At 71.9% G+C, this 41,538-nt stretch carries 37 protein-coding genes; 17 read left to right on the top strand and 20 right to left on the bottom strand.

Annotated elements, in window-relative coordinates:
• The first annotated feature begins 197 nt into the window (after window positions 1–197).
• On the top strand, window positions 198–1,181 hold the full coding sequence (locus ACTHMF_RS01510; protein ID WP_440316011.1) for a malate dehydrogenase: 984 nt from the start codon (window positions 198–200) through the stop codon (window positions 1,179–1,181).
• 90 nt (window positions 1,182–1,271) lie between these two features.
• Here the strand turns inward: ACTHMF_RS01510 and ACTHMF_RS01505 are convergent, their stop codons facing one another.
• From ACTHMF_RS01505 to ACTHMF_RS01495, 3 genes are all read right to left on the bottom strand, one after another.
• Complete coding sequence (locus tag ACTHMF_RS01505) at window positions 1,272–3,356, bottom strand: acyl-CoA dehydrogenase family protein (protein WP_440316010.1); 2,085 nt, start codon at window positions 3,354–3,356, stop codon at window positions 1,272–1,274.
• 35 nt (window positions 3,357–3,391) lie between these two features.
• Window positions 3,392–4,123, bottom strand: coding sequence for an NUDIX hydrolase (locus ACTHMF_RS01500; protein WP_440316009.1), 732 nt, complete (start codon window positions 4,121–4,123; stop codon window positions 3,392–3,394).
• A gap of 81 nt (window positions 4,124–4,204) precedes the next feature.
• Window positions 4,205–4,654: a DapH/DapD/GlmU-related protein gene (locus ACTHMF_RS01495; RefSeq protein WP_314149735.1), complete on the bottom strand. Its 450-nt coding sequence runs from the start codon at window positions 4,652–4,654 to the stop codon at window positions 4,205–4,207.
• A gap of 188 nt (window positions 4,655–4,842) precedes the next feature.
• Between ACTHMF_RS01495 and ACTHMF_RS01490 the strand changes: the two genes are divergently transcribed.
• Window positions 4,843–6,000, top strand: coding sequence for an MFS transporter (locus ACTHMF_RS01490; RefSeq protein WP_440316008.1), 1,158 nt, complete (start codon window positions 4,843–4,845; stop codon window positions 5,998–6,000).
• Between the two features lie 77 nt (window positions 6,001–6,077).
• Here ACTHMF_RS01490 and ACTHMF_RS01485 read toward each other — a convergent pair whose 3' ends face one another.
• Both ACTHMF_RS01485 and ACTHMF_RS01480 read right to left on the bottom strand, forming a co-directional pair.
• On the bottom strand, window positions 6,078–7,508 hold the full coding sequence (locus ACTHMF_RS01485; RefSeq protein WP_440316007.1) for an APC family permease: 1,431 nt from the start codon (window positions 7,506–7,508) through the stop codon (window positions 6,078–6,080).
• 55 nt (window positions 7,509–7,563) lie between these two features.
• The gene (locus tag ACTHMF_RS01480) at window positions 7,564–8,661 is read right to left on the bottom strand and encodes a Zn-dependent alcohol dehydrogenase (protein WP_314149738.1); all 1,098 of its coding nucleotides are present in this window, start codon (window positions 8,659–8,661) and stop codon (window positions 7,564–7,566) included.
• A gap of 130 nt (window positions 8,662–8,791) precedes the next feature.
• On the opposite strand from ACTHMF_RS01480, the gene ACTHMF_RS01475 reads away from it, so the two are divergent.
• Window positions 8,792–10,234, top strand: a complete 1,443-nt coding sequence (locus ACTHMF_RS01475) for a PucR family transcriptional regulator (RefSeq protein WP_440316006.1) — start codon at window positions 8,792–8,794, stop codon at window positions 10,232–10,234.
• Window positions 10,235–10,293: 59 nt separating this feature from the next.
• Here ACTHMF_RS01475 and recQ read toward each other — a convergent pair whose 3' ends face one another.
• Window positions 10,294–12,303 carry a DNA helicase RecQ gene (gene recQ / locus ACTHMF_RS01470; protein ID WP_440316005.1) on the bottom strand — a complete coding sequence of 670 codons (2,010 nt, stop codon included), beginning with the start codon at window positions 12,301–12,303 and terminating at the stop codon, window positions 10,294–10,296.
• Window positions 12,304–12,405: 102 nt separating this feature from the next.
• On the opposite strand from recQ, the gene ACTHMF_RS01465 reads away from it, so the two are divergent.
• The 6 genes from ACTHMF_RS01465 to ACTHMF_RS01440 all read left to right on the top strand — a co-directional run bounded on the left by ACTHMF_RS01465 (window position 12,406) and on the right by ACTHMF_RS01440 (window position 18,690).
• Window positions 12,406–12,933, top strand: a complete 528-nt coding sequence (locus ACTHMF_RS01465) for a hypothetical protein (protein WP_440316004.1) — start codon at window positions 12,406–12,408, stop codon at window positions 12,931–12,933.
• A 119-nt stretch (window positions 12,934–13,052) separates the two neighbouring features.
• Window positions 13,053–13,913: an EamA family transporter gene (locus tag ACTHMF_RS01460; protein ID WP_440316003.1), complete on the top strand. Its 861-nt coding sequence runs from the start codon at window positions 13,053–13,055 to the stop codon at window positions 13,911–13,913.
• Between the two features lie 76 nt (window positions 13,914–13,989).
• Complete coding sequence (locus ACTHMF_RS01455) at window positions 13,990–15,546, top strand: amino acid permease (protein ID WP_440316002.1); 1,557 nt, start codon at window positions 13,990–13,992, stop codon at window positions 15,544–15,546.
• Window positions 15,547–15,620: 74 nt separating this feature from the next.
• Complete coding sequence (locus ACTHMF_RS01450; protein WP_440316001.1) at window positions 15,621–16,217, top strand: ECF transporter S component; 597 nt, start codon at window positions 15,621–15,623, stop codon at window positions 16,215–16,217.
• Between the two features lie 8 nt (window positions 16,218–16,225).
• Window positions 16,226–17,920 carry an ABC transporter ATP-binding protein gene (locus ACTHMF_RS01445; RefSeq protein WP_440316000.1) on the top strand — a complete coding sequence of 565 codons (1,695 nt, stop codon included), beginning with the start codon at window positions 16,226–16,228 and terminating at the stop codon, window positions 17,918–17,920.
• Window positions 17,917–18,690: an energy-coupling factor transporter transmembrane component T family protein gene (locus ACTHMF_RS01440; RefSeq protein ID WP_440315999.1), complete on the top strand. Its 774-nt coding sequence runs from the start codon at window positions 17,917–17,919 to the stop codon at window positions 18,688–18,690. Before ACTHMF_RS01445 ends, ACTHMF_RS01440 begins: the two co-directional genes overlap by 4 nt.
• A 99-nt stretch (window positions 18,691–18,789) precedes the next feature.
• Here ACTHMF_RS01440 and ACTHMF_RS01435 read toward each other — a convergent pair whose 3' ends face one another.
• The 3 genes from ACTHMF_RS01435 to ACTHMF_RS01425 form a co-directional block, all read right to left on the bottom strand.
• The gene (locus tag ACTHMF_RS01435; protein ID WP_440315998.1) at window positions 18,790–19,263 is read right to left on the bottom strand and encodes a MarR family winged helix-turn-helix transcriptional regulator; all 474 of its coding nucleotides are present in this window, start codon (window positions 19,261–19,263) and stop codon (window positions 18,790–18,792) included.
• A complete protein-coding gene (locus ACTHMF_RS01430; protein WP_440315997.1) occupies window positions 19,247–20,989 on the bottom strand; it encodes an MFS transporter in 1,743 nt (580 codons plus the stop codon). The genes ACTHMF_RS01435 and ACTHMF_RS01430 overlap by 17 nt, the downstream gene beginning before the upstream one ends.
• A 319-nt stretch (window positions 20,990–21,308) precedes the next feature.
• On the bottom strand, window positions 21,309–21,773 hold the full coding sequence (locus ACTHMF_RS01425) for a MarR family winged helix-turn-helix transcriptional regulator (RefSeq protein WP_440315996.1): 465 nt from the start codon (window positions 21,771–21,773) through the stop codon (window positions 21,309–21,311).
• 55 nt (window positions 21,774–21,828) lie between these two features.
• Here ACTHMF_RS01425 and ACTHMF_RS01420 point away from each other — a divergent pair, with 55 nt between their 5' ends.
• Window positions 21,829–22,752, top strand: coding sequence for an alpha/beta hydrolase (locus ACTHMF_RS01420; RefSeq protein WP_440315995.1), 924 nt, complete (start codon window positions 21,829–21,831; stop codon window positions 22,750–22,752).
• A gap of 39 nt (window positions 22,753–22,791) precedes the next feature.
• Here ACTHMF_RS01420 and ACTHMF_RS01415 read toward each other — a convergent pair whose 3' ends face one another.
• The 6 genes from ACTHMF_RS01415 to ACTHMF_RS01390 form a co-directional block, all read right to left on the bottom strand.
• Window positions 22,792–23,460 (bottom strand): phosphatase PAP2 family protein, encoded by a 669-nt coding sequence (locus tag ACTHMF_RS01415; RefSeq protein ID WP_440315994.1) that lies wholly within the window; start codon window positions 23,458–23,460, stop codon window positions 22,792–22,794.
• A gap of 78 nt (window positions 23,461–23,538) precedes the next feature.
• Window positions 23,539–23,850, bottom strand: a complete 312-nt coding sequence (locus ACTHMF_RS01410; RefSeq protein ID WP_314147077.1) for a hypothetical protein — start codon at window positions 23,848–23,850, stop codon at window positions 23,539–23,541.
• 126 nt (window positions 23,851–23,976) lie between these two features.
• Window positions 23,977–25,008, bottom strand: a complete 1,032-nt coding sequence (locus tag ACTHMF_RS01405; protein WP_314147078.1) for a DUF2804 domain-containing protein — start codon at window positions 25,006–25,008, stop codon at window positions 23,977–23,979.
• 57 nt (window positions 25,009–25,065) lie between these two features.
• On the bottom strand, window positions 25,066–25,965 hold the full coding sequence (locus ACTHMF_RS01400; RefSeq protein WP_440315993.1) for a carbohydrate ABC transporter permease: 900 nt from the start codon (window positions 25,963–25,965) through the stop codon (window positions 25,066–25,068).
• Window positions 25,962–26,885, bottom strand: a complete 924-nt coding sequence (locus tag ACTHMF_RS01395) for a carbohydrate ABC transporter permease (RefSeq protein WP_440315992.1) — start codon at window positions 26,883–26,885, stop codon at window positions 25,962–25,964. The genes ACTHMF_RS01400 and ACTHMF_RS01395 overlap by 4 nt, the downstream gene beginning before the upstream one ends.
• A gap of 4 nt (window positions 26,886–26,889) precedes the next feature.
• On the bottom strand, window positions 26,890–28,251 hold the full coding sequence (locus ACTHMF_RS01390) for an ABC transporter substrate-binding protein (protein ID WP_440315991.1): 1,362 nt from the start codon (window positions 28,249–28,251) through the stop codon (window positions 26,890–26,892).
• A gap of 185 nt (window positions 28,252–28,436) precedes the next feature.
• Between ACTHMF_RS01390 and ACTHMF_RS01385 the strand changes: the two genes are divergently transcribed.
• On the top strand, window positions 28,437–29,555 hold the full coding sequence (locus ACTHMF_RS01385; protein ID WP_314147082.1) for a LacI family DNA-binding transcriptional regulator: 1,119 nt from the start codon (window positions 28,437–28,439) through the stop codon (window positions 29,553–29,555).
• On the opposite strand, the gene ACTHMF_RS01380 is transcribed toward ACTHMF_RS01385, so the two are convergent.
• A complete protein-coding gene (locus tag ACTHMF_RS01380) occupies window positions 29,507–31,303 on the bottom strand; it encodes a glycoside hydrolase family 2 protein (RefSeq protein WP_440315990.1) in 1,797 nt (598 codons plus the stop codon). The genes ACTHMF_RS01385 and ACTHMF_RS01380 overlap by 49 nt on opposite strands.
• A 203-nt stretch (window positions 31,304–31,506) precedes the next feature.
• Here ACTHMF_RS01380 and ACTHMF_RS01375 point away from each other — a divergent pair, with 203 nt between their 5' ends.
• Window positions 31,507–32,787, top strand: coding sequence for an MFS transporter (locus ACTHMF_RS01375; RefSeq protein WP_440315989.1), 1,281 nt, complete (start codon window positions 31,507–31,509; stop codon window positions 32,785–32,787).
• Window positions 32,784–33,782 (top strand): DUF2804 domain-containing protein, encoded by a 999-nt coding sequence (locus ACTHMF_RS01370; RefSeq protein ID WP_440315988.1) that lies wholly within the window; start codon window positions 32,784–32,786, stop codon window positions 33,780–33,782. The genes ACTHMF_RS01375 and ACTHMF_RS01370 overlap by 4 nt, the downstream gene beginning before the upstream one ends.
• A gap of 22 nt (window positions 33,783–33,804) precedes the next feature.
• Here ACTHMF_RS01370 and ACTHMF_RS01365 read toward each other — a convergent pair whose 3' ends face one another.
• Entirely contained in the window at window positions 33,805–34,335 is a 531-nt protein-coding gene (locus ACTHMF_RS01365) for a hypothetical protein (RefSeq protein ID WP_440315987.1), read from the bottom strand.
• A gap of 44 nt (window positions 34,336–34,379) precedes the next feature.
• On the opposite strand from ACTHMF_RS01365, the gene ACTHMF_RS01360 reads away from it, so the two are divergent.
• Window positions 34,380–35,192, top strand: a complete 813-nt coding sequence (locus ACTHMF_RS01360) for a thioesterase family protein (protein ID WP_440315986.1) — start codon at window positions 34,380–34,382, stop codon at window positions 35,190–35,192.
• A 91-nt stretch (window positions 35,193–35,283) separates the two neighbouring features.
• Here the strand turns inward: ACTHMF_RS01360 and ACTHMF_RS01355 are convergent, their stop codons facing one another.
• The 3 genes from ACTHMF_RS01355 to ACTHMF_RS01345 form a co-directional block, all read right to left on the bottom strand.
• Window positions 35,284–35,757: a hypothetical protein gene (locus ACTHMF_RS01355; protein ID WP_440315985.1), complete on the bottom strand. Its 474-nt coding sequence runs from the start codon at window positions 35,755–35,757 to the stop codon at window positions 35,284–35,286.
• A 335-nt stretch (window positions 35,758–36,092) separates the two neighbouring features.
• A complete protein-coding gene (locus ACTHMF_RS01350; RefSeq protein ID WP_440316012.1) occupies window positions 36,093–37,070 on the bottom strand; it encodes a zinc-binding dehydrogenase in 978 nt (325 codons plus the stop codon).
• A gap of 5 nt (window positions 37,071–37,075) precedes the next feature.
• Window positions 37,076–37,453, bottom strand: coding sequence for a MarR family winged helix-turn-helix transcriptional regulator (locus ACTHMF_RS01345; RefSeq protein ID WP_440315984.1), 378 nt, complete (start codon window positions 37,451–37,453; stop codon window positions 37,076–37,078).
• Window positions 37,454–37,540: 87 nt separating this feature from the next.
• On the opposite strand from ACTHMF_RS01345, the gene ACTHMF_RS01340 reads away from it, so the two are divergent.
• The 3 genes from ACTHMF_RS01340 to ACTHMF_RS01330 all read left to right on the top strand — a co-directional run bounded on the left by ACTHMF_RS01340 (window position 37,541) and on the right by ACTHMF_RS01330 (window position 41,397).
• On the top strand, window positions 37,541–39,046 hold the full coding sequence (locus ACTHMF_RS01340) for an MFS transporter (RefSeq protein WP_440315983.1): 1,506 nt from the start codon (window positions 37,541–37,543) through the stop codon (window positions 39,044–39,046).
• A 121-nt stretch (window positions 39,047–39,167) separates the two neighbouring features.
• Window positions 39,168–40,442 carry an MFS transporter gene (locus tag ACTHMF_RS01335; protein ID WP_440315982.1) on the top strand — a complete coding sequence of 425 codons (1,275 nt, stop codon included), beginning with the start codon at window positions 39,168–39,170 and terminating at the stop codon, window positions 40,440–40,442.
• A gap of 91 nt (window positions 40,443–40,533) precedes the next feature.
• Entirely contained in the window at window positions 40,534–41,397 is an 864-nt protein-coding gene (locus tag ACTHMF_RS01330; RefSeq protein WP_440315981.1) for an alpha/beta fold hydrolase, read from the top strand.
• The last annotated feature ends 141 nt before the right edge of the window (window positions 41,398–41,538 follow it).

Here is a 41,538-nt window from a genome sequence, read left to right as displayed (position 1 = left end):
CCTTCGATTGGGGGGCGGCCCACCCCCACTCCCCAACACCCCCACCCCCCCCGCCCCCATAACGCAAAAATGGCCCCCCAACCGGCCGAGAACGCACATAATGGGGGTACTCGGCGGTGGGTCAGACCGCACGCTCCAGCGGGCGGCGGCGGGATGCGGGGGCGGTGCCGGGCCGGCACCCGGGCTAGGCTCGGCCCATGAGCATCGACCCCGTGAACGTGACCGTCACCGGCGCAGGCGGGCAGATCGCCTACGCCCTCCTCTTCCGCATCGCGAGCGGACAGCTGCTCGGCCCGGACGTCCCGGTGCGGCTGCGGCTGCTGGAGATCCCGGCCGGACGCGGCGCGGCGGAGGGCACGGCCCTGGAGCTGCAGGACGCCGCGTTCCCGCTGCTCGCCTCCGTGGACGTGACCGAGGACGCGCGCGCCGCGTTCGACGGCGCCAACGTTGCGCTGCTCGTCGGCGCCCGGCCGCGCGGCGCGGGGATGGAGCGGGCCGACCTGCTGGAGGCGAACGGCGCGATCTTCGGGCCGCAGGGAGCCGCCATCAACGCCGGTGCCGCGGACGACGTCCGGGTGCTCGTGGTCGGCAACCCGGCCAACACGAACGCGCTGATCGCCGCGGCGCACGCGCCGGACGTGCCGGCCTCGCGCTTCACCGCGATGACCAGGCTCGACCACAACCGCGCGGTCGCGCAGCTCGCGGCCCGGCTCGGCGTACCGGTGACCGCGGTCGACGGCGTAATCGTCTGGGGCAACCACTCGGCGAGCCAGTACCCCGACCTCAGCCACGCGACCGTGAACGGCCGGCCGGCCACCGAGCTGGTCGAGGAGGGCTGGCTCGCGGACGAGTTCATCCCCCGGGTCGCGAAGCGCGGCGCCGAGATCATCGACGTGCGCGGCTCGTCCTCGGCGGCGTCCGCGGCGAGCGCGGCCATCGACCACGTGCACGACTGGGTGACCGGCACCGGCGAGCGCTGGACGTCGGCGGCGATCGTCTCCGACGGCTCCTACGGCGTCCCGGAGGGTCTGGTGTCCTCGTTCCCGGTGCGCGCCGTGGACGGCGAGTGGCGCATCGTCCAGGACCTCGACATCGACGCGTTCTCGCGCGCCCGCATCGACGCGTCCGTCGCCGAACTCATCGCCGAGCGCGACGCCGTCCGCACCCTCGGCCTCCTCTGACCCCCGCCTCGCAGGCCCGCGAGCACAGGAAAAACGTCGCGATTCCGCTCGAATCGCGACGTTTTTCCTGTGCTCGGCGGCCCGGAGCGGTTACTTCTTCTTCTGGGACTTCTCTTGGGCGGGGAGGGTGCCGGCGGCGCGGTGCTCGGCGAAGTAGCTGCGGGCCTCGGCCTGGCGCTCGGCCTCGGCGCCGGAGGCGATGGCGGCGCGCACCAGCTCGGGGCCGTAGCCGAACGCGTCCACCAGGTCGACGGCGTGCGGGCGGATGCGGGTGAGCAGCCGGTCGATGTAGGCGGTCACCGCCTGCGCGCGCTGCGGCGAGAGCCGTCCGTTCATCAGGTACCAGGCGAGGTGCTTCTCGATCAGCCCGAAGCCGAACAGGTCGCGCAGCCAGGTGAGCACCTGCTTGGTGCCGGCGTCCGGAGCCTGCTCCAGCGCCTCGGTGAACGCCTCCCACTGCAGCAGCTCGCCGTGCGCGCGGGCCGCCTCGATCAGCTCGTTCTGCTGGGTGTTGAACAGGTCGGCCGCGGCCTTCTTGCCGAGCTTGGATGCGGGGCGCAGCCGGCCGCCGATCTGCGAGATCATCGTCTCCACGCGGTCGGTGAGCAGCTCGCGCTGCGTCGCCGGCTCCTGCAGCCAGTTGACGGAGCGCGCGGTCGACCCGAAGTCGCGCACCGTCTGCGCGACGCTCCGCAGGCCGGTGCCGTGGTACGCCCTGCCGGCCGCCTGGGTGACGACGTAGCGGGCGAGCGCGCCGGCGTCCGCCTTGGCGAACTTGCGGCTGAAGTCGGTGAGCAGGCGCTTGGCGACCAGCTGCAGCAGGACGTTGTTGTCGCCCTCGAAGGTGACCCAGATGTCCAGGTCCTGGCGCAGCGAGGTGATGCGGTTCTCGGTGAGGAAGCCCGCGCCGCCGCACGCCTCGCGCGCCTCCTGCAGGGTCTCGAGCGCGTGCCAGGTGCTGAGCGGCTTGAGCGCCGCGGCGATCGTCTCCAGGTCCTGCCGGTCGGCGTCGGTGTCCGCGACGCCGCTGAACACGTCGTCGAACTTGTGCAGGAACACCTCGTGCGCGAAGCCCGCCGCGTACGTGGTGGCGAGCAGCGGAAGCAGCCGGCGCTGGTGGCGCTGGTAGTCGAGGATGACCTCCTCGTCGGTGTCGCTGCCCGCCGTGAACTGGCGGCGCTGATCCGCGTAGGTGAGCGCGATCTTCAGGCCGATCTTCGCGGCGATCGTCGCCGACCCGTCCAGGGAGACGCGGCCCTGCACGAGGGTGCCGAGCATCGTGAAGAAACGGCGGCCGGGGCTCTGGATGGGCGAGCTGTAGGTTCCGTCCTCCGCAACGTCCCCGTAGCGGTTCAGCAGGTCGGTGCGCGGGATGCGGACGCCCGTGAAGTGCAGGCGGCCGTTGTCGACGCCGTTCAGGCCGCCCTTCTGGCCGTCGTCCTCTCCGCCGATGCCGGGCAGGAAGGCGCCGTCGGCATCCCGGATCGGCACGTAGAAGGCGTGCACGCCGTGGTTGACGTTTTTGGTGATCAGCTGCGCGAACACGACGGCCGCGGTGGCGTCGACGGCCGCGTTGCCCAGGTAGTCCTTCCACGCCCCGCGGAACGGGGTGTCGATCACGAACTCCTGGGTCTCGGGGTCGTAGGTCGCGGTCGTCGCGATGCTGGCGACGTCGGAGCCGTGCCCGGTCTCGGTCATCGCGAACGCGCCGGGGACGTCGAGCGACATGATCCCCGGCAGGTACTTCTGGTGGTGCGGCTCGGTGCCGAGGTGCAGGACGGCAGCGCCGAACAGTCCCCACTGCACGCCCGACTTGATCTGCAGCGACGGGTCGGCCGCCACCAGCTCCTCGAACGCGGCGATGTTGCCGCCGTGGTCCTCGCCGCCGCCGACCGACTTCGGGAAGGCGCGGTGCACCTGGCCGTTCTCGACGAGCAGGCCGAGCTGCTCGAACACGCGCTTGCGGTGGTCGGCGACGCTCAGCCCCTCGATCTTCTGCATCTCCGGGCGCGCGGCGAGCTCGCGGGAGGCCAACCGGACCTCCGCCCAGTCGCCCAGGAGCTGGCGGCCCAGCGCCTCCACGTCGACGCGCGGTGCTGCGCCGGTGGCGGGAGGGGTGGTCGCGGTCGGGGTGGATGCGGTCGGAGTCGTCGTGCGCTCAGCGGTGTCAACCATGAGTTTCCTCTTCGATCTCGGGGGTCACCGCAACGCTACGACCGTCCACCGCGCAGCGGAAACCGTCGGTGCGGAGCCGACAAATCGGCACGGCGGCCGCCCGCGGCCGTTTGTGGGAAGCTCCAAAACGTACCCCTTCGAACCGAGGGGTAGCGACAACGCCCCGCGAGGATCAGAGAGCGAGGAGGTCGCGCACCGCGTCCCGCAGCCCGACGAGCTCCGGGGCGATCTCCGCCCTCCCGCGCGAACCGCACCAGCGCGCGCACGGCGGCGCCGGAGTCGGTGGACTCGCCTGCGAGCAGGTGGTCGAGCATGGCGGCGGCGGACAGCTCCCGCACGACGCCGGACTCGTCGTCGCCCCATTCGGGGTCGCCCGCCCTCACGCAGTCGCCGGCGATCACCACGTGCTTGCGCCGGGTGGACGAGGCGCCCGTCCACTCGGAGCCGGCGTACCAGTGCACTCCCGCCGCGTAGCCGGTCTCCTCGCGCAGCTCGCGCAGGGCCGCCGCGACCGGCTCCTCGCCGGGGTCGACGATCCCGCCCGGGATCTCCGCGATCCGGCGCTCCGGACCGACGCGGAACTGCTCGAACACGAGCGCCGTCCCGCGCTCGGTGAACGCGACGACGCACACGCAGTCCGGCTGCTCCAGCACGTCCCATTCGGAGACGCTGCCGGAGCCGGTGCGGTAGGTGTCGACGCGCACGCGGATGAAGTGCGCGTACGCCTCGCGCTGGGACAGTCGGGTCCAGGTGCCGGGAGCGTCCACCCCTTCATCCTGACACGCGGAACCGCCGGGCACCTCGCGTGCCCGGCGGTTCCGGTGGTCCTGCCTGAGCGGCCTGCGGTCTCAGGCGGCGCGGCGGGTGGCCGGCCGGCGCGGCGGGGCGGCGAGCGCCGCGCGTGCGGCCGCGGCGCCCTTCAGCTCGACGACCGCGCCCGGCTGGACGTGCTCGTCCCTCCCGATCCGCGCGCCGTTGCCGATCATGGCGTTCGCGCCCAGCTTGGCGTTGCTGCCGATCTTCACGCCGCTCCCGACGACGCACCCGGCGCCGATGTGGACGTTCGCACCCACGAAGGTGCGGTCCCCGATCGTCGCGCCGGTGTCGATCCAGCTGCCGGCTCCGATGTACGCCTCCATGCCGACGCGCGCATCCGCCTCGACGTATGCCGTCGGCTCGAGGTATGCCGACTCGGCGACGCGGGCCGTGGGGGCGACGAGCCCCCTGCCGTTGGCGTGCCTCCTGTACTTGATGACTGCGCCGGTCTCGTCCTCGAGCTCTTCGATCATCCTCGCCATCTCATCCCTCCTTCGAGATCGTCGCGTGTCCTGAAAACACAACTGACATAACGCAGGGCGGTCACGAAGAATTCCTGATCGCCCCACGGAACCGGCACTGTACGCGTCGTCTCCGGGGGCGACCAGGGGGTGCACAGGGAGTTCTCAGCAGGAGAGAGCAGCAACCGAAGGGAGGGCACAATCGGAGCGTGACGTCGTCCCCGCCAAGCCGCTCCCTCGCCCCCCTCTACCTCGCGGGCTTCACGACAGCATTCGGCGCGCACGGCGTGGCGACGGCGCTGGGCGTCGAGGCGGGCAAACTCGGGATGGGCCTGCTAATGTTCGGGTTCGTGCTGGCCCTGTACGACCTCGCCGAGGTCGTACTCAAGCCGGTCTTGGGGGCGCTGAGCGACCGGATCGGGGTGAAACCGGTGATCGTCGGCGGGCTCGTGGCGTTCGTCGTCGCCTCATCGATCGCGATCGTCAGTCCGACCCCGCTCGTGATCGCCATCGCGCGGCTCGGTCAGGGCGCCGCAGCGTCCGCCTTCTCCCCCGCATCCTCCAGCGCCGTCGCCCGCCTGGCGGACTCGGAACGGCTCGGCCGATACTTCGGCCGCTATGGCGCCTGGAAGAGCATCGGTTACGCGGCCGGGCCCCTTCTCGGGGCGGCTCTCGTCGGCGTGGGCGGCATCGGCGCGCTCTCGGTCGTCCTCGCGGCGCTGGCGGCCGTAGCCGCGGTGTGGGTCGCGCTCGGCGTTCCGGCCCTGCCCGTGCTCCCGCGTCCGCGATACACGCTCGCCGACCTGGTCCGGCAGACCGCCGACCGCGGCTTCCTGCTCCCCACGCTCGCGCTCGCGACGACGACGGGCCTGCTCGGCGTCGCCGTCGGATACCTGCCGTTGCTCGCGACCCGCGCAGGTCTTCCGGCCCTGGTGAGCGGTGCGGCCGTCGCGGTGATCGCGGTCGTGTCCGCCCTGGCCCAGCCGCTCGCCGGACGCGCTCACGATCGACGCCGGCTGACAGCCCGCGTCGGCGTCGCCTCCGCACTCGCCGTCGGCACCGTCGCCCTCGTCCTCATGGTCTGGGCGCATCCGGTCGCGATCTTCGTCGCCGCCCTGCTCGTCGGGCTGACCGTCGGTGTGGCGACACCGCTCGCCTACTCCCATCTCGCGGCGACGACACCCGAAGAACGGATGGGCCGCACGATGGGCAACGCGGAACTCGGGCGCGAGGTGGGCGACGCGGGCGGACCGCTCCTGGTCGGAGCGATCGGCGCCGCGGCAGGGCTGCCGCTCGGGCTCGGCGCACTGGCTGCGCTCACGGCAGCGTCAGCGGTCGCGGCGGGCAGCTGGCTGCGCGAGGCGTAGCCGACCGCCCGTGGACAGATGGAAGCCCGCACCGGCAGAAGGGGGAGCTGCCGGTGCGGGCGGTCGGGAGGGGCGGGTCAGCCGACGCCCTCGAGCGCGTCCGTCTCGGTGTTGCCGATGTTCTGGATGACCTGCGGCCGGCGGCGGGCGAGGTACACGAACCAGCCGACGGCGGCCACGATCGTCAGCAGGAACAGGTACGGGATGACGTTCAGCGGGAAGGCGGGCACCGGCCAGACGTTCGCGAAGAAGACGTAGGCCATCGCGGCGACCGCGACGACGGCGCACACCCAGACCAGCGTGTTCGGGATGCCGGCGCGGCGGGTGTATGCGATGCAGGCGATCGCGACCAGCGCGTAGGCGACCATGTAGCCGTAGGTGCCGTACGTGTCCACCCAGACGGTGATGTCCATCGGGTCGGAGCCGACCAGCAGCAGGATCACGTCGAGCAGGATCGCGGCGGGGCCGGCGACCAGCAGGACGCGGTGCGGGGTCAGGTGGCGCTCGTGGGTGCGGCCGAACCGCTCGGGCAGGACGCCCTCCTTGCCCATCACGTACATGACGCGGCCGACCACGTTCAACGGGGCGACGACGACGGCGAAGAACGAGGCGCCGACGCCGAAGGTCAGGATCGGCGCGAACCAGGACGGCATCCCGATCAGCTTCGCGATGTCCTCCAGCGGGCTCGCGCTGGTGGCGAGGTCGTCGTGCAGCACGGCGATCTGCGTGTACGCGGCGAACACGTAGAGGACGCCGACGACGACGGCGCTCCAGATGATCGCGCGCGGGATGGCGGTGTACGGGTTCTTCGCCTCGCGGCCGAGCGCGTCGGCGGAGGAGAAGCCGACGAAGCCGAGGATGCCGAGCACCATGCCGGCGGCGATGCCCTGGAACGGCGCCCCCTCGGCGAAGACCTGCGCCGGGTCCCAGGCGGCGGGTCCCGCCCAGACCAGGGCGGCGATCAGCAGGATGGTGATGATCGTGACGGAGACGAGCTCCAGCACGAGGGAGACGCGGGCGGAGAGCCGGATGCCGCGGATGGTGAACAGGGTGGCGAGGCCGCCGAGCACGATGGCGAGGCCGACGTACCAGCCGACGCCGCCGGCCGGGACGCCCAGCAGCACCAGGAACTGGTTGAAGTAGGACACGGCGCCGCCGAGCGAGCCGGCGGCGATGCCCCAGCAGCCGATGACGAGCGAGACGCCGGCCAGGTACGCGCCGGTCGGGCCGAGGCCCTTGGCGACGTACGTGTAGAGCGAGCCGGCGGAGGCGTGCTTGCGGGCGAACACGACGACGCAGTAGCCGACGCACAGGATGACGATGGTCGCCAGCACGAACGAGTAGATGGTGCCGTTGCCGGCGCCGATGAAGATCGAGGCGGCGGTGAAGGCGATCACGGCGCTGGGGGCGATGTTGGCGATGGCCTGAGCGGCGAGCTCTGGCCCGCTCATCACGCCGCGCCGCAGGCCGGCGTCGGTCGGGCTGTCGGCCCTGGTGGTCGTAGTCATGGGTGGCTCTCCAGTGAGTCGGGTGGGGCTTCTGGCGGGGGGGGGTGGGTGGGTGCTACGGGATGAGCAGGGTGCGCAGCACCGAGCCCTTCTCGAGGTCGTCGAAGGCGTCGGCCGCCTCGGCGAGAGGGCGCCGGCCCGAGATCAGCGGGTCGAGCTTCAGCTGGCCGTCCATGTAGCGGTCGACCAGCGCCGGGATGTCGATGGAGGGACGGACGGAGCCGTAGTTGGAGCCGAGGATGCGCTGGTCCGCCTCCGCCAGCACGAGCGGCTCGAACGACGCCTTCGCGCCCGTCGGCGGCAGGCCGACGATCACCGCGGCGCCGCCGAGGCCGAGCATCCGGATGGCCTGCTCGGTGGTGGACGTGCGGCCGATGGCGTCGAACGCGTAGTCGACGCCATCCGGGATCAGCTCGAAGAGCTGGTCGACGGCGTCCGCCTGCGAGGCATCGATGCGGTCGGTGGCGCCGAACTGCAGCGCCATCTGGGTCTTGTCCGCGAGCACGTCGATCGCGACGATGCGCTCGGCACCGGCCAGGCGTGCGCCCTGCACCACGTTGAGGCCGACGCCGCCGCAGCCGATCACGGCCACGGTCGACCCCGGCTCGACGGCCGCGGTGTTGAGCACGGCGCCGACGCCCGTCGCGACGGCACAGCCGACGACGGCGATCACGTCCAGCGGCGCGTCGTCGCGCACCTTGACCGCGCCGGAGGCCGGCACGACGACCTCCTCGGCGAACGAGGAGACGCCGAGGTAGTGGTGCACCTGCTCGCCGTCGCGGGAGAGGCGCGAGGTGCCGTCGAAGAGCACACCTTTGGGAGCGACGACGGTCGCGACCTTCTGGCAGCGGGCCTCGTGGCCGGAGCGGCAGTAGCGGCACTCGCCGCACGGCGGCACCCAGCTGAGCACCACGTGGTCACCGACGGCCAGCGACGTGACGCCATCGCCGAGCTCGGTGACGACGCCGGAGCCCTCGTGTCCCATCACCAGCGGAGCCGGCGCATCCCACTCGCCGCGCTTGACGTGCAGGTCGGAGTGGCAGACGCCGGCGGCGGCGATCTTCACGCGCACTTCGCCGTGCCCCGGCGCGGCGAGCTGCACGTCGGTGTACTCGATCGGCGACGACGGTTCGCGGAAGACGACGGCCTTCATGGTGCTCCTCAGGTGTTGCGGTCCTGCGGGTTCGGGACCTCGCTCGATGCTAGGAAGCGCGAGCGGGGGCTGTCATTCGACGGGATTGTGGATGCGGTGCTCGCGGACCGACATTTCGTACACTGTCGGAGTGACCCGCGACATCGCCTCCATCGTCCGCACCCTCGGCGGCGAGCTGGTCGACGGCGCCAGGAACGCGGGGACGCCCGTGGACGAGGTGGTCGGGATCGACGACTTCTCGGTGGTCGGGCATCCCGGCTTCGCGACGCTCGTCGTCGTGCCGGGACGGCGGCTCGCCGAGGTGCTCGCGGACGGCTCCGCGCGGGCGGCGTCGCTGCGGCAGGCGGTGCTGGTGACGCACGCCGGCGGCGCGTCGGCGCGGCGCGCGGTCGAGGCGGCAGGGGCGACGGCCATCCTCGGCGCCGGGTCGTCCGACGACCTGCTGGTGCCGATGCTGACCGCGTTGCTCGCCGTCGACCAGGCGGCCGAGGACCGCGCGGTGACGTCGGCGATGAAGGTGCTCACACTCGCGGCCAGGCGCGGCGGCGCGTCGGGCGTGGTGGCCGAGCTGGCGCACCGCATCGACGGCTGGGCGGTGCTGCTGGACCGGCACGGGCAGGTGATCACGACCGCCGGGGCTGGCGGGCTGCACATCCAGGACGCGATCGCCGTCGCGCTGGGCCGGCCGGTCCGGGTGCGGCACCGCGGCCTGCAGGTGCACGCGGTGGGACCGGGCGAGGACCTCTCCGCGCAGCTCGTGGTGTCCTCCCGCACCGAGGCCTCCAGCCGCGCGCGCGAGCTCGGCTCGCAGGCGGCGGCGCTGCTCGACCTGCTGCTGCGCACCGACGACCCGACGCGCACCGAGCGGCTGGGACGCGCGGTGATGGTGGACGCGCTGCTGGCCGGCGGCGACGCGGCACCGGAGCTGCTGCGCAAGTGGGGCGTCCACGAGACCTCGCTGACCGGCTTCGTGCTCACCGCGCGCTCGGCGTCCGTCGAGGTCGAGCGGCTGGTGACGCACTGGCTGGACGAACTCGGCGCGGCGCACATCCTCACCGCCGACCGCGGAACGGTGACCGGATTCCTGCGCGACGACCACGTGGACGCGATCGCCGCGCGCGTCGACGCCTACGCCTCCGCGATCTTCCTCGGCATCGGCTCGCCCGCGCCGACCGACGCCCTGGGCAGGAGCGCCGCGGAGGCCGGTCAGGCGGTCGAGGCGGCACGCGCAGAGGGCAGGCGCGTTGTGCGCTACCGCACCATCCCGACCGTGCAGTACGTGATCGACCGGCTCGGCGACGGGGACGCGCGCCGGGTGGCGCACCTGCTCGACCCGCTGCGCGACGCCGCGGGCGAGCACGGCGAGCTGACCGAGACGCTGCGGGTGTACCTGGCGGAGAACGGGGCGTGGGGCGTGACCGCGGAGCGGCTGGGCGTGCACCGGCAGACACTCACCGCGCGCATCCACCGTGTCGAGGAGCTGACCGGGCTCTCGATGGCCGATGCCGACGACCGCACCGCCGCCTGGCTCGCGCTGCGCACGCTCGCATTGATGACGCCGAGGAGTGAGTAGATGTCGCTATTGCACGTACATAGGGGCGTCTTCTCACGACTCACCACCCGAAGACCGCGCTACGCGTTGGCGGCGACGACCTCGAGGAGGGCCTCGCCGTAGGCCTCGCGCTTCTTGGCGCCGATGCCGCTGATGCCGTCGAGGTCGGCGAGGCTCGCCGGGCGCGCGGAGGCGACGGCTCGCAGGGTCGCGTCGCCGAACACGATGTAGGCGGGGACGCCCTGCTCGCGGGCCTGTCCGGCGCGCCACGAGCGCAGCGCCTCGAACAGCGGCTGATCGGCCGGCGCGAGGTCGGCGGAGACGGTGCTTCGGGAGGGCCGGGACGCGCGCTCCGGGCGGTCGGGCTCGCGGCGGAGCACCACCGGGCGGTCGCCGGAGAGGACGGCGGCGCTGGCGGGAGTGAGGGTGAGCACGCCGTATTCGCCCTCCGGCTTCAGCAGCTCCTGGGCGATCAGCTGGCGGACGACGCCGCGCCACTGGCTCTCATTGAGATCGTCGCCGATGCCCCACGTGGCGAGGGCGTCGTGCCCGTACTGCTCGACCCGGGCCGTGCGCTTGCCGCGCAGGATGTCGACGAGATGCCCGGCGCCGAAGCGCTGGTTGCGCTCGCGCTTCAGCCGCACGACGGTCGACAGCAGCTTCTGCGCGGGGACCGTGCCGTCCCAGCTCTCGGGCGGGGTCAGGCAGGTGTCGCAGTTGCCGCACGGCTCCGCGCGCTGACCGAAGTAGTTGAGCAGGTTGACGCGGCGGCACTGCACCGTCTCGCACAGCGCGAGCATCGCGTCCAGGTGCTGCGTCATCCGCCGCCGGTGCGCGAGGTCGCCCGGGGAGTCGTCGATCATCCTGCGCTGCTGCACGACGTCCTGCAGGCCGTAGGCGAGCCACGCCGTCGACGGGAGGCCGTCGCGGCCGGCGCGGCCGGTCTCCTGGTAGTAGCCCTCGACCGACTTCGGCAGGTCGACGTGCGCGACGAAGCGAACATCCGGCTTGTCGATGCCCATGCCGAACGCGATCGTCGCCACCACGATCACCCCGTCTTCGCGCAGGAACCGGGACTGGGTCTGCGCGCGCACGCGGGCATCGAGCCCCGCGTGGTACGGCAGCGCCGTCAGCCCGCGCGAGGACAGGAACTCGGCGGTGCGCTCGACCGAGTTGCGGGACAGCGCGTAGACGATGCCGGCCTCGCCCGGGTGCTCGACGGTGATGAAGTCGAGCAGCTGCTTGCGGACCTCCGCCTTGGGGACGATGCGGTACTGGATGTTGGGCCGGTCGAAGTCGGAGACGAAGTGCTCCGCGCCCTCGAGGCGCAGACGCTCGGTGAGCTCCTTGTGCGTGGCCTCGGTGGCGGTCGCCGTCAGCGCGATGCGCGGCACGTCCGGCCAGCGGTCCGCGAGCTCGGAGAGCGCGAGGTAGTCGGGCCGGAAGTCGTGGCCCCACTGCGAGACGCAGTGCGCCTCGTCGATGGCGAACAGCGCGATGCGGCCGCGCTCCAGGAAGCGCTTGGTCGACTCGTTCGAGAGCCGCTCCGGCGCCACGTAGAGGATGTCCAGCTCGCCGGCGAGGTACGCGCGCTCGACCGCGGCGCGCTGGGCCGGGTCCTGCGTCGAGTTGAGGAAGGCGGCGCGCACGCCGACCGCGGTGAGCGCATCCACCTGGTCCTGCATGAGCGCGATCAGCGGCGAGACGACGACGCCCGTTCCCTCGCGCACGAGCGACGGGATCTGGTAGCAGAGCGACTTGCCGCCGCCGGTGGGCATGAGCACGACGGCGTCGCCGCCGGAGACGACACGGTCGATGATGGCGGCCTGCTGCCCGCGGAACGCGTCGTAGCCGAACACGGCGCGCAGCGCCTCGGCCGGGTCGGCGAACCGCGGCGGGGTGGCCCGGATGACGGGGGCGGCAGGAGGCTGCGTCGGCGCCGGCGCGGCGGCCGGGCCCGCGGGGGCACCGGGGACCGCGGTCGCCCAGCCCGCGTCCGCGTACGGGTCGTCCGCATAATCCGGCGGCGGCGGCTCCTCGTCGAGGGGCGGCGCGTCCCGGTCGTCGGGCACCCACGTGTTCCAGCTCATCCCTCGATCGTAACGACCGCGACCGACGCCCGGCTGGGATGCGCGCGACCTGTGGATAGCCCGCAGCTAACGAGGCCGCAACCGCTGACGATAGTCCCCGATATGAAAACCAACTCGCCAGCGTGGGAACCGATCGCCTCGGTGAAGGCGGCGGAGACATGGATCGACGGACTGTCGGGCCCCGGCGACGCGACTCCGGGCGAATTCGATGTCGTCGAGGAGTACCTCCGCGGGCGGATCAGCGCATACGACCGCCGTTTCGATTCGAGCCTGGTCATGGGCAGCATTGTCATCGCTGTCCTGATCGCCATCGCGTCCATCGCGGTCTCCGCGCAGATCGACATCTGGACGATCGGGACGCCGTTTTATGCGACCGCCCTGGCATTCGCGGCGGTCCTCTGGTTACTCGTCTCGGGCGGGCGCGGGTCTGTGCGCGCCGAACGTATTCTGTTCCGCCTCAAGCTTGTCCGCATCGGCAAGCTGCATCGGTCGCGCAGCATTTCGGCGTCGACCACCGCAGCGACCGCTTTCCGCATGGCCACGTCGGGCAGTTCCGAGGACCGACCTGTCCTGGGGACACCAACCGGTTCCGAGCCGCTAGTCGACGCGATCGAGCCACAGGGTCAATAGCCCGCACGGTAGCATCGCCCCATGCGCCCGCCGATCGCGACCGACCCTCCGAGCAGGGACGGCGCCGTCGCAGCGTGCGCTGAGCCCGAGCGGACGCACGACCGTCGGGCCCGGAGCTGATGCCGGCCGCATTGCTCGGCCTGATCAGCGCTCTCGTCTACGGGTCGGCCGACTTCGTCGGCGGCGTCGCGTCCCGGCGGATCGGGCCGGTGCGGACGACGGCGACGGGAGCGGTGAGCGGGCTGGCCCTGCTGCTGCTCGCGCTGCCGTTGGTCGGCGGCGTCTGGTCGCCGTCCGCGCTCGGCTGGGGCGCCCTCTCCGGCGCGGTCGGGACGCTCGCTGTCGGCCTGCTCTACGCGTGCCTGGCGATCGGGCCGATGAGCATCCTCTCGCCGCTCACCGCGCTGGTGTCCGCGGTCGTCCCGCTGATCTGGGGACTGGTGGGCGGCGACCGGTTCGCGATGATCGGCTACGTCGCGCTGGGCCTCGCGCTCGTCGCGGTCGTGCTCGTAGGGTTCGTCCCCGAGCGCGGCGCCGTGCGGCCGAGCGGGCGCGCGCTGCTGATGGCGGTCGCGGCGGGGACGCTCATCGGCGTCTTCCTCATCCTGCTCGACCAGGCCCCGGCGGACTCCGGGCTGGTGCCGCTCGTCGCCAACCGGGCGGTGAACGGCGCGATCATGTGGACGGTGGTCGGCATCCTGGTGCTGCGCGCCCGGCGGCGCGGTGCGGTCGGCCCGGCGTTCACCAGGGCCGGGGCGGCGCTCGCCATCGGCGCCGGCGCGCTGGACGCCTCGGCCAACGTGCTCATCCTGCTCGGGCTGCGCGTCGGCGAGCTGTCGACGATGTCGGTGCTGGTGGCGCTGTACCCGGCCGGGACGATCCTGCTCGCCGCGCTCGTGCTGCGCGAGCGGATCGCGCCGGTGCAGTGGGTGGGGCTGGTGCTCGCGATCACCGCAGCCGGGATGCTCGCCGTGGCGTGACGCTCGCCGCGGCGTGATGCGAGCCCCGGCCGCCCCACGCGTAACCTGTACGGGGGATGACGAAGGGGCGCACCGCATGACGACACCGCACGATCCGGCAGGGGAGCTGGAGAACAGCCGCGAACACCTCGGCGATGTCAGCCAGTCCGTGCAGGACTTCGCCAGCGAGCAGGAGGGCTACCACAAGAGCCTGTCCTCGCGGCAGCTGCAGATGATCGCCATCGGCGGCGCGATCGGAACCGGGCTCTTCCTCGGCGCTGGCGGCCGGCTGGAGCAGGGCGGCCCGCTGCTGGTGCTGGTGTACGCCGTCTGCGGCTTCTTCGCCTTCCTCGTGCTGCGGGCGCTCGGCGAGCTGGTGCTGCACCGGCCGTCCTCCGGGTCGTTCGTGTCGTACGCGCGCGAGTTCTACGGCGAGAAGATGGCGTACGTCGCCGGCTGGATGTACTTCCTCAACTGGGCGATGACGGCGATCGTGGACTCCACCGCCGTTGCGCTCTACGTGAAGTACTGGAGCATCTTCACCGCCGTCCCGCAGTGGCTGCTCGCGCTCATCGCGCTGGTCGTCGTCGTGAGCCTCAACCTGATCTCGGTGAAGGTGTTCGGCGAGATGGAGTTCTGGTTCGCGCTGATCAAGGTCGGCGCGCTCGTCGCCTTCCTGGTGGTCGGCATCGTTGTGCTCGCCGCCGGCTGGCCGACCGACGAGGGACCGACCGGCATCGCGATGCTCGCGGCCAACGGCGGCCTGCTCCCGCACGGCGTCGCGACGATCGGCATGGCCATCGTGCTGGTGCAGGGCGTGGTGTTCGCGTACGCGGGGATCGAGCTTGTCGGTATCGCCGCCGGCGAGACCGAGCACCCCGAGAAGGTGATGCCGCGCGCGATCAACAGCGTGGTGTTCCGCATCGCCGTCTTCTACTGCGGCTCGGTGCTGCTGCTCGCGCTGCTGCTCCCCGCGACCGCGTACAGCGGGGACGAGAGCCCGTTCGTGACCTTCTTCAGCCACCTGGGCGGTCCCGAGCTGAGCGCGATCATCGGGTCGGTGATGAACTTCGTCGTCCTCACCGCCGCGCTCTCCAGCCTGAACGCCGGGATGTACTCGACCGGCCGCATCCTGCACTCGATGGCGCAGACCGGGGCGTCGCCCGCGTTCACCGGCCGGATGAACGCCAGGGGCGTCCCCTACGGCGGCATCCTGCTGACCGCGTGCATCGGCGTGCTCGGCGTCTTCCTCAACCTGATCGTGCCGGCGGAGGCGTTCAACATCGTGCTCAACGTCGCATCGCTCGGCATCATCACGAGCTGGGCGATGATCGTGCTCTGCCAGATGCAGCTGCGGCGCTGGGCGCTGCAGGGCAAGCTGGAGCGGCCGGCGTTCCGGCTGTTCGGGGCGCCGTTCACCGCGTACCTGACGCTGCTGTTCCTGGCGGCGGTGCTGGTGCTGATGGCGTTCGACTACCCGACGGGGACGTGGACGGTCGCGTCGCTGGTGGTCATCATCCCGCTGCTGATCGTCGGCTGGTACGCGCAGCGCTCGCGGATCCTGGAGATCGCGCAGCGGCGGCAGGGCTACACCGGGGCGCATCCCGTGATCGCGGCGCGGCCGGCCCGCGAGCACCGCCGCGACCGGCGCTGACGCGCTGACCCGTTGACGCCCTGACCCGAGGGCGTTTGTAAGGCAAGCCTTACCTCTCCTAGGCTGGTGGCGAGATGACGAACACCAGCACCCGCCTCCTGCTCACCTGCGCCGCCATCGGCGTCGCGGGCGGCATCGTGTTCTCGGTGTCCGCCTACATCTCCGGAACGCTGGCCGCGGCTGCGCCGATGTTCTACGGCGCCGTGATCGGGGTGTACTTCCTGCCCGGCGTCGTCGCCCAGTCGCTGCTGCGACGGGGCGGGGTCGCGCTGATCACGTCGGTGATCGCCGGACTCGTCTCCGTGCCGTTCCAGCCGATCGGGTTCATGGCGGTGATGGCGGCCGGATCCATCGGGCTGCTGCAGGAGATCCCGTTCGCGATCACCCTGTACCGCTACTGGAAGGCGTGGCTGTTCTACCTCGCGGTGACGATCGCGGGCCTCGTCTTCGGCCTCGGCGTCTTCGTCGCGCAGGGCGCGGAGCAGGCGGCGCCGTGGGTGCAGGTGGTGCACATCGGCCTGTTCGTGGTGAGCCCTATCCTGTTCACCTGGATCGGGCGCGTCGTCGCGAAGGGCCTCGACCGCACCGGAGCGGGACGCGGACTGCAGCTGCCGATCGTCCGGCCGCGCCAGAGACGCGACCGCGACGCGCTGCCGATGACGGCCGCCTGAGGCCGCCGGTGACCGGCACGGCCGCGTCCGCGGAGCTGCTGCGTGCGCGCGGCGTTCGCATCCGGCACGACGGGGCGACCGCGTGGACGCCGGACGGCGTCGACCTCGACGTCGCGCCGGGCGAGGTCCTGCTGGTGCTCGGGCCGAGCGGGTGCGGCAAGTCGACCCTCGCGCTCGCGCTGAACGGGCTCATCCCGCACGCGGTGCCCGCGGAGCTCGACGGGACGGTCGTGGTCGCCGGCACGGACACGGCGAGCGCGCGGGTCGCGGAGCTCAGCGAGCACGTCGGGATGGTGTTCCAGGACCCGGACGCGCAGATCGTCACGGGGACCGTGCTCGACGAGGTGTGCTTCGGACCGGAGAACCGGCTGCTGCCCGCGGACGAGGTGCTCCGCCGCGCCGAGGAGGCGCTGCGCGCGGTCGGCCTGTGGGAGCGCAGGGCGGACGATCCGGGGACGCTCTCCGGCGGCGGCAAGCAGCGCCTCGCGATCGCGTGCGCGCTCGCCCTCGACGCGCCGCTGCTCGTGCTCGACGAGCCGACCGCCAACCTCGACCCTGCCGGAGCCGAGGAGCTCTACGCCATCCTCGCCGGGCTCGGCAAGGCGGTCGTGCTGGTGGAGCACAACCTGGACGCGGCGATGTCGATCGTGGACAGCGTCCTGGTGCTCGACGCCGACGGCCGGATGGTCGCGCGGGGACCCGCAGCGGAGGTGCTGCGGGCGCGGGCGGAGGAGCTGCTGGAGCTGGGCGTGTGGCTGCCGACCGCGACGCTGGCGGGGCTGCGGCTGCGCGCAGCAGGCCTGGCGATCGGGCGGCTGCCGCTGACGCCGGAGGAGCTGACGGCGGCGGTGGCGGGGGTGGATGCGGGAGGCGCGACCACGATCTACACCGCCCCTGGCGGACCGAGCCCCGCACCTCACCCGGCGAGCGCGCCCGCGCCGGCGCAGGCGCAGGCGGTCGCCGTCCGTGCCCTCACCCTGCGGCGGGGCCGGCGCGAGGTGCTGCGCGACGTTTCCCTCACCATTGCGCGCGGCGACTTCCTGGCGGTCGTCGGGCCGAACGGTGCAGGCAAGACCTCGCTGGTGCAGGCGATCGCCGGGCTGCTGCGCGTGCCGCGCGGGACGGTGACCGCCGATCCGGTCGGCTTCGTCTTCCAGAATCCGGAGCACCAGTTCGTCCGGCACAGCGTCGCCGACGAGCTCGCGTTCGGGCTGCGCGGACGGCCGGAGGCCGAGGTGACGGCCCGCGTGGACGCCATGCTCGCGACGCTCGGCCTGACCGGGCTGCGGGACGCGCATCCCTTCCTGCTCTCCGGCGGGCAGAAGCGCCGGCTGTCGGTCGGCACCGCCCTCATCGCCGGGGCGCCGCTGCTGGTGCTCGACGAGCCGACGTTCGGGCAGGACCGCGCCAGGGCGGCCGAGCTGCTCGGGATGCTCGCCCGGCTGAACGCCGACGGCACGACCGTCGTGATCGTGACCCACGACCTCGGGCTCGCCGCCGAGTACGCGAGCCACGTCGCGATCGTCGCCGACGGGCGGCTCGCCGCTCACGGGCGCACGGCCGACATCCTCTCCGACGGCGACCTCCTCGCAGCGAACGGCCTGCGCCCTCCTGCGCTCGCCACCGCGCTGTCCGCGCCGGAGGTCCCCGCTCCGCTGCGCGGCATCACCCGCCTGCGCGACCTTCCCGGCGGTGCGGCGTGACGTTCCTCTCCTCCGACCCGTACGGCACCGGCGCTGCCCCGCGCGGCCGGTTCCTGCACCACCTGAACCCGCTCGCGAAGGTGGCGGCCATCCTGCCCGCGTGGATCGGCCTGCTGTTCACCAGGGACGTGCTGACGCCGCTGATCGCGATCGTCGCGGCGGTGCTCCTGCTGCTGGTCGGGGCGCGGCTGCGCGCGTCCGTCGTCGTGGCGCTGCTGGTCGGCATCCCGGCCGTCGTGCTCGTGATGGCGCTGAGCTTCGGGTTCTGGACGGACCCGTCTCGCGTCGCCGACACCACGCCGCTGTTCACGGTCGGCGCGTACACCTACACCGCCGGGGCGTTCGCGGTGGGGCTGGCGACCTCCCTGCGGCTGACGGCGCTGGTGACGCTCGCGCTGGTCGGCGGGCTGACGACGACGGGGCCCGACCTCGCGCGGGCGCTGGTGGCGCAGCTGCGGGTGCCGTACCGGATCGGCTACACCGCGATCGCGGCGTACCGGTTCCTGCCGCGGTTCCGCAGCGAGCTGGCCGTGATCCGGCAGGCGCAGCGGGTGCGCGGGGTCGGCCGGTTGCGGGGACCGCTGGAGGCGGTGGTGCCGCTGCTGGCGTCGAGCATCCGGCACGCCGACCGGATGGCGCTCGCGATGGAGTCGCGAGCGTTCGGCGCGCATCCCACGCGCACCGAGCGCACCCCGTCGCGCTGGCGCCCCCGCGACACCGCCTTCACCCTGGCCCTCTGGCTCCTCACCCTCCCCCTCTTCCTCCGCTGACCCACCGTCTCCCCACCGCCGAGTAAGCAGATTCTCTGCGTACTCGGCCGTTTCGGGGCCAGTTTCTGCGTACTCGGGGGCTGGGGTATGGATAAGGGGTTAGTCGGCGGGGCGGGCGACGAGCGCGGCCTGCTCGAGGGCAGGGAGGGCGGCGCGCAGCGCCTCCACCTGGTCGGCGTCCAGCTCGTCGAGGATCGCCGCGACCGCGCGGGCGCGGTCCGAGCGGGCGGCGAGCAGCAGCTCGATGCCCTCGTCCGTCCCGGAGACGAAGAACGAGCGGCGGTCGTCCGGGTCCGGCGTGCGCTGCACGAGGCCCCTGGCCTCCAGGTCGGAGACGACGCGGGTGATGGTCGGGGCCGCGACGACCTCGATGGCGGCGATCTCGCTCGGGCGCAGCGGTCCGCGGCGCACGATCGTGGAGAGGGCGGACAGCTGGCCGTGGGAAAGTCCTCCCGTCGCCGAGCGGATCCGGCGGTTGAGCCGTCCGACCGCCAGGGCCAGGCGACCGGGGACGTCGTTGTCGCCGGTCGTCGGCCGTCCCGTCAGTCCCGAATCCTCACGCGCGTCCCGCACCGACTTCCTCGCCCTCCGCCTGGGCCGGTCGCTCGGACGCGACGGCCTCCTCATGAACATACTTGCCTCCGCCGAGGAACGACGCCACAGCGCCGATGATGCTCATGACCGCGGCCGCGATGAAGACCACCACGAGGCCGTCGTGGAACGGGCCGGAGATCAGCTGCGGGAAGAACTCCTTGCCGGTCAGGATGGCGCCGTCCACGTGCGGGGCCTGCAGGATCCCGGTCGGGCCGAGCAGGCTCTGGATGGGGTTGTAGCCAAGGAAGGCGGCGAACAGGCTGCCCACCGGCGGGGTGTTCCCGATCTGCGCGGCGATGTTGTGCGGGACGCCGTGCGAGGTGAGCCCGGAGGTCAGCGCGGTCGGCAGCGCCACCGAGAGGCCTGCGATCATCAGCGAGAAGAAGATGCCGATGGACAGCGAGCTTCCGGCGTTCAGGGCGACGCCCGCCATGCCGGAGGCGGCGCCGCGCTCGTTCGGCGGCACGCTGTTCATGATGGCGGTGCGGTTCGGCGACGAGAACAGGCCGGACCCGATCCCGTTGAGGCCGGTGAGCAGGGCGAACTGCCAGTACTCGAAGTTCACCGGGATGAGCAGCAGGCCGATGAAGGTCGCGGCCACCAGCACGAGGCCGACGGTCGCGAAGCCGCGCGAGCCGAACCGGTCGGACAGCGCGCCGGAGATCGGGCCGGCGACGAGGAAGCCGATCGTGATCGGCAGCATGTAGATGCCCGCCCAGAGCGGCGTCGACTCGTAGCTGTAGCCGTGCAGCGGCAGCCAGATCCCCTGCAGCCAGATGATCAGCATGAACTGCAGACCGCCGCGGCCGATCGCGGCGAGGAAGCCGGCGAAGATGCCGGAGGAGAAGGCGCGGATGCGGAACAGCCGCATGTCGAACATCGGCGCGGGAACCTTCAGCTCGACGACCACGAACGCGGCGAGCAGCACGAGACCGCCCACGATCGAGCCAATCACCCACGGGTTGCCCCAGCCCTGCGAGGAGTCTCCGTACGGCTGGATGCCGTAGGTGATGCCGGTGAGCAGCGCGATCAGGCCGATGCCGAAGGTGGCGTTGCCCAGCCAGTCGATGCGGCCCGGGTTCTTCTGGCCCACCTCGTGCAGCGACTTGAACGACCAGATCGTGCCGATCACGCCGAACGGGACGGACACGAAGAACACCGCGCGCCAGTCGATCTCGGCGAGAACGCCGCCGAGGATGAGGCCGATGAAGGAGCCCGCGATCGCCGCGACCTGGTTGAGTCCGAGCGCGAAGCCGCGCTTGTTGGCCGGGAAGGCGTCGGTGAGGATGGCGGTCGAGTTCGCGAACAGCATCGCGCCGCCGACGCCCTGCACGAACCGCCACGCGATCAGCCACATCGCGCCAGGTCCCCCGCTGAACGGGTCGAGGCAGAGCGCGATGGCGGCGACGGTGAAGATCACGAAGCCGAGGTTGTAGATCCGGACGCGGCCGTACTGGTCGCCCATCCTGCCGAACATCACGACGAGAACGGCGGTGACGAGCATGTAGCCCATCAGCATCCACAGCAGGTACGAGACGTTGCCGGGCTCGAGGGGGTTCAGCTTGATGCCGGTGAAGATGGCGGGCAGCGAGATGATGACGATCGACGAGTTGATCGTCGCCATGAGCATGCCGAGCGTGGTGTTCGAGAGCGCCACCCAGCGGTAGTGCGGGTGGTCCTTGGTGAAGATGCCGGTACGGGGCAAGGGGAAGCGTCCTTCGTCGTGCGTTTCGTGGCGGGGTCGGAGAGGTCCGGGTGCTTTATATGCGTTAACTATATATCCGTCGCGCGAGGCCCAGCGCCTGGTACGACGCTGACGGCGGCGTTCTCGCGCCGTTCGCCGCCTTCTCCAAGGTCTCAACGCTGACGAAAAGCGCTCGCGAAGAATAGACCGCGCGATTAGGTTCAACTCTTCTGACAACGCCCTCAGACGCGGGCAGAAGGCCCGTCAGTCAACTGCTGGTGTCAATTCGACGCAAAATCTCGACTAAGTCGAGAGCTGTCAGACGCCACCCAAACCCCGGTCACCCCACCGGGATGCCGGCCTTCTCGGCCTCTAGGGATGCGCGGAGGTCGGAGAGCCCCGTCGAGGCCACCGCGAGCCGGCGGCCGACCAGGGGCACGAGCGCCGCGAGCCTCTCCCGGAACGTCCTCTCAGCCTCGTCGAGCAGTCGTCGACCAGCCTCCGTGAGGCTGACCAGATAGGACCTTCCGTCCGAGGGATTCGGATGGCGACGTGCCCAGCCGCGATCCACCAGGCGGTCGACCCCCTTGCTGATGGCGCCGACGCCGGCCGCGAAATTCGCCGCCATGTCGATCACCCGCGCGCCGGGATTGAGGGCGAGATAGCGAAGCATCTCGAACTGCGACGCGGCGATGCCGTGCTCTGCGCGGAGTGCCTCGTTGACCGCGTTGTACAACCGCGTCTCGCATCGCACGAGGTCGTCGAAGAAGGCCACGAGATCGTCGCTCGCGAATGTGGATGCCATGGCATATAGTCTACGAAGTACATGCCTGGGCATATACCCAGCGGGAGGAGAGACCGTGACCACGGAACAGAGGGAAACGCTGGCCGAGCAGCTGCGGACCGGCCGGGCGCCGGAGGCGCCGGCCACGAACGTCGATGAGCTTCGCGCAGGCTTCGCGGCGTTGATGAGCACCTTCCCGGTGCCCTCCGGCATCCGCACGATCAGCACTGATCTCGGCGGCCGGCCCGCGGTGCTGGTGGAGCCGGTGGCGGATCCGCGGCCCGGCATCCTGCTCTACTTCCATGGCGGGTCCTTCGCGCTCGGCTCACCCGAGACGGCGATGGGAACGACCGCTCAGCTCGTCCTGCGCACGGGGATCCCAGCGATCTCGCTGGACTACCGCCTGGCGCCCGAGCATCCGTTTCCGGCCGCCATCGAAGACGGGGTGGCCGCCTACCGCGCACTGCTGAGGTCAGGGACGCCGTCGAGCGCTATCGCGTTCGCCGGAGACTCCGCGGGCGGGGGCCTTTCCGTCACGTCGAGCATCGCCGCCCGGGACGCGGGCCTCCCGGTGCCGGCGGCGATCGTCGCGTTCTCGCCGGGGCTGGATCACACCCGCTCGGGAAGGAGCATGTCCACCAAAGACGGAGTGGACCCGTTCTTCACCCCCGAGGGGATGCGGCGCACCGGAGAGCTGTACCTCGCGGGACAGGACGCGGCGCAGCCGCTCCTGGCGCCGGCGGTCCACGCCGACCTTCGCGGGCTGCCGCCGATGCTGCTCCAGGTGGGAACGAACGAGCTTCTCCTGGACGACTCGGTACGGCTGGCCGACCGCGCTCGCGACGCCGGCGTCGACGTGATTCTCGACGTCACCGCCGGCGTGCCCCACGTGTTCCAGGCCTACGTCGGCATCCTGGACGAAGCGGAGGAAGCGCTGGACCGCGCCGCTCTGTTCCTCAGGCAACGCATCCGTCCTGTCGCCCCCGACGCGAGCCACTAGCCCGCGTCTGCGACTGAACTCTGCCTGCGGGGCGAGCCCCTACGCCACGACCGGCGCGTGACGCGCGCCGAACAGGCGCAGCGCGAGGAGGTTCCACAGCCCGGCGAACAGCAGCGCGCCCGCGACGCCGTTGAGGATGCCGCCCACAACGTCGGTTGCGTAGTGCACGCCGACGTAGAGCCGCGACCAGCAGACCGCGAGCACGAACAGCGCGCCGACGATCCCGACGATGGTGCGCGAGAGGGTGCCGTGGCACACCATGAGGAGCGCCGTCACCAGGGCGGCCGCGAAGACGACGTGGCCGCTCGGGTAGCTGAGGGTCGCCGGGCTGATGTGCAGGGGATGCGTCAGGTCGCCGGTGGTCGGGCGCGGCTGGGCGACGACGTACTTCACGACCAGGGTGGTCAGCCAGCCGAAGCCCGTGACCGCGCAGACAGCGATCGAGAGCCGCCAGCCGCGGAGGAAGACCAGCACGACGAAGACCACGGCGAGGACGACGACGACCACGACGGGATGGTCGAGCTTGTCGAGCACGATCGCGACCGCATCCAAGGCGCCGGAGTGCACGCGGTTCACGGCGGCGTCGAGCGAGCCGAAGCGGAGCGCGACGACCGCCTTGGCGGCGAACCCCAGAGCGAAGGTGATGACGAAGAGGACGATCGTCCAGATCACCCAGTGCCGGGGGATGCGGAGCAGGGCTGAGGTCACGGGTCGGTCCTTCCGGGTCGGGAGAGGACCAGTCAACCGCGTTCCCGCTGAGCAGGCTCTAAGAATCGCGCCCCGCGACTAGCGCACGATGGTGATCCCGCGCGCCGGGAACGACGCCGGCAGCTCGGCCAGCAGGCTGTAGTGGGTGCCGTCCTCGACGGCGGCGCCGCGCAGCCAGGCCCTGCTGTAGCCGGGAGAGCTGGCGTAGTCGACGACGATGAGGTCGTGCGGCTCCGACCCGCCCGCGATGGTCACCACCCGCCGGGTGCCGGAGCCCGCCGGGCCGTCGAGCACGGCGCGGTAGCGGCCGTGGACGCCGTCGGCGGGCGAGGCCGCGTCGAGTTCGGCGGAGGTGATGCGGAGCACGGTGGGGACGGCGATGTCGGTCATGGCTACTCCTTGCGGTGGATGGATGGAACGGGATGTGGGCGGGGAGCCGTCATCGGTGTAGGGGGACGGCTCCCCGCCCGGCTCCGGCGGCGCGTGGACGCGCGCCGTGCACTCCGGAGCGGTCTGTCACCAGCGGCGTTCGACCTCCTCGACGTGCCCGAACACGCCGGAGAAGGCGATCTCCTCGCCGGGGAGACGGATGCGGCCCTCGTAGTGGCCGAAGCAGCTGTCCGCGCGGCTCATCACGATCCAGCGGTCGAACAGGTGCCGGGAGTGGTGCTCCGGACGGAACGTGACCTGCACGTCAGGGCCGGTGATCGTCCACGGCGCCGTCCAGTTCTGCGGGTCGTAGCGCCAGTCCAGGTGGTTCTCGATCTTGTGCAGGCGCCCGTCCAGCCGCACCCAGTTCTCGGAGGAGGGCGTGCCGTCCGTCCACTTGCCGCCGAGCTGCAGCCCGAGCGCGCGGCCGTCGCTCGTGCGTCCCACGCCGGCGCCCCAGTTCCAGAACGTGAAGTACGGCCAGCGTCCGCGGCCCCTGTCGTGCACGGCCGTCGCCGTGTCCGGTTCGATGCGGTGGGTCACCCCGTCGACGACGGCGACGCCCTCGGCCGCGAGGCTGTTGTCTTTCTTCGTGTATTGGAAGGCTCGATCGCTCCACGGCACCACGACACCCATCGATTCGTGGTCGGGGGCGGCAAGCACGCGGATGTCCGCCTGGATGCGCGGCGACTCCGCGTGGATGCGCGTCCCGGTCCCCTCCGGGGTGAACCGCACCAGCACATCCTTGCGCCGCGCCTCCATCGGAGCGGTGTTGTGCTCGTCGCGCATCCCGCCGGGGCCGGGCAGCCAGGTGTTGCCGCCCTGGCGGATCTCGGCGTAGCGCTCGCGGTCGGCGAAGGTCGCCGAGACGTTCGCCCGGTAGTCGTGGTGCGAGATGTTGAAGGTGAGGATGGACGCGGGCGTCGTGATCGCCCAGTACTCGAAGCGCTTGTTGCGGCCCCAGCCGGGCAGGCCGGTTCGGTGCAGCGCGCGCCGCGTCCAGCCGACGGCGTCCGGGTTGAGGGCGCCGTCCGGACGGCACAGGTCGACGGGGCGGACGATCTCGCGCTCGGCGATCCTCTCGCCTCCTGGTGCGACGGCGCGCAGGGGTAGTCTCACGGGAACCTCTCTCTCGTGGGTGCGGTGGTGTGCGCTGACGCGCGGAATGAGTGGGGGTCAGCCCTTGGTCGCGCCGTCCGCGAGCCCGCGGATCAGCCACTTCTGGACGAACAGCGCGAGCACGACCACGGGAATGACGGTCAGCATCCCGGCCGCGGCGAGCGCGCCCCAATTCGCGCCGTGCTCGGTGTCGCCGACCATCCCGGCGATCGCCACCGGCACGGTCGTCGCCTTGCGGTTGGTGAGGACGAGCGCGAACAGCAGCTCCTCCCAGGCCAGGATGATGCTGAAGATGAACGTCGAGATCAGCCCGGGCGCCGAGATCGGCACGATGATGCGGAAGAACGCGCCCATCCGCGAGCAGCCGTCAAGCATCGCCGACTCCTCCAGCTCCTTCGGCAGCGCGAGGAAGAAACCGCGCATCAGCCACATCACGTACGGGATGACGAACGAGCAGTAGGCGAGGATCAGCGTGATGTGGGTGTCGGTGATCCCCAGCGTCCTGGCCACCAGGAACATCGGGACGGCGAGCGCGATCGGCGGGACCCCGCGGGAGGCGAGGATGAGTACGCCGATGGTCGCGGCGCCGCGGATCCGCAGCCGCGCGAGCGCGTAGCCCGCCATCGCCCCGGCGACCAGCGACACCAGTCCCGCGCCGAGCGCGACGATGACCGTGTTCACCATCTTCGGCCCGAGGCCCTGGTTCACCCAGGCGTCGATGTACTGGCTGATCGTCGGGTCGAAGAAGATGGTCGGCGGCACCGTGAAGATGTCGCGCTGAAGCTTGAACGACGTGATCAGCATCCACACCAGCGGCAGCATGAACAGGATGCAGACGATCACGCCCGCCCAGACCCTGGCGCGGTGCCCGCTGCGGCGGCGGCGCTGCGCCGGGCGCTCTGCGGGACGCTGCTGCGGCGCCCGCGCGGGTGCCCGGCGTTCTGCGGTGGCGGTCATACCCGGTCCTCCAGCTTCTTGCTCCCCCACAGGAACACCAGCGTGAGCACCGTGGTCAGCACGAGGACGATCACCGCCATGGCGGAGGACTCGCTGAACCGGAGCAGCTGGAACGCCTGCTGGTAGATGTACAGGTTGACCACGTCCGTCGCCTGGCCCGGGCCGCCGTTCGTGGTGGTCAGAATGATGTCGAACATCTTCACGGCGCCGAGCCAGCGCACGATGAAGGTCGCGGCGATGATCGGGGCGAGCATCGGCAGGCTGATCCGCCAGAGCGTCTGCCACCAGTTCGCGCCGTCCACCTGCGCCGCCTCGAAGACGTCCTTCGGCAGGGCGAGCAGCGCGGCGGAGGCGATCAGCACGACGAACGGCACCGACCGCCAGGTGTCGATGATGACGACGCTGATCATGGACATGGTCGCGTCGCCGAACCAGTTGACCGGCGGCAGGCCGACGAGCGAGGTCGCCCAGCCGACCACGCCCCAGAGCGGGTCGAGCAGCATCTTCCAGATGCCGCCAGAGACGACCGGCGCGACGACCATCGGGATGAGGAAGAGGGCGCGGACGACGCCGCGCCCCCTCCACTCGGCGTTGAGCAGGAAGGCGATCGCGAACCCGAGCACGATCTGCAGCGGCAGCGCGAGCACCAGGTACACGCCCGTGACCACGAGCGAGTTCTGGAACCTCTCGCTCCCGAGCGCCTTCGTGTAGTTCTCCAGCCCGACGAACGCGGACGGCGAGAAGGTGCTCAGGTCGAACGACGAGAAGCTGATCTGCAGGGTGTACAGCAGCGGGTAGGCCAGCACCGCCACCAGCAGCACGGTCGCGGGGATCATGAACGACCAGCGGCCGAGCACATCCCGCATCCGCGACGCCCGCCGGGACGGCGCCGTCTTCCGCTTCGAGAGCGCGATCGTCATCCCTCTACTCCGCCAGCAGGTCGTCGATCTGGGTCTCGGCCTTCTTCAGCGCCTGCGCACTGGAGATCTGGCCGAGGACCGCCGCACTCGTCTGGTCGGCGAGCACCTGCTGGATGGCGTTGGACTGCGGCGAGCGCGGCCGCCACATCTCGCCCTTCGCGGCCACGTCGTACGCGCTCTGCAGGGTCGAGAAGACGGGCGCGAGCCAGGGCTGGCCCGGGGTGGACGCGAGCGTGGACTTGCGGGCGGGGAACGAGCCGAAGGTGTCGGTGCACCACTTCTCGCCGTCCTTCGAGCTCATCCACTGCAGGAAGGTCCAGGCCGCCTCGGGGTGCTTGGAGTTCTTGAAGACGGCTCCGCTCCAGATGCCGCGGTGCGTGCTGGCGCTCTTCGAGCCGACGGGCATGGTCTGGATGCCGACCTGCTCCGGCGTGAGCTTCGTGACGGCGGGGTCGACGGCGGCCGACTTGTAGGCGCTGCCCCAGGTGAAGATCGTGGCGATCTTGCCCTGGCGGAAGGCGTCGAGCGGCTCCGTGTAGTTGTATGCCTGCGCTCCGGGCGGGGCGTACTTCAGCAGGTCGACCTGGGTCTGCAGCGCCGCGGCGCCGGCCTTCGTGTCGAACGCGGGCTTCATATCGTCCGTGAACAGCTTCCCGCCGTTCGAGTTGAGCACCGCCTGCCAAAACGGCGGCGAGAGCACGCCCTTCTGCCAGGTGAGGCCGACCGCCCAGGAGTCGGTCTTGCCGTCGCCGTTCGTGTCCTGCACGAGCTTCGGCGCCTCCTGGAGGTACTGGTCCCAGGTGAGCACCGGGGTCGGCGCGTCGAGACCGGCCTTGGCGTAGAGGTCCTTGTTGTAGAACATGAGCAGCATGTTCGAGCGCAGCGGGACGCCGTACTGGCCGCCGTTCCACTCGCTCGCGGCGAGCGGCGCCGAGTTGAAGTCGGACCAGTCGTAGTCCTTCGCGGTCCACGAGCCCGCGTCCTTCTTGAGGTCGAGCAGCACGCCCGCCTGCGCCATCTGCGGCGTCCACGGGTCGTCGAGCGTGATCAGGTCGTACTGCGGGTCGGTGTCCGTGCCGTTGAGCATGCCCTTGGCGAGCAGGTCGTCGTAGGGCGTCGAGTCGATCGTGACGTCGATGTACGGGTACTTCTTGTTGAACTCGGGGACGAGCTGCTCCTGCCACTGCTGAGCGAACGCGTCGTTGGACATCATCGTGATTTTCACGTGCTTCTCGGCAGTGCCGAGGCCGCCGCCGTCGGAGGCGGTGCCTCCGTCGTCTCCGCTGCACGCGGTGAGGGCGGCTGCGGTCGCCGTGAGCGCTGCGGCGATGCCGAGCAGCCGGCGCACCCGGGGGGTTCGGGTCATGGGTTCATCTCCTCGTCGTTGTGGAAGATCCGCGACCGGGACCGTTCAGCGGGGATGCGTCACGCGATCGCAGATGCCACTCAATCAGCTCCTGCAAAATATTGCAACGTGGAAACATCACAATATTGCAACGTGGAAACAGCGTGTCCCGCTTGCCCGCGCATCCCCGCCGTTACGATGACCGGGTGACGACAGAGACTCCGCCGCCGGGGCGCCGACCGAACGGGCCGCCGACCCTCAAGGACGTTGCGGCCGTCGCCGGGGTGTCCTACCGCACCGTCTCCAACGTGGTGAACGGGCACCGCTACATCAGCCAGGCGACGCGCGACAAGGTGGAGGCGGCGATCGCCGAGCTCGACTACCGGCCGCAGCTGGCGGCGCGGCAGCTGCGAAGCGGACGCAGCAATCTGCTGACGCTGTCCGTGCCGTTCGTGTCGCACCCGTACTTCGCGCAGCTCGCGCACGCGGTGGTGGGACAGGCGGAGACGTTCGGCTACGACGTCGTCATCGACGAGACCCGCGGCATCCTGGAGCGCGAGCTGCGGGTGGCGGGCGGCTTCCGCGCCATCCTCACCGACGGCATCCTGTTCAGCCCGCTGACGATCGACCTGGAGCGCTTCGAGGCCGAGCGCGGACCGACGCCGCTCGTGCTGCTCGGCGAGCGGTTCCGCAGCGACCGCATCGACTCGGTGGTCGTCGACAACGTCGGCTCGACCAGTGAGGTCACCCGGACGATGCTCGACGACGGCCGCACGCGGCTGGCGTTCCTCGGCGACGTGGAACGCGGCACGGTCGGTGCGGCGCCCGCGGACCTCCGCCTCGCCGGCTTCATGCGCGCTCTCGACGGCGCCGGCCTCTCGCCCGTCCGCGTCATCCCGGTCTCGCAGTGGGACCAGGTGAACCCGGAGGGCGACTACTCCCGCCAGGAGGGCTACGACCGCACCAGCGAGCTCATCGCCTCCGGTGTCCCGATCGATGGCCTGGTCTGCGCGAACGACCTGCTCGCGATCGGTGCGCTGCGCGCGTTCCGCGAGCACGGCGTCCGGGTGCCCGAGGATGTCGCGGTCGTCGGCTGGGACAACACGGCGGAGGCGGCGTTCTCGGCCCCCAGCCTGACCACCGTCGCCCCCGACATGGACGAGCTGGCGCGCCTCGCGATCACCGCCATGCTCCGCCGCCTGGACGAGCCGGACAGCCCACCGCAGACCATCCCCGCCCCGTACTCCGTGGTCCGCCGCGACTCCACAGCCGCCGCTCACCCACCGAGGGGCGAGTCGGTGCGCTCGACACGCCGATCCGGCTGAGAAGAACGCGCCCCTCGCGAGGCCAGCTCGGCGCGGAGGGCGTCCAGGGTGGCGCGGACGCGGGAGGGGGTGAGCTTCGCGACGGCGCGGTCGGCGGTGAGGAGGCCGTTGAGCTCGTCCTCGACGTCGGCCAGCTGGGTGTAGACGATGGCCGAGAGGCCGGCGCGGACCGCCGGCAGCACCTCGTCGCGGTGCAGGCGCTCGAAGGCCTCGGCGAGCGCTTCCGGCGTGCGCAGCCGACGATAGCCGAACTCGCGGTCGCTGTGGCCGTGGCCGGGGACGCGGTGGCTGTAGCCGCCGTACTCGGAGACGACGACGGCGCGGCCGTCCCTCCCCCACGACCGTCGCGGCCGGATGCGGCGGAAGTAGACGTGCAGGCTGCGCAGGTCGCCTCCGCCCTGGTCGTGCCAGCCGCTGGCGTGGTCGACGATGCGGTCCGGGTCGAGCGCGCGGATGCGGTCGACGGCGTCCAGCGCGTCGAACTGCCCCCAGCCCTCGTTGAACGGCACCCAGCAGACCACGGCGGGCGACGCCGCGAGCAGGGTCACCGTGCGCTCCAGCTCCTCCTGGAACTCGCGCCGCCCCTCGGCGTCCTGCCGTCCGAACGCGCGGTGCCTCCGGTCGGACAGCCGCAGCGGCGTGAGCACCGGCGCCGTGATCACCAGCGGGTTGTAGCGGCGGCCGCCGTTGACGAGGTCCTGCCAGACCAGCATCCCGAGCCGGTCGCAGTGGTGGTACCAGCGCAGCGCTTCGACCTTGATGTGCTTGCGCAGCATGGTGAAGCCGTGCTCCTTCATGGCGAGGATGTCGCGTACGAACGCCTCGTCGGACGGCGGCGTGTACAGGCCGTCCGGCCAGTAGCCCTGGTCGAGGACGCCCGCGTGGAGGTACGGCTCGCCGTTCAGGGTCAGCCGCGGGATGCCGGTGGCGTCCGGCGCCACCGAGACCGTGCGCATCCCGGCGTAGCTGCGCACCCGGTCCGCGCCCGCGGTGACGGCGACGTCGTACAGGAACGGGTCCTCCGGACTCCACAGCCGCGGCTCGGGGACGGGCAGCCGCAGCGGTTCGCCCGCCCGCCCGTCCGCGCTGGCCACCACGGCGCCCTCGGCGGCGACCTCGACCGACACCGGGACGTCCGCGGTGGCGGTGACCAGAACCTCCAGCATCCCGTCGGCGAGGAGCGTGCGGTAGTCGATCCGCTCCACGCGGACAGCGGGCACCGCCTCCAGCCAGACCGTCTGCCAGATGCCGGACTGCGGCGTGTACCAGATCCCGCCCGGCCGCAGCGACTGCTTGCCGCGCGAGCGGAACCCGGCATCGCTCTCGTCGCGCACCGCGACGGTCAGCTCGTGCGCCCCCGGCCCCGCGAACGCGTCCGTCACGTCGAGCGCGAACGGCCAGTAGCCGCCCCGGTTCGAGCCGACCAGCCGGCCGTCCACGCGCACCTCGCAGTCCTGGTCGACGGCGCCGAAGTGCAGCAGGAGGCGGTCGCCCTCGCGCACGAAGCCGTCGGGCAGCGCGACGCCGCGCCGGTACCAGAGCGTCTGCCCGGGCAGCAGCCGCCTGCCCACCCCCGAGAGCGCCGCCTCGGGCGAGTACGGCACGAGGATGCCGCCGTCCCACCGCGCCGGCGCGCGGCCGTCCGTGATCGCGTACGTCCACGGCCCGTTCAGGCACAGGTAGCTGTCACGCACCAGCTGCGGGCGCGGGTACTCGGGCAGCGGGATGGTGGTCACGGTGTCGGCCACGGCGGTCCTCTCGACGACGGGACATGTTGCAACGTTGAAACAAGCCAAGAGTACACAGCGGGACGGCGATCTTTGCGCGCCGGGACGCGGCGGCGCTAGAGTCATGCCTCGTGACGTCATTTCAACGTGGAAATGCAACCAGAGCACAACCCGGGACCGGCACCCGCCTCCCCCAGCTCGGCGCGCGGACGTGGACCGCCGTCGTGATCGTCGGCTTCGCCGGCCAGCTCGCCTGGACCGTCGAGAACATGTACCTCAACGTGTTCGTCTACGACACCCTGAGCACCGACCCCGCGGTGATCGCCACGATGGTCGCGCTGAGCGCCATCGCGGCGACGATCGCGACGCTCGTCGCCGGCGCCTGGTCCGACCGGACCGGCCGCCGCCGCGCTCTGATCGCCGGCGGCTACATCGCGTGGGGCATCAGCACGGCCGCGTTCGGCTTCGTCGGCGCGCCCGGCGCCGGCGCGGAGGCCGGGCCGCCCCCTGCCGCCGCCGCCGCGATCGGCGGGGTGATCGCCATCATCCTGCTCGACTGCCTGATGAGCGCGATCGGCTCCTCGGCGAACGACGCCGCGTTCATGGCCTGGGTCACCGACTCCACGACACCGGCGAACCGCGGCCGGGTGGACGGCGCGCTCGCGGTCATGCCGCTGCTCGGGATGCTCGTCGTCTTCGGCGCGCTCGACGGCCTGACCCGCGCCGGCGACTGGCGGCTGTTCTTCGGGATCGTCGGGATCGTGACGACCCTGACCGGCGTGCTCTCCTGGTTCCTCGTCCGCGACCGCGGCATCCGCACGTCGACGGCGGAGGGACTGCTGGCGGCGACGGTGCGGGGCCTGCGCCCGTCCGTCGTGCGCAGCCAGCCCGTGCTCTACCTGACGCTCGCCATCTGGGCGGTGGTCGGCATCAGCTCCCAGGTGTTCCTGCCCTACGTGATCATCTACCTGGAGCGGACGCTGCGCATCGAGTCGTACGCGCTGCTGCTCGGCGTCGTGCTGCTCCTCGCGTCGGGCCTCAGCGTGCTCGCCGGTCGCCTGATGGACCGCATCGGCAAGCCGCGGATGCTCGCGATCGCGGTCCCGGTGTTCGCCGCCGGCCTACTCGGGATGAGCGTGGTCCGCGAGTTCCTGCCGGTCACGATCGCCGCGACCGTAATGATGACAGGCATGATGACCTCGATCGCCGCCGTCTCCGCGCTCTCCCGCGACGCGACACCGGCCGGCCGCGCGGGCGGAGTCCAGGGGCTGCGGATGCTGCTGGCGGTGATGGTCCCGATGGTCGTCGGGCCGTTCATCGGCGCCGCGGTGATCGCAGGCAACCCGGAGCACTACGTCGACCTCGGCCAGACGCTGCCGGTGCCCGGCCCGGGGATCTTCCTCGCCGCCGCCCTGGTGCTGGTGCTGGTCGCGCCGTTCGCCTGGCTGCGAGCGCGGGCCGCCCGCACGGCCGACGCGGGCGGCGGGCGGGAGGCGCGCCGATGACCGAACGCGAGATCACCACCCCGGTCCCGCTCTGCCTCCCCGGCGGCCGGCTGAACCGTGCGGCGGTCGGCTGGAGCCGCGTCCCGCTGCACGACACCTCCGGCATCGGCGGCCGGCACGGCTGGGGGCGCAACAAGCGCTGGGAGTACTGGGCGGTCACCTCGCCCACCCATCTGATCGCGCTCACGGTCTCGTCGCTCGACTACTCGGGCGTGCACTCGCTCCTGGTGCACGACCGCGGCACCGGCGAGACGATCGAGCACGGGACGGTCGCGCCGCCCTGGGCGCGTCCCGAGCTGCCCGCGTCGCTCGAGTTCGGGCGTGCGCACGCGGTCGCCCGCGGGCTGGAGCTCACGATCGAGGAGACCGCCGAGGGGACGCGGCTGCGCGCGCGCAGCGACGACGTGACCGTCGACGTCGTCGCCGCCCTTCCGCCCGGTCACGAGCGGCTCGGCGTCGTCGTGCCGTGGAGCGACCGCCGTTTCCAGTACACGGTGAAGGACGTCGCCCGTCCCGCGACCGGGGAGGTGACCGTGCGCGGCGCGACGACGCGGCTCGCCGCCGGCGACAGCTGGGCCGTGCTCGACCACGGCCGCGGCCGGTGGCCGTACCGCGTGCGCTGGAACTGGGGCGCCGGCTCCGGCGTCCAGGGCGGGGCCGTGCTCGGACTGCAGCTCGGCGGACGCTGGACGGACGGGACCGGCAGCACCGAGAACGCGACCGTGCTCGACGGCCGGCTGCACAAGATCCACGACGAGCTGGAGTGGACGTACGACGAGGACGACTGGCTCCGGCCCTGGCGCATCCGCGGCGGCGAGGTCGACCTGATGTTCGAGCCGTTCTGGGATCACGTCAGCCGCACCGAGCTCGGCGTGGTCGGCAGCCGCGGGCACCAGTGCTTCGGCCACTACTCCGGCACGGTCCCGACGGTCGCCGGGCCGATGCTGGTGGACGGTCTGCTCGGCTGGGCGGAGGACGTGCGCAACCGCTGGTGACCGGCCCGCTCCCACCGCCCCGCTACAGCCGCAGCACCGAGGGACGCGGCAAGCCGATCTCCTCGAGCAGGTCGCCGAGCATCCGGTCCAGCTCGTACGCCGCCTGGCCGATCTTGTTGTTGCCGAAGCCGGTCAGGGCGCTGCTCGGCTGGTCGACGCTCAGGACGGTGCGGGCGGGCCCCGCCGCGTGCAGTTCGAGCCGCAGCGGCGTGTACAGCAGGACGCCGGGGTCGTGCCGGAACATCCGGGCCGCCGTCAGGTAGTCGCCGATCAGGTAGGCGGCGCTCGGGATGTCCGCCCCGCCCAGCCGCATCACCGCGGTCGGGTCCTCGGTGAAGAACCGCACCAGCCGGTGGATGCCGGGCCCGGCGAGCTCGCGGGTGAGGCGCGACCAGTCGGCGCCCTCGGCGATCAGCCTGCGCAGCGCGTCCTCGTCGAGCGGAGGGACCTCCGCCTCCAGCGCCCGGCACAGCGTGTCGAACGGAACCTCCGCCTCCAGCTCGATGCGGGTGACGGTCGTCGGGACGAGACGCTCGGTCGCGCGGTAGGCCATCCGTCAATTGTGATCCCTCGCGCGCCGCGCATACGCTCGAGGCCATGACGATCGAACCCGGCCAGGCGGCGAGCTACTTCGTCCGCGTCCGCGACGGGGTGTACCGCCCCACCTCGCACGTCGGCGGCGCCTGGGACCCGGAGGAGCAGCACTTCAGCCCGGTCGGCGGGCTGATCGTGAACGAGCTCGAACGCGCGCTGAGCGACCGGCTCGCCGCCGGGATGATGATCGGCCGGGTGAGCTTCGACATCCTCGGCCGGATCGCGCACGACGACATCGAGCTGGAGGTGCGCACGCTGCGTCCCGGCCGCACGATCGAGCTGGTGGAGGCGGTCGCGACGATCGGCGGTCGGGCGACCGTGTCCGCCCGCGCCTGGCTGATCGCGAGCGCGGACACTTCGGCGGTGGCCGGGACCGACTGGACGCCGCTGCCCGATCCGGAGTCGCTGACGACCCGCGCGATGACGGACACCTGGACGGGCGGCTACATCGAGTCGATCGACGCGCGCGAGATCACGCCGCACCGGCCGGGGCGCGCTGCCGCCTGGATCTCGACGGACATCCCGCTCGTGGCGGGGGAGCAGGCGGGGGCGCTCGCATCGTTCGTCGCGCTCATCGACACGGCCAACGGGATCGCGGTGCGCACGCACCCGGAGACCTGGATGTTCCCCAACCTGGACCTGACCATCCACCTGTTCCGGCAGCCGACGGGACGCTGGGTCGGGCTGGACACGACCGTCTCGTTCGGGCCGACGGGCCAGGGCCTCACCAGCTCGCGGCTGCACGACCGCCAGGGACCGGTCGGCACGGCCGAGCAGATCCTGACCGTCCGGCCGCTCCCCAGCGCCGCCGGCTGACCGGTCCGGCGTGCGCCCACATTTGTGCCAAATGTCGCCTGCCGGCGCGCTGCAGCCGACATTTGTGCCAAATGTTCGGCGGCAGGGACGCTCAGGCCGAGCGCGCGAGGCGGGTGCCGACGACCTCGCCGTGCGAGTCGATGTAGGAGTGCACCGACTCGTGGATGTGGAACTGCGTGTGCGAGAGCCGCGCCTCGCGCGAGTGCAGCAGGTCGCGGGCGGCGGCCCGGCGGGACCGGATGCGCTGCAGCGAGACGAACGCGCCGATGATCACGCCGGCCGCGGCGGTCGTGGCGAGGCCTTCCGCGATCGCCGGCCAGAACGCGGGCAGGTCCGCGGCGAGCGCGACGACCAGGGCGGCGGCGAGCGCGGCGAGCAGGACGAGCGAGACGACGACGGTCTTGCGGGCGAGCGCGGCGCGGCTGGTGGCGAGGAGTGCGATGGCGGCGGCCGTCTCGCGCTCCTGCTGGCGGCGGCGCTCCTTCGCCCAGTGCAGGTCGCGCTCGTGGCGTCGGGCCAGCCGCTGGGCCTGGTCGTGGGCGTGGTCGTAGGCGTGCGTGTTCACAGCGTGTCCTTCGGGTAGACGTGACTGCTTGCGGTCCGTACGGCGCCGGGTGCGCGCGTTCGGGTGGTGCGCTGGTTCGGGTGGTGCGCTGGTGCGGGTGCTGCGCTGGTGCGGGTGCTGCGTATCGGGTGCTGCACGGTCCAGCTGCTCCGCATCCTCGCGGCGCGAGACGCCCGCGGAACGCGACAGCTAGGACTATAGCTAGAAACCACCGTCTGTGGGCCATTTAGAGGACACCCTCTTGTACCCCACTTCGGGCGACAAAACAAACCGCCGAGTACGCATATTCTCTGCGTACTCGGCGGTTTCGGCCCGAATTTCTGCGTACTCGGCGGTCAGGGGCGGAGGAGGACTTTGCCTCGGCGGCCGGAGCGGGCGGAGGCTTCGGCGGCGTCGCGGACCTGGTCGAACGAGAAGATCTCCTCGACCGGGAGGGTGATCGCGCCGGACAGGGCGGCCCGGATCAGCTCGCCGAAGAGCTCCGCGCGCTTCTCGGGCGCCATCGCGGCGCTGACCTTGCTGCCCCAGAAGCCGCGCACGACGGCCTGCTTGAAGATGAGGTCGCCGGAGGAGAGCCGCATGCCATCGGAACCCATCGCGCCGAACGACACGAGCGTCCCGCCCTCGCCGAGCAGTTCGAGCAGGTCGCCGCTCGACTCGCCGCCGACGGAGTCGACGGCCGCGACGATCGGGGAACCGCCCGCGAGCTCCTTGACGGGATCGCGCCAGCCGTCGGCGGAGGTCGCGACGAGGTTCGGGATGCCCTGCGCGCCGAGCTCCTCCACGTCGCGCTCGCGGCGCACCAGGCCGATCACGGTCACGCCGCGCTCGACCGCGAACTGCGCGAGCAGCCGCCCGACCGCTCCGTTGGCCGCGTTCTGCAGCACGACATCCCCCGGCTTCACCGCGAGGAAGTCGAGGAGGCTGAGCGCGCTGAACGGCATCGAGACCAGCTGCGACGCGGTCTCGTCGTCGATGCCGTCCGGCACCGGGATGAGACCGGCCGCCGCCGTCACGAACGCCTCGGCCCACACGCCGAACGTGCCGCCGGTGACGACGCGCTGACCGACCGCGAGCGTGTCGACCCCCTCGCCGAGCGCGTCCACGACGCCGACCGCCTCGGTTCCGGCGCCGGCCGGCAGCTCCGGCTTGAACCCGTAGGTGCCGCGGATCGTCCACAGGTCGTGGTTGTGGATGGGGCTCAGCACGGTCCGCACGCGCACCTGCCCCGGACCCGGCTCGGGAAGCGGACGCTCCTCGACCGTGAGGACCCGGGCAGGGTCGCCGAACTCGTACTGGATGATCGAGCGCATTCCGCTCACTTCCCTTCGAATGCCTTCTGGAGCAGCGCGTCGTAGTCGCGCTTGGCCGACGCGTGGGCTGCAGCGCCGGCCTCGGTGATCCCCACGAAGAGCGCGCGCCTGTCGTAGTCGCAGGTGCTGCGCTCGACGAGCCCGGCCTTGACGAGCCGGTCGACGATCCTGGACAGGGCGCTCTGGGTCATCGGGGTGACGTCGACGAGGTTGCGCATGGTGCAGCCCTCCGACACGTAGCCCGCGACCGAGTCGAGGACCTCGAACTCGCTGAGCCCGAGCTGATGGGTCTGCTGCAGAGTGCGCTCCAGCTCCGCTGCGGTGTTCAGGTAGGTGACCTGCAGCTCCCGCCAGCGGGCCGAGACGTCGACCGTGGTGTTCACGGGCGCCAGCCTACCCCTGGTCCATGAGAGTTACATGAATGTGCATACTTTGCTGACACAACCTATTCCGTGTCATATAGTTGCCGGGTGCTGAACTCCGACACCGCATCCCGCCCCGCCGTCTCCGGCGCGACCGGCGCCCCGAACCAGGCCGGCACGCCCGGCGCCGGCCGCGTCCGCTGGTCGCGCGCCCGCTGGCTCCTCCTGCTCGCCACCTGCATCGTCATCGCCCTCGACGGCCTCGACGTCTCGATGGTCGGCGTGGCCCTGCCCTCGATCGGCAAGGAGCTGGGACTCGAGACCGGCTCCCTGCAGTGGATCGTCTCCGGCTACGTCCTCGGCTACGGCAGCCTCCTGCTGCTCGGCGGCGGTCTCGCCGACCTGCTCGGCCGGCGGTCCGTCCTGCTGGTCGCGCTCACCGTCTTCACCATCGCATCCCTCGCCGGCGGGCTCTCCGCCGACGCCGGCCTGCTCATCGCCAGCCGCTTCGTGAAGGGCGTCGCGGCCGCGTTCACGGCACCCGCCGCGTTCTCGCTGATCACCACGAACTTCGAGGAGGGTCCGGAGCGCAACAGGGCCATCTCGATCTTCACGACCTTCGCCGCCAGCGGGTTCTCGCTCGGCCTCATCATAAGCGGCCTGATGACCTCGCTCAGCTGGCGCTGGACCTTCCTCTTCTCCGTGCCGCTCGCCGTGCTCGCGCTGGTGCTCGGCTTCTTCTTCATCCCCAAGGACGCGCGCGAGCGCGGAGCCGGACACGACATCCCCGGCGCCGTCACGCTCGCGCTCGGGATGCTCGCCCTCGTGTTCACGGTCGTCTCCGCCCCCGGCGCGGGCTGGGGCGCACCGCAGACGATCCTCGGGTTCGTGCTCGCCGGCCTTCTGCTGGCCGCGTTCGTCGTGCTGGAGCTGCGGGTACGGCACCCGCTGATCCGGTTCGGGATCTTCCGGGTCGCCTCCGTGCTGCGGGCCAACCTCGCCGCGATCACCCTGTTCGGCTCGTATGTCTCGTTCCAGTTCGTGCTCACCCTCTACCTGCAGGACGTGCTCGGCTGGAGCCCGCTCAGCATGGCGCTCGCACTGCTGCCGACCGGACTGGTCGTGGCGTTCAGCGCGCCGTTCACCGACCGCCTGATCGACCGGTTCGGGCCGGCGCCGCTGATCGTGCTGGGCCTCGGCGCACTGTCCGCCGGCTACCTGCTGTTCCTGCGGCTCGGCACCGCTCCCGTCTACTGGACGGACATCCTGCCGTCGGTGCTGCTGCTCGGCGTCGGCTTCGGGATCGGCTTCCCGTCCATCCAGGTGCAGGCCACGACCGGCGTCACCGACGACGAGCAGGGCCTTGCGGCCGGGCTCGTGCAGACCAGCGCCCAGGTCGGCGGGGCGCTCGCGCTCGCGGTCACGACCGCGCTGATCTCGGGTCCCGCCGCGGCGAGTCCCGCCGCGCAGCTCGACCACTTCCGGCCCGGCCTCTACCTGAGCGCGGCGCTGGCCATCGCCGGGCTTGCGATCGCCGCGGCCCCGCGGCGGCGCCGGCTCGGCCGGGGCGCGTCGGGCAGGGAGGACGTCGCGCTCGACACGCCGCAGGCGTGAGACGAAGGGAGGAGGACCGGGGCGGGGAGCCCGGAACCTCCTCCCTTCCGCGCGCCTGTCGTTCTGTGGTGGAGCGTGTCACGGGCTCGCCGAGGGTCGAGCGCGGCTAGGGTCGGGTCCCGTGCACGACCTCGGCGCGCTGGCGCAACGCATCCGCGCGGACGACGACGTGCGGCGGGCGCTGCAGCGCCGCACGCTCACGATCGTCGCGATCAGCCAGGTGCTCGGCGGCGCGGGCCTCGCGGCCGGCATCACGGTGGGCGCGCTGCTCGCCCAGCAGCTGGTCGGCGGCGACGGCCTGGCCGGCGCGCCGACCGCGCTGTTCACCCTCGGCTCCGCGCTGGCGGCGTTCCTGATCGGCCGGTTCACGCAGCGGCGCGGCCGCCGCCTCGGGCTCGGTCTCGGCTTCGCCGCCGGCGGCCTCGGCGCGCTCGGCGTCGTGGTCGCCGCCGCGACCGGCGGCGTCCCACTGCTGTTCGTCTCGCTGTTCGTCTACGGCGCGGGGACGGCAACGAACCTCCAGGCGCGCTACGCGGGAACCGACCTCGCGACGCCCGAGCAGCGCGGCACCGCCGTGAGCATCGCGCTGGTCGCCACGACCGCGGGCGCCGTCGCCGGCCCGAACCTGGTGGACCCGCTCGGCCGGCTCGCGGTGAGCATCGGCATCCCCGCCCTCGCCGGGCCGTTCCTGCTCGCGGCCGCCGCCGACCTCTCGGCCGGGATCGTGCTGCTCGCCTTCCTTCGGCCCGACCCGTTCCTTGTCGCGCGCGCGCTCGAGCGCGCCGCGGCGCCCGCGGACGAGGAAGCCTCCGGCGCCGACCGGCCGCGACCGGGGCCGGGCGCGATCGCCGGGGCGACCGTCATGGTCCTCACCACGATCGCGATGGTCGCCATCATGACGATGACCCCGGTGCACATGCGGGCGATGGACTTCGGGCTGTCGGCGGTCGGGCTGGTGATCGGCATCCACGTCGGCGCGATGTACCTGCCGTCGCTGGTGACCGGCATCCTCGTCGACAGGATCGGGCGCGTGCCGATGGCCGTCGCCTCCGGGGTCACCCTGCTGCTGGCGGGCGTCGTCGCGGCCCTGGCGCCGGACGGCTCGCTCGGCCTGCTCATCCTGGCTCTCACCCTGCTCGGCCTCGGCTGGAACTTCGGGCTGATCGCCGGCACCGCCCTGGTGGTGGACGCGACCGTCCCGGCCAACCGCGCCAGGACGCAGGGCACCATCGACGTGCTGATCGCGCTGTCGGGCGCGGGCGCCGGCGCGGCGTCCGGGGTCGTGATGGCGGCGAGCGACTACAGCGTGCTGTCGTTCTCCGGCGGAATCCTCGCGCTGCTGCTCATCCCCGTGCTGCTGTGGACGGCGCGCGGGCCGCGCCCTGCCCGCCGGTAGGGTCGGGACGCGGGACGCCGCGCACGCAGGAGGAGTGCGGAGCGGACCTCATCGAGGATCGGGGCGCTCGCGACGGCGTACCATCCCCGGCATGTTCGAGGGATTCACGGTCGAGGACGTCGCGACGCCCGAGGCGCGCATCCGGGTCAGGCACGCCGGGGACGGCCCGGTGCTCGTGCTGCTGCACGGGCATCCCCGCACCGGCGCCACCTGGCACCGCGTCGCCCCGGCGCTGGTCGAGGCCGGGTTCCGGGTCGTGGTCCCCGACCTGCGCGGCTACGGCGCCTCCACCGCCCCTGCCCCGCGCGCGGACCACGCGCAGGCGTCGAAGCGGGCGATGGCGGAGGACGTGCTCGCCGTGCTGCGGGCGCTGGGCCACTCGTCGTTCCTGGTCGCCGGTCACGACCGCGGCAGCTATGTGGCGTTCCGCCTGGCGATGGACCACCCGGAGGCGGTGCGCGCGGTCGCGCTGATGGACAGCATCCCGATCGTGGAGCACCTTAACCGGATGACGCCGGAGTTCGCGACGGCCTGGTACCACTGGTTCTTCTTCGCCCAGCCGGATATCCCCGAGCGGGTGATCGGCGCCGATCCCGACGCCTGGTACGGCGGGGACCCGGCCGCGATGGGCGAGGAGAACTTCGCCGAGCGCCGCGCTGCGGTGCACCGCCCGGAGGTGGTCCGCGCGATGCTCGAGGACTACCGCGCGGGCCTGACCGTCGACCGCGCCGACGAGGAGGCCGACCGCGCCGCCGGCAGCCGCCTCACGCAGCCCGTGCTCGCGCTCTGGTCGTCCCGCGACGACCTGGAGGAGCTCTTCGGCGACCCGCTCGCGATCTGGCCGGCCTGGGCCGACGACGTCACGGGCCACCCCATCGACTCCGGCCACCACATGGCGGAGGAGGCCCCCGCCGCCCTCACCGCCGCCCTCGCCGACTTCTTCCGCGCTCCCTGACGGCGCCCCGCCCCCGCCGCGCGCGCCCGCCCCGACGCGAGTGCGCTCTCGTGGAACGTCTGCGCCCCGGCGCCCCGGCGCCCTCCGTGCCCGGCGGGGCCCCCGGACCGTGGGTTGGGGGCCCCCCCCCCCACCTCCCCG

This window comes from Leifsonia sp. (assembly GCF_051955155.1).
In the GTDB taxonomy this organism is placed as follows: domain Bacteria; phylum Actinomycetota; class Actinomycetes; order Actinomycetales; family Microbacteriaceae; genus Leifsonia.
The sequence above is the reverse complement of the archived record's forward strand: the minus strand, read 5'-3'. Positions and strand labels throughout refer to the sequence as shown.

Excerpts from the sequence above, each read along its gene's own strand:
- ACTHMF_RS01510 (WP_440316011.1), top strand. The coding sequence starts at position 198 with ATGAGCATCGACCCCGTGAACGTGACCGTCACCGGCGCAGGCGGGCAG.
- ACTHMF_RS01505 (WP_440316010.1), bottom strand. The coding sequence starts at position 3,356 with ATGGTTGACACCGCTGAGCGCACGACGACTCCGACCGCATCCACCCCG.
- ACTHMF_RS01495 (WP_314149735.1), bottom strand. The coding sequence starts at position 4,654 with ATGGCGAGGATGATCGAAGAGCTCGAGGACGAGACCGGCGCAGTCATC.
- ACTHMF_RS01485 (WP_440316007.1), bottom strand. The coding sequence starts at position 7,508 with ATGACTACGACCACCAGGGCCGACAGCCCGACCGACGCCGGCCTGCGG.
- ACTHMF_RS01480 (WP_314149738.1), bottom strand. The coding sequence starts at position 8,661 with ATGAAGGCCGTCGTCTTCCGCGAACCGTCGTCGCCGATCGAGTACACC.
- recQ (WP_440316005.1), bottom strand. The coding sequence starts at position 12,303 with ATGAGCTGGAACACGTGGGTGCCCGACGACCGGGACGCGCCGCCCCTC.
- ACTHMF_RS01465 (WP_440316004.1), top strand. The coding sequence starts at position 12,406 with ATGAAAACCAACTCGCCAGCGTGGGAACCGATCGCCTCGGTGAAGGCG.
- ACTHMF_RS01460 (WP_440316003.1), top strand. The coding sequence starts at position 13,053 with ATGCCGGCCGCATTGCTCGGCCTGATCAGCGCTCTCGTCTACGGGTCG.
- ACTHMF_RS01455 (WP_440316002.1), top strand. The coding sequence starts at position 13,990 with ATGACGACACCGCACGATCCGGCAGGGGAGCTGGAGAACAGCCGCGAA.
- ACTHMF_RS01450 (WP_440316001.1), top strand. The coding sequence starts at position 15,621 with ATGACGAACACCAGCACCCGCCTCCTGCTCACCTGCGCCGCCATCGGC.
- ACTHMF_RS01425 (WP_440315996.1), bottom strand. The coding sequence starts at position 21,773 with ATGGCATCCACATTCGCGAGCGACGATCTCGTGGCCTTCTTCGACGAC.
- ACTHMF_RS01410 (WP_314147077.1), bottom strand. The coding sequence starts at position 23,850 with ATGACCGACATCGCCGTCCCCACCGTGCTCCGCATCACCTCCGCCGAA.
- ACTHMF_RS01400 (WP_440315993.1), bottom strand. The coding sequence starts at position 25,965 with ATGACCGCCACCGCAGAACGCCGGGCACCCGCGCGGGCGCCGCAGCAG.
- ACTHMF_RS01395 (WP_440315992.1), bottom strand. The coding sequence starts at position 26,885 with ATGACGATCGCGCTCTCGAAGCGGAAGACGGCGCCGTCCCGGCGGGCG.
- ACTHMF_RS01390 (WP_440315991.1), bottom strand. The coding sequence starts at position 28,251 with ATGACCCGAACCCCCCGGGTGCGCCGGCTGCTCGGCATCGCCGCAGCG.
- ACTHMF_RS01370 (WP_440315988.1), top strand. The coding sequence starts at position 32,784 with ATGACCGAACGCGAGATCACCACCCCGGTCCCGCTCTGCCTCCCCGGC.
- ACTHMF_RS01365 (WP_440315987.1), bottom strand. The coding sequence starts at position 34,335 with ATGGCCTACCGCGCGACCGAGCGTCTCGTCCCGACGACCGTCACCCGC.
- ACTHMF_RS01360 (WP_440315986.1), top strand. The coding sequence starts at position 34,380 with ATGACGATCGAACCCGGCCAGGCGGCGAGCTACTTCGTCCGCGTCCGC.
- ACTHMF_RS01350 (WP_440316012.1), bottom strand. The coding sequence starts at position 37,070 with ATGCGCTCGATCATCCAGTACGAGTTCGGCGACCCTGCCCGGGTCCTC.
- ACTHMF_RS01330 (WP_440315981.1), top strand. The coding sequence starts at position 40,534 with ATGTTCGAGGGATTCACGGTCGAGGACGTCGCGACGCCCGAGGCGCGC.